Origin of the sequence: Thalassospira sp., assembly GCF_048059015.1 — a bacterium.
In the GTDB taxonomy this organism is placed as follows: Bacteria; Pseudomonadota; Alphaproteobacteria; order Rhodospirillales; family Thalassospiraceae; genus Thalassospira.
On record NZ_JBLLNT010000009.1, the window covers coordinates 1 to 55,707 of the forward strand.

Annotated in this window: 60 protein-coding genes and 2 pseudogenes (1 of these 62 only partly in view); 32 read left to right on the plus strand and 30 right to left on the minus strand. The window is 56.9% G+C overall.

Translation table 11 applies throughout. The annotated features are described in order from the left end of the window. Nucleotides 1-536, minus strand: a 536-nt coding sequence (locus ACMZ66_RS13290; RefSeq protein ID WP_416937695.1) for a TetR/AcrR family transcriptional regulator, incomplete at its 3' end; no start/stop codon positions are given. A 100-nt stretch (nt 537-636) separates the two neighbouring features. Here ACMZ66_RS13290 and ACMZ66_RS13295 point away from each other — a divergent pair. The 6 genes from ACMZ66_RS13295 (at nt 637) to ACMZ66_RS13320 (ending at nt 6,113) form a co-directional block, all read left to right on the plus strand. Beyond that, nucleotides 637-933, plus strand: coding sequence for a DUF1330 domain-containing protein (locus tag ACMZ66_RS13295; protein ID WP_416937696.1), 297 nt, complete (start codon nt 637-639; stop codon nt 931-933). A 68-nt stretch (nt 934-1,001) separates the two neighbouring features. Beyond that, complete coding sequence (locus tag ACMZ66_RS13300) at nt 1,002-1,982, plus strand: haloalkane dehalogenase (protein ID WP_416937697.1); 981 nt, start codon at nt 1,002-1,004, stop codon at nt 1,980-1,982. Nucleotides 1,983-2,046: 64 nt separating this feature from the next. Next, nucleotides 2,047-2,673: a glutathione S-transferase family protein gene (locus ACMZ66_RS13305; protein WP_416937699.1), complete on the plus strand. Its 627-nt coding sequence runs from the start codon at nt 2,047-2,049 to the stop codon at nt 2,671-2,673. 377 nt (nt 2,674-3,050) lie between these two features. Beyond that, complete coding sequence (locus ACMZ66_RS13310; RefSeq protein WP_416937700.1) at nt 3,051-3,860, plus strand: RNA polymerase sigma factor; 810 nt, start codon at nt 3,051-3,053, stop codon at nt 3,858-3,860. Between the two features lie 60 nt (nt 3,861-3,920). Beyond that, the gene (locus ACMZ66_RS13315; RefSeq protein ID WP_416937702.1) at nt 3,921-4,373 is read left to right on the plus strand and encodes a YybH family protein; all 453 of its coding nucleotides are present in this window, start codon (nt 3,921-3,923) and stop codon (nt 4,371-4,373) included. Between the two features lie 531 nt (nt 4,374-4,904). After that, complete coding sequence (locus tag ACMZ66_RS13320; RefSeq protein WP_416937704.1) at nt 4,905-6,113, plus strand: NAD(P)/FAD-dependent oxidoreductase; 1,209 nt, start codon at nt 4,905-4,907, stop codon at nt 6,111-6,113. Nucleotide 6,114: 1 nt separating this feature from the next. On the opposite strand, the gene ACMZ66_RS13325 is transcribed toward ACMZ66_RS13320, so the two are convergent. The 16 genes from ACMZ66_RS13325 to panB form a co-directional block, all read right to left on the minus strand. After that, nucleotides 6,115-6,438 carry a 2Fe-2S iron-sulfur cluster-binding protein gene (locus tag ACMZ66_RS13325; protein WP_416937706.1) on the minus strand — a complete coding sequence of 108 codons (324 nt, stop codon included), beginning with the start codon at nt 6,436-6,438 and terminating at the stop codon, nt 6,115-6,117. 22 nt (nt 6,439-6,460) lie between these two features. Next, entirely contained in the window at nt 6,461-8,689 is a 2,229-nt protein-coding gene (locus ACMZ66_RS13330; RefSeq protein ID WP_416937708.1) for a molybdopterin-dependent oxidoreductase, read from the minus strand. 8 nt (nt 8,690-8,697) lie between these two features. Then, nucleotides 8,698-10,011 carry a TRAP transporter large permease gene (locus ACMZ66_RS13335; protein ID WP_416937709.1) on the minus strand — a complete coding sequence of 438 codons (1,314 nt, stop codon included), beginning with the start codon at nt 10,009-10,011 and terminating at the stop codon, nt 8,698-8,700. Nucleotides 10,012-10,014: 3 nt separating this feature from the next. Next, nucleotides 10,015-10,524, minus strand: coding sequence for a TRAP transporter small permease subunit (locus ACMZ66_RS13340; RefSeq protein ID WP_416937711.1), 510 nt, complete (start codon nt 10,522-10,524; stop codon nt 10,015-10,017). A gap of 68 nt (nt 10,525-10,592) precedes the next feature. Then, entirely contained in the window at nt 10,593-11,609 is a 1,017-nt protein-coding gene (locus tag ACMZ66_RS13345; protein ID WP_416937712.1) for a TRAP transporter substrate-binding protein, read from the minus strand. A gap of 132 nt (nt 11,610-11,741) precedes the next feature. Beyond that, on the minus strand, nt 11,742-12,905 hold the full coding sequence (locus tag ACMZ66_RS13350; protein WP_416937713.1) for an alpha-hydroxy acid oxidase: 1,164 nt from the start codon (nt 12,903-12,905) through the stop codon (nt 11,742-11,744). Between the two features lie 38 nt (nt 12,906-12,943). Continuing rightward, nucleotides 12,944-13,861: an MBL fold metallo-hydrolase gene (locus ACMZ66_RS13355; RefSeq protein WP_416937715.1), complete on the minus strand. Its 918-nt coding sequence runs from the start codon at nt 13,859-13,861 to the stop codon at nt 12,944-12,946. Continuing rightward, nucleotides 13,839-14,234 carry a rhodanese-like domain-containing protein gene (locus ACMZ66_RS13360; protein WP_416937717.1) on the minus strand — a complete coding sequence of 132 codons (396 nt, stop codon included), beginning with the start codon at nt 14,232-14,234 and terminating at the stop codon, nt 13,839-13,841. Before ACMZ66_RS13360 ends, ACMZ66_RS13355 begins: the two co-directional genes overlap by 23 nt. Nucleotides 14,235-14,344: 110 nt before the next feature. Continuing rightward, nucleotides 14,345-14,809 (minus strand): CoA-binding protein, encoded by a 465-nt coding sequence (locus tag ACMZ66_RS13365; protein WP_416937719.1) that lies wholly within the window; start codon nt 14,807-14,809, stop codon nt 14,345-14,347. Further along, complete coding sequence (locus ACMZ66_RS13370; protein WP_416937721.1) at nt 14,802-15,197, minus strand: 2Fe-2S iron-sulfur cluster-binding protein; 396 nt, start codon at nt 15,195-15,197, stop codon at nt 14,802-14,804. The genes ACMZ66_RS13365 and ACMZ66_RS13370 overlap by 8 nt, the downstream gene beginning before the upstream one ends. Then, nucleotides 15,194-16,546 (minus strand): selenium-binding family protein, encoded by a 1,353-nt coding sequence (locus ACMZ66_RS13375; RefSeq protein WP_416937722.1) that lies wholly within the window; start codon nt 16,544-16,546, stop codon nt 15,194-15,196. The genes ACMZ66_RS13370 and ACMZ66_RS13375 overlap by 4 nt, the downstream gene beginning before the upstream one ends. A 1-nt stretch (nt 16,547) precedes the next feature. After that, nucleotides 16,548-17,405: an HpcH/HpaI aldolase/citrate lyase family protein gene (locus ACMZ66_RS13380; RefSeq protein WP_416937724.1), complete on the minus strand. Its 858-nt coding sequence runs from the start codon at nt 17,403-17,405 to the stop codon at nt 16,548-16,550. Next, nucleotides 17,406-18,533: a dimethylsulfoniopropionate demethylase gene (locus ACMZ66_RS13385; RefSeq protein ID WP_416937726.1), complete on the minus strand. Its 1,128-nt coding sequence runs from the start codon at nt 18,531-18,533 to the stop codon at nt 17,406-17,408. It abuts the gene before it with no gap. A gap of 2 nt (nt 18,534-18,535) precedes the next feature. Next, nucleotides 18,536-19,417 (minus strand): phytanoyl-CoA dioxygenase family protein, encoded by an 882-nt coding sequence (locus ACMZ66_RS13390; RefSeq protein WP_416937728.1) that lies wholly within the window; start codon nt 19,415-19,417, stop codon nt 18,536-18,538. 35 nt (nt 19,418-19,452) lie between these two features. Next, entirely contained in the window at nt 19,453-20,538 is a 1,086-nt protein-coding gene (locus ACMZ66_RS13395) for a Rieske 2Fe-2S domain-containing protein (RefSeq protein ID WP_416937730.1), read from the minus strand. After that, the gene (gene panB, locus ACMZ66_RS13400) at nt 20,528-21,397 is read right to left on the minus strand and encodes a 3-methyl-2-oxobutanoate hydroxymethyltransferase (RefSeq protein WP_416937732.1); all 870 of its coding nucleotides are present in this window, start codon (nt 21,395-21,397) and stop codon (nt 20,528-20,530) included. Before panB ends, ACMZ66_RS13395 begins: the two co-directional genes overlap by 11 nt. A 116-nt stretch (nt 21,398-21,513) precedes the next feature. Here panB and ACMZ66_RS13405 point away from each other — a divergent pair, with 116 nt between their 5' ends. After that, nucleotides 21,514-21,717 (plus strand): hypothetical protein, encoded by a 204-nt coding sequence (locus ACMZ66_RS13405; protein ID WP_416937734.1) that lies wholly within the window; start codon nt 21,514-21,516, stop codon nt 21,715-21,717. Nucleotides 21,718-21,722: 5 nt separating this feature from the next. Then, nucleotides 21,723-21,989 (plus strand): MarR family winged helix-turn-helix transcriptional regulator, encoded by a 267-nt coding sequence (locus ACMZ66_RS13410; RefSeq protein ID WP_416937735.1) that lies wholly within the window; start codon nt 21,723-21,725, stop codon nt 21,987-21,989. A 227-nt stretch (nt 21,990-22,216) separates the two neighbouring features. Here the strand turns inward: ACMZ66_RS13410 and ACMZ66_RS13415 are convergent. Further along, nucleotides 22,217-22,486: pseudogene (locus ACMZ66_RS13415) on the minus strand (integrase core domain-containing protein); the annotation flags it as partial. Between the two features lie 30 nt (nt 22,487-22,516). Here ACMZ66_RS13415 and ACMZ66_RS13420 point away from each other — a divergent pair. Genes ACMZ66_RS13420 through ACMZ66_RS13430 form a run of 3 tightly spaced genes read left to right on the plus strand, consistent with a single transcriptional unit; the run spans nt 22,517 to nt 24,547 of the window. Further along, nucleotides 22,517-22,699 (plus strand): aldehyde dehydrogenase family protein, encoded by a 183-nt coding sequence (locus tag ACMZ66_RS13420; RefSeq protein ID WP_416937737.1) that lies wholly within the window; start codon nt 22,517-22,519, stop codon nt 22,697-22,699. Further along, nucleotides 22,686-24,014 carry an MmgE/PrpD family protein gene (locus tag ACMZ66_RS13425; RefSeq protein WP_416937739.1) on the plus strand — a complete coding sequence of 443 codons (1,329 nt, stop codon included), beginning with the start codon at nt 22,686-22,688 and terminating at the stop codon, nt 24,012-24,014. The genes ACMZ66_RS13420 and ACMZ66_RS13425 overlap by 14 nt, the downstream gene beginning before the upstream one ends. Nucleotides 24,015-24,016: 2 nt before the next feature. After that, nucleotides 24,017-24,547: a hypothetical protein gene (locus ACMZ66_RS13430; RefSeq protein ID WP_416937740.1), complete on the plus strand. Its 531-nt coding sequence runs from the start codon at nt 24,017-24,019 to the stop codon at nt 24,545-24,547. 291 nt (nt 24,548-24,838) lie between these two features. Here ACMZ66_RS13430 and ACMZ66_RS13435 read toward each other — a convergent pair whose 3' ends face one another. Continuing rightward, nucleotides 24,839-25,066: a hypothetical protein gene (locus ACMZ66_RS13435; protein WP_416937742.1), complete on the minus strand. Its 228-nt coding sequence runs from the start codon at nt 25,064-25,066 to the stop codon at nt 24,839-24,841. A gap of 169 nt (nt 25,067-25,235) precedes the next feature. Next, nucleotides 25,236-25,493: a helix-turn-helix domain-containing protein gene (locus ACMZ66_RS13440; RefSeq protein ID WP_028284972.1), complete on the minus strand. Its 258-nt coding sequence runs from the start codon at nt 25,491-25,493 to the stop codon at nt 25,236-25,238. Nucleotides 25,494-26,068: 575 nt separating this feature from the next. On the opposite strand from ACMZ66_RS13440, the gene ACMZ66_RS13445 reads away from it, so the two are divergent. Genes ACMZ66_RS13445 through ACMZ66_RS13465 form a run of 5 tightly spaced genes read left to right on the plus strand, consistent with a single transcriptional unit; the run spans nt 26,069 to nt 30,183 of the window. Next, on the plus strand, nt 26,069-26,434 hold the full coding sequence (locus ACMZ66_RS13445; protein ID WP_416937743.1) for a hypothetical protein: 366 nt from the start codon (nt 26,069-26,071) through the stop codon (nt 26,432-26,434). Between the two features lie 55 nt (nt 26,435-26,489). Next, nucleotides 26,490-27,092 (plus strand): lytic transglycosylase domain-containing protein, encoded by a 603-nt coding sequence (locus tag ACMZ66_RS13450; protein ID WP_416937745.1) that lies wholly within the window; start codon nt 26,490-26,492, stop codon nt 27,090-27,092. Beyond that, on the plus strand, nt 27,089-27,382 hold the full coding sequence (locus ACMZ66_RS13455) for a TrbC/VirB2 family protein (RefSeq protein ID WP_009503803.1): 294 nt from the start codon (nt 27,089-27,091) through the stop codon (nt 27,380-27,382). The genes ACMZ66_RS13450 and ACMZ66_RS13455 overlap by 4 nt, the downstream gene beginning before the upstream one ends. Then, entirely contained in the window at nt 27,375-27,653 is a 279-nt protein-coding gene (locus ACMZ66_RS13460; protein ID WP_040104433.1) for a type IV secretion system protein VirB3, read from the plus strand. Before ACMZ66_RS13455 ends, ACMZ66_RS13460 begins: the two co-directional genes overlap by 8 nt. Then, nucleotides 27,643-30,183, plus strand: coding sequence for a hypothetical protein (locus ACMZ66_RS13465; RefSeq protein ID WP_416937748.1), 2,541 nt, complete (start codon nt 27,643-27,645; stop codon nt 30,181-30,183). Before ACMZ66_RS13460 ends, ACMZ66_RS13465 begins: the two co-directional genes overlap by 11 nt. Nucleotides 30,184-30,226: 43 nt before the next feature. Here ACMZ66_RS13465 and ACMZ66_RS13470 read toward each other — a convergent pair whose 3' ends face one another. Beyond that, nucleotides 30,227-30,418, minus strand: coding sequence for a hypothetical protein (locus tag ACMZ66_RS13470; protein WP_416937881.1), 192 nt, complete (start codon nt 30,416-30,418; stop codon nt 30,227-30,229). 111 nt (nt 30,419-30,529) lie between these two features. Between ACMZ66_RS13470 and ACMZ66_RS13475 the strand changes: the two are divergent. The 11 genes and pseudogenes from ACMZ66_RS13475 to ACMZ66_RS13525 all read left to right on the plus strand — a co-directional run. Then, a pseudogene (locus ACMZ66_RS13475) lies at nt 30,530-30,910 on the plus strand (lytic transglycosylase domain-containing protein); the annotation flags it as partial. 236 nt (nt 30,911-31,146) lie between these two features. Continuing rightward, a complete protein-coding gene (locus tag ACMZ66_RS13480; protein WP_416937883.1) occupies nt 31,147-31,326 on the plus strand; it encodes a hypothetical protein in 180 nt (59 codons plus the stop codon). 26 nt (nt 31,327-31,352) lie between these two features. After that, nucleotides 31,353-32,135 (plus strand): type IV secretion system protein, encoded by a 783-nt coding sequence (locus ACMZ66_RS13485; RefSeq protein WP_416937750.1) that lies wholly within the window; start codon nt 31,353-31,355, stop codon nt 32,133-32,135. Nucleotides 32,136-32,152: 17 nt separating this feature from the next. Next, nucleotides 32,153-32,806, plus strand: coding sequence for a virB8 family protein (locus tag ACMZ66_RS13490; protein WP_416937752.1), 654 nt, complete (start codon nt 32,153-32,155; stop codon nt 32,804-32,806). Further along, nucleotides 32,733-33,503, plus strand: a complete 771-nt coding sequence (locus ACMZ66_RS13495) for a TrbG/VirB9 family P-type conjugative transfer protein (protein WP_416937753.1) — start codon at nt 32,733-32,735, stop codon at nt 33,501-33,503. The genes ACMZ66_RS13490 and ACMZ66_RS13495 overlap by 74 nt, the downstream gene beginning before the upstream one ends. After that, a complete protein-coding gene (locus ACMZ66_RS13500; protein ID WP_416937755.1) occupies nt 33,500-34,879 on the plus strand; it encodes a TrbI/VirB10 family protein in 1,380 nt (459 codons plus the stop codon). Before ACMZ66_RS13495 ends, ACMZ66_RS13500 begins: the two co-directional genes overlap by 4 nt. A gap of 4 nt (nt 34,880-34,883) precedes the next feature. Then, nucleotides 34,884-35,870, plus strand: a complete 987-nt coding sequence (locus ACMZ66_RS13505) for an ATPase, T2SS/T4P/T4SS family (protein WP_416937757.1) — start codon at nt 34,884-34,886, stop codon at nt 35,868-35,870. Next, the gene (locus tag ACMZ66_RS13510) at nt 35,867-36,070 is read left to right on the plus strand and encodes a hypothetical protein (protein WP_114276217.1); all 204 of its coding nucleotides are present in this window, start codon (nt 35,867-35,869) and stop codon (nt 36,068-36,070) included. Before ACMZ66_RS13505 ends, ACMZ66_RS13510 begins: the two co-directional genes overlap by 4 nt. Then, nucleotides 36,067-36,480 carry a hypothetical protein gene (locus ACMZ66_RS13515; protein ID WP_299373967.1) on the plus strand — a complete coding sequence of 138 codons (414 nt, stop codon included), beginning with the start codon at nt 36,067-36,069 and terminating at the stop codon, nt 36,478-36,480. The genes ACMZ66_RS13510 and ACMZ66_RS13515 overlap by 4 nt, the downstream gene beginning before the upstream one ends. A gap of 12 nt (nt 36,481-36,492) precedes the next feature. Beyond that, a complete protein-coding gene (locus tag ACMZ66_RS13520; RefSeq protein WP_074647040.1) occupies nt 36,493-37,569 on the plus strand; it encodes a type IV secretion system protein in 1,077 nt (358 codons plus the stop codon). 78 nt (nt 37,570-37,647) lie between these two features. After that, nucleotides 37,648-38,997, plus strand: a complete 1,350-nt coding sequence (locus ACMZ66_RS13525; protein WP_416937759.1) for a hypothetical protein — start codon at nt 37,648-37,650, stop codon at nt 38,995-38,997. Nucleotides 38,998-39,076: 79 nt separating this feature from the next. On the opposite strand, the gene ACMZ66_RS13530 is transcribed toward ACMZ66_RS13525, so the two are convergent. Continuing rightward, nucleotides 39,077-39,232 carry a hypothetical protein gene (locus ACMZ66_RS13530; RefSeq protein WP_416937761.1) on the minus strand — a complete coding sequence of 52 codons (156 nt, stop codon included), beginning with the start codon at nt 39,230-39,232 and terminating at the stop codon, nt 39,077-39,079. A gap of 171 nt (nt 39,233-39,403) precedes the next feature. Here ACMZ66_RS13530 and ACMZ66_RS13535 point away from each other — a divergent pair, with 171 nt between their 5' ends. The 4 genes from ACMZ66_RS13535 to ACMZ66_RS13550 all read left to right on the plus strand — a co-directional run bounded on the left by ACMZ66_RS13535 (nt 39,404) and on the right by ACMZ66_RS13550 (nt 44,484). Further along, complete coding sequence (locus ACMZ66_RS13535) at nt 39,404-39,595, plus strand: hypothetical protein (RefSeq protein WP_074647044.1); 192 nt, start codon at nt 39,404-39,406, stop codon at nt 39,593-39,595. A gap of 195 nt (nt 39,596-39,790) precedes the next feature. After that, the gene (locus tag ACMZ66_RS13540; RefSeq protein ID WP_416937763.1) at nt 39,791-40,708 is read left to right on the plus strand and encodes a DMT family transporter; all 918 of its coding nucleotides are present in this window, start codon (nt 39,791-39,793) and stop codon (nt 40,706-40,708) included. Between the two features lie 230 nt (nt 40,709-40,938). Beyond that, nucleotides 40,939-41,916, plus strand: coding sequence for an AAA family ATPase (locus ACMZ66_RS13545; RefSeq protein WP_416937765.1), 978 nt, complete (start codon nt 40,939-40,941; stop codon nt 41,914-41,916). 12 nt (nt 41,917-41,928) lie between these two features. After that, nucleotides 41,929-44,484: a S8 family peptidase gene (locus ACMZ66_RS13550; protein WP_416937767.1), complete on the plus strand. Its 2,556-nt coding sequence runs from the start codon at nt 41,929-41,931 to the stop codon at nt 44,482-44,484. Nucleotides 44,485-44,640: 156 nt separating this feature from the next. Here ACMZ66_RS13550 and ACMZ66_RS13555 read toward each other — a convergent pair whose 3' ends face one another. From ACMZ66_RS13555 to ACMZ66_RS13575, 5 genes are all read right to left on the minus strand, one after another. Beyond that, nucleotides 44,641-46,653 carry a type IV secretory system conjugative DNA transfer family protein gene (locus ACMZ66_RS13555; RefSeq protein WP_416937769.1) on the minus strand — a complete coding sequence of 671 codons (2,013 nt, stop codon included), beginning with the start codon at nt 46,651-46,653 and terminating at the stop codon, nt 44,641-44,643. Next, complete coding sequence (locus tag ACMZ66_RS13560) at nt 46,650-48,983, minus strand: relaxase/mobilization nuclease domain-containing protein (RefSeq protein WP_416937771.1); 2,334 nt, start codon at nt 48,981-48,983, stop codon at nt 46,650-46,652. Before ACMZ66_RS13560 ends, ACMZ66_RS13555 begins: the two co-directional genes overlap by 4 nt. A 12-nt stretch (nt 48,984-48,995) precedes the next feature. Then, nucleotides 48,996-49,562 (minus strand): helix-turn-helix domain-containing protein, encoded by a 567-nt coding sequence (locus tag ACMZ66_RS13565; protein WP_416937773.1) that lies wholly within the window; start codon nt 49,560-49,562, stop codon nt 48,996-48,998. Between the two features lie 574 nt (nt 49,563-50,136). Then, complete coding sequence (locus ACMZ66_RS13570; RefSeq protein ID WP_416937775.1) at nt 50,137-50,343, minus strand: hypothetical protein; 207 nt, start codon at nt 50,341-50,343, stop codon at nt 50,137-50,139. Between the two features lie 508 nt (nt 50,344-50,851). Then, on the minus strand, nt 50,852-51,781 hold the full coding sequence (locus tag ACMZ66_RS13575; protein WP_416937777.1) for a DUF2493 domain-containing protein: 930 nt from the start codon (nt 51,779-51,781) through the stop codon (nt 50,852-50,854). Nucleotides 51,782-52,322: 541 nt separating this feature from the next. On the opposite strand from ACMZ66_RS13575, the gene ACMZ66_RS13580 reads away from it, so the two are divergent. Next, a complete protein-coding gene (locus tag ACMZ66_RS13580; protein WP_416937779.1) occupies nt 52,323-53,333 on the plus strand; it encodes an Abi family protein in 1,011 nt (336 codons plus the stop codon). A 292-nt stretch (nt 53,334-53,625) separates the two neighbouring features. Here ACMZ66_RS13580 and ACMZ66_RS13585 read toward each other — a convergent pair whose 3' ends face one another. The 3 genes from ACMZ66_RS13585 to ACMZ66_RS13595 all read right to left on the minus strand — a co-directional run. Next, the gene (locus ACMZ66_RS13585; RefSeq protein ID WP_416937781.1) at nt 53,626-54,354 is read right to left on the minus strand and encodes a DUF736 family protein; all 729 of its coding nucleotides are present in this window, start codon (nt 54,352-54,354) and stop codon (nt 53,626-53,628) included. 213 nt (nt 54,355-54,567) lie between these two features. Continuing rightward, entirely contained in the window at nt 54,568-54,780 is a 213-nt protein-coding gene (locus ACMZ66_RS13590) for a hypothetical protein (RefSeq protein WP_416937783.1), read from the minus strand. Nucleotides 54,781-54,889: 109 nt separating this feature from the next. Next, on the minus strand, nt 54,890-55,707 hold the 3' end of the coding sequence (locus ACMZ66_RS13595; protein ID WP_416937784.1) for a strawberry notch-like NTP hydrolase domain-containing protein. The gene runs 3,448 nt beyond the window's last position; 818 of the gene's 4,266 nt are visible here — the last part of the coding sequence; its start codon lies off the right edge, out of view; it ends in the stop codon at nt 54,890-54,892.

The following is a 55,707-nucleotide window of genomic DNA, read 5'->3' on the forward strand; positions in this document are numbered from 1 at the left end:
TCCTCATCTGTCAGTGCCTTAGCAAAGACACTTAGTCCAACCAATAGGTTCTGCAGTGCCAGCGCTGTTGCCCGTGTGTTGGTCCGGTCCGGCAATTCACCTCGGGCAGCTGCGATCTCTAAAAGCTCTTCAAACTTTTCGGCGCTGGTCATGACCGCGCCCACAAGTTCCTGCCCAAGCTCGTTCCCGTCGCCTGTCAATTCGGCCAGGCAATTGATCGCCAAACATCCGCGATGCTCTGGGTCGGCGGCGCGCACCCTACAAATCTCGCGGAAGGTGCCTGTGATCAAATCCGGGATCGGTATGTCGGGCAGATCGCCATAAAGAATGCGATCTGGCGCCTGTGCGAAATACGCGGCCAAAACTTCCTTGAACAGCCCCTCGCGCGATCCGAACGCATTGTAATAGCTTGATCGGTTGATTCCCAAGGTCTCGGATACGGTTTTGACAGTACTGGCCTCATAGCCGATCCGCCACATCTCCTGCATGGCGGTTTCGATTGCGGCTTCTCGGTCAAAGCTTGATGGGCGTCCCATTTGAGCCTCCTTACAAAAGTTTTGTACACTACTGGACAAAACTATTTCGATATGTTTTATACATGCCTGTACAAAACGAAAACGTCAAGGAGACACCCCAATGAATGCATTTTTTGTTTCGCGTATCCGCGTGAAAGACCCCGCAAAGATGAAAGAGTATGCGCAGGCAACTGGCCCAACAATTGCGGCCCATGGCGGGCAACTCGCCGTTCGCGGTGCAATGGTCAAAGCTTTGCTGGGCGAAGCCGACGACCATCAAGTCACCAGCGTCGTCACCTTCCCGGACTTGGCTGCCGTTGAAGCGTGGTTCACCTCGCCAGAATATGTCCAACACACGGCACTCCGCGATGCAGCAGGTGACATGCAGTTCGTCGCCTACGAAGTACCGTCCGCCTAACACCCTGCCACTCACGTCAATTTAAACAAAACAACCGGGCAGCCGAGCTGTCCCGGACAGGAGAAACTATGCTCAATCTACTGAAATCAACTACGGTTGCTTTGGCATTTGCAGGCGCGTTTGCGCCAGCCAACGCACAGGAAACCGGGCCAAAACTACCCACCATTACCATCTCGGAAGAACTCACGATCGCGCGCAATGAAGTGGCGGTCTTGGGGTCTACTATGTCCTATCTTGAACAAGGCGAAGGCGAAGCCGTTGTGTTTTTACACGGCAATCCGTCAGCAGCCTATCTGTGGCGCAACATCATGCCCTACGTCGCCGAGACCCACCGCGCAATTGCACCCGATCTCATTGGCATGGGCCACTCCGGCAAACCCGAGATCGACTATACTTTTGCCGACCATGCCGCCTATCTGGATGCCTTCATCGCGGCGATGGATCTGGATCAGGTCACCCTTGTTAGCCACGATTGGGGGGCCGCCCTCGCGTGGGATTTTGCGCGGCGTCATCCTGACAAAGTCGTGCGACTGACGTTTATGGAAGGCGTCTTGCCACCGGCCTTCCCGCAGCCCAGCTATGAGGCAATGGGCGAAGAGATGGGCGGTATGTTCCGTGCTCTGCAAGACCCGGAACAAGGCTATCAGATGATCATGGAAGGCAACATGTTTGTCGAAGGCATCCTGCCCATGATGATCAACCGCCCGCTTGGCGAAGTGGCAACGGCCGAATACGGGGGCCCATATGCGGAGATTGAAAGCCGCCTTCCGACGTGGATGTGGCCCCGCGAGGTTCCAATTGGCGGGCAGCCAGAATCCAGCGTCGCGTTGATGGAAGACATCGCAGCATTCATGGGTGAAACGGAGATGCCCGTTCTTTTGACCTATGCGGAACCCGGCGTGCTGGTTCCACCTCAAGCGGTCCCTTTCTACACCAATCTGATTGGCGACTTGGAAACCGCGTTCATCGGCCAAGGCCTTCACTTCATTCAAGAAGATCAACCCGATGCCATCGGTCGTGCGATCGCCGACTGGCTGCGCCGGAACTAACTAACTTGGCGGGCGCGTCGTTGTGGCGCGCCCAACCTAGCCCAACTTAATCACGGAAACTCTCATGAAATTTTTTCACCTTCCCGCAAGCTGCTCTTCGGCAGTCCATGCCGCTCTCAAAATAACAGGCACCCCGTTCGAGATCGAGACCGTCGATCTGGCCAACAAATCAGAGGCTTTTCAAGCAGCCAATCCGCTGGGAAAAGTGCCGGCTCTCTTGGATGATGGAGGTCCAATGTTCGAAGGCGGCGCCATTAACCTTTGGTTGGCTGCGAAATTCCCCGAGGCGGGCCTGATGCCCGATTTGGCGTCAGATGAAGGCCGCGAGGCGCTTAAGTGGTTGTTCTTTTGCTACGGTACAATTCATCCGATTTGGATCCGATTGTTTTTTCCACAACGCATGGCGGGCGAAGGCGACCATAACGCTGTCAAACAACTGGCGCATGAAGACCTAAAGAAGAACTTTGGAATTCTATCAGCGGCTCTCACGCAGCAACCTTACCTAGCGGGAGAAAAACTAAGTCTCGCCGATCTCTACGTTGCCGCGACCTTCCATTGGGAAGCAGCGATCGACGGAGATCTCACTCGGCTTTTCCCTGAAATTGCTGATTTGAAGTCGCGCGTCATGACTAATCCAGGCGTGAGTTCGGCATTTGCAGGCGAAATTGTTGATATAGGGCGCAACAACTGAGTCCTGAATTGACAACGATGCGGGTCGTCCTTGAGCCGCATCGTTTGTTGGCCTGATCGAGACCAAATTCTTTGACTGGATGTTGGAACGATCAACGATAGCCACCCTTCGCCGCGGCACAGAAAATTGGCAAAGAGGGCTCTGCCGACACCTTCGCCGCACGATCTACGAACGGTAGGTCCGTGAACGGGTGCCATTCGCTGCGTGGCGCTTGAGTTGGCAGGACGCGGTAGAAAACCGATCTTGCCTAAGATATCTTGAACGTTCGCCAGCACAATGACCGAAAAAATTTGGTGCCGACCAATTTTCTTTGTCACACTTTGCCCTGAGCGATTGTCTAATAGAATATGACACTTTCAAAAGGCACGGGCAGAACCATGGATCACATAAGCAAAACCGACATCGCGTTGGCAAAAGACGGTGACGCAAAAGCTTTGGAAGCGTTAGTTCGGGGGATTCAAACCCGCGTTCACAAGTTAGCTCTTCGGATGCTGGCCGATCCTGTTGCAGCGCAAGACGCTACGCAGGAAATTCTCATACGCATTATCACCAAACTTTCAACGTATCGCGGAGACAGCAGCTTTGAGACATGGACATATCGCGTCGCGACAAATTACCTCCTGACAGCACGCAAGATCATCGCCAACGATCCGGGGCTTTCGTTTCAGATGTTCGCCGATGACCTGCTAAACGGGCTCGCTGACGAAGAGAACTCAGCGTCCGAAGACCACGTGATGCTCAATGAATTGCGCCTTAAATGCACGATGGCAATGTTGCTTTGTTTGGACCGGGAGCATCGTGCAGCATATGTGCTCGGCGAGGTTCTAGAGTTCGATCACGCCGAAGCGTCGGAAGTCTTGGAGATATCCCCCGGTAATTTTCGCAAACGGTTATCCCGCGCAAGGACACGCGTGCAAGGATTCACAGCAAGCATGTGCGGCTTGGCGAGCCCTGCTGCTCCCTGTTCTTGCCGTAAGCGCCTGCCGGTGGCCATGGCTTCGGGGCGCATTGGGACCTCCCCGTCATCCGGTTTGTTGCAGGCCCCTGCTTTTGAGGAGGTTGAAAAGCTTGCATTACGGTCACAAGCAGGCATCGCGGCTGCAAAACTTCAACGTGCAACGGGCCCACTTACACCGCTCAAAGATTACGCCGCTGAGGTTTTGAAAATCATAGAGCCGCCCGGTTAGAAACCAACCACCCCAATCCAAAAGAAGGAAACAACGATGAAACATGCATTTGCGTGGGGGATGGCGCTTGCCATGCTCGCACCCCAAATTTCAACAGCAGAAGGAAAAGACATGACACAAGATCAACAAGACGTATTGGCGGCAGTTCAGAACATGACAGGCAGCTTTCAAGACGGAGACATCGCAGAGGTTATGGCCAGTTATGAAAGCCAAGCAACCGTGGTATTTGAACCAGATGCGCCGGTTTCTGACGCGACCCAACTTGAACAGATTTTTACGGGCATGGCGGCGGTTAACCCGGTTTTCGATTACGAAGCAGGCCATGAAGTCATTGTAAACGGCGATATCGCTGTACACATCGCTCCGTGGACGATGACGGGGCTGACACCTGATGGTCAGGAATTGGCGCAATCGGGTCTCTCAGTAGCTGTCTTGCGTAAGCAAGCTGATGGCAGTTGGAAATTGGTCATTGATAACCCGCACGGCGGGCGACTGCTGGCTCAGGGTCAGTAACGAAAGTGGGCCGGATCATATTATCCGGCCCATCACGCCTCATTGATCGGTTTTTGTTCATTTTCAGACCTAGACCGTTTGGAAGTAAGATTGCCGTGCTTACAAGCGGCCGTTCGTAAAAATTGCAGCATTGGTCAAAGAGGGCTCTTCGAGACTATTCGCCGCGCGCAGTCTGAATGGCTGCTCAAGGAATTCCGGCCTTTCGCTGCGCACCGGATGAACTACTAAGATGCGGGACTTTCCCGCCATTGATGTTTGGCGATGCAGCTGACGCAGCATTTGTCCGCACTTGCAACACCCAAATTGCTGATGCGCGGCTAAACTCGCGGAATCGTTCATTCGCGAGTGTTGATTTGGATACGAACTAAAATCCTGCTTAAGCAGGGCCATGCCCATATGATATTGGCACGTATCAAGTTGGTGGCTTTTTTTTGAGAAGTGCCGGTTCCATTTGATAAACCGACGATTTGGATTGCAGCGCCCTAGAATATCCTTATTGTTCTAAATGGAACAAATATGAGGTAATATTACATGGCTCAATTTGTGGTCATAGGTGCGGGACAAGCAGGGTGTTCTGTGGTCGCCAGGCTGCGGAAGGAAGGCTTTTCAGGAAACATAACTTTGATCGGCAACGAAAGCGTGCCGCCGTACCAACGGCCTCCGCTTTCCAAAGGGTATCTTCTTGGAGAGATGAGCAAAGAACAACTCTTTCTGAAGCCGGAAAGTTTTTATCGTGAAAACGACATCGCCCTGAGACTTGATCAAGCCGCCATTCACATTGATCCAGTTTCCAAAATAGTCAGTTTGGGGAATGGAGAAGAGCTCGCGTATGATGCCTTGGCTCTGACGACTGGCTCTTATCCCCGCAAATTGCCGTCTAGTGTTGGTGGCGATCTGAAGGGCGTCTTTACTGTGCGTGATCTGAGTGATGTGGACTTAATGTCCCCATATTTTGAAGCGGGCCGGAAAGTTCTGGTCATAGGTGGAGGATACATCGGCCTTGAGGCTGCTGCAGTCGCAGCGAAGCGAGGTTTGAGTGTCACACTGATCGAAATGGCAGATCGCATACTTCAACGCGTGGCCTGCTCGGAAACAGCAGATTACTTCCGCAATCTTCATCAAGACAACGGCGTCGATATCAAAGAGGGTGTCGGCCTCGCCTATCTCGAAGGTGAAGATCACGTTCAACGTGCTCTTCTGACAAACGGCTCGGAACTTGAGATCGACTTCGCGATTGTCGGCGTAGGTATTCAACCTGCAACGGAGTTAGCAGAAACCGCTGGGCTGAAAGTCGAAGACGGTATCGTCACGGATAAACAAGCTAGAACCACTAATCCGCATATCTGGGCTGCTGGCGACTGTGCAACGTGCCAGCATAACGGTGAGTTGATTCGTATAGAAAGTGTGGGAAACGCAATAGATCAATCCGAGGTCGCGGCATGCTCTATGATTGGGCGCGATGTCGTGTATAAGCCCCAGCCCTGGTTCTGGTCTGACCAATACGATTGCAAACTTCAGATTGCTGGTCTCAACCGTGGATATACCGACGTAGTTATCCGAGATGGGAAGGGTTTTCGATCTCACTGGTACTATGTTGGCAACGACTTGATCGCCGTCGATTCCATGAATGACGTGCGAGGCTACATGGTTGGAAAGCGTTTGATTGAAGCAGGTAAAACTGCACCGAAATGCCTCGTCTCAGATCCGAACGCAGACCTGAAGCCTCTGCTGCGCGCCTGACCTAGATTTGCTTTTCCGGCATTTGAACTATGAGACCTTCAAGCGCCTCCGTTACCCGTATCTGACAGGTAAGTCTTGATCTTTCCGGGTTTGGTTGGAATGCGAAGTCAAGCAAGTCGACCTCCATGTCATCGGCTTGGGGAAGCTTCCCAATCCACTCTGGGGCGACATATACATGATAGGTCGAACAGGTGCATGCGCGCCCGCAGTCAGCTTCAATCCCGGGTATGGCGTTGTCACGCGCGCCTTCCATGACCGTTGATCCAACCGGAACGTCCACTTGGTGCTTCGCGCCATTGTACTCGATATATGTGATTTTTGGCATTCGGCTTTCTCTTCTGCGCAGTTCAGGTGTTTCTCACATTTCCGGTAACTTCAACGCCAACATTGTGAGCTGCAGCACCTTGCCCAAGCCGCGAAGTTCCGCAGTCCTCCGTCAGTACATTTGGATTCCCAGAAAGATCATCTTCGCCCTGAGCAGGCGAGAACCAGGCCCCCGTCGGCAAAGCCACGACACCCGGCTTGATCGTGCTTCGGGTCGCAAGCTTCGCAACACAGGCTCCGAAAGCATTCGTGACTCTCACCTCGTCGCCATCCACGAGATTCCGCGCGTCGGCATCGACCGGGTGCATCAAGAGTGTCGAATGGATTTCCTTATCCTCGATGGCCGCTTGCAACTGACTGTGCAGTTTGTCGCCTGGTTGGGGCGACAGGAGGCGCAGCGGATACGCTGGATCGGAATTTGGCTTGTGAAATACCGGATGGCCAGGCACGTCGGTGTACCCGAAGCTCGCTATTCTTTCAGAGAATATCTCGATTTTTCCCGAAGGTGTTCCTAGCGGGTTGGCTTCAGGGTTTATTCTGAATTCTCCATACGGGATCGTCTCGGTTTCTTCAGAATCAATGGGTAACCTGACAAAGTTCTGTTGTTTGAGGTTTTCCCAACTTGGAACCGCCACACCGTCGGCTTTTGCGTTTCTTGCAAACTGATCATAAATCACCTTGATCCACAGGTCTGCTGTTCTGTTTTCCGTGAATTCTTCAGCACATCCCAATCGATTGCACAAATCAGAGAAGATCGCATAGTCGTCTCTTGCCTGCCCCACAGGTGGGATCATTTGCGGCATATGAAACAAGTACGGGTCACCTTTTGCCCAGCCTATGTCTTCACGTTCGAACTGGGTGGTTGCCGGAAAAACGATGTCTGCCCGTTTGGCGGTCGCTGTCCACCAAGGTTCATGCACAATAATGGTCTCAGGTTCTTGCCAAGCGCGATTTAGGCGGTTCAGATCTTGGTGATGATGGAACGGGTTCCCACCGCACCAATAAACCAGTCGAATGTCAGAAAAGGTGCGTCGCTCACCGTTAAAGTCGTAGGTACCGTTCGGGTTCAGCAGCATATCTGCGATACGCGAAACAGGGATAAAATCGGAAATGGGATTTCGGCCTTGTTCAAACAGCGGGCCACGCAATCGAAGCGCAGTCTTTCCAACGTTGCTAATCGCGCCGTATCCAAAGCCAATACCACCGCCCGGTAGACCGATCTGTCCCAACATCGCGGCCAGAACACAAGCCATCCAGTACGGTTGTTCTCCATGTCGCGCACGCTGCAATGACCACGATACGCAAATCAGAGTTCTTCCCTGGGCCATTGAGCGTGCCAGAGTTACAATCTGTTCCGCAGGAAGGTCGCAAATAGTTGCTGCCCATTCAGGTGTCTTTGGCGTTCCATCGGTTTTCCCTAGCAGGTAAGGAAGAAATTCCTCGTAGCTCGTACAATGGCTAGCGAGGAACGATCTGTCCGCGAGTGCTTCGGTTTCCAGAACATAGGCCAGCGCCAACATAAGGGCGGTATCGGTCCCCGGTTCTATCGGCCACCAATCAGTCTGAGTTGGGCTATCATCCTGTTGCGGGCTGATCGAGATCATCCGCTTTCCGCTTGTCGCATAGCGTTCGAACCAAGCGGTCGTTGCATGCTCCGTCACCCCGCCCATGCTGACCTGGGCATTCTTCGGATTAATTCCTCCAAACATCACTAGCGTGTCAGTGTGTTTGTCGATCTGGGACCAACTATTGGTCTCTCCCCAGGTTATCTTGTGAAAGTTCATGCCAAGCACATGCGGTATGATCGCCTGAGCTGCGCCTGTGCTGTAGCTGGCATAGGAACTGACGTAGCCGCCAAGACAATTCAGGAATCGATGCACTTGGCTCTGCGCATGATGGAAACGCCCTGCGCTGGCCCAACCGTAAGAGCCGCCGAAAATCGAGTGATTTCCATGCGTGGAAATTATGCGCTCGATTTCCTTCGCCGCCAGGTCCAGCGCATCGTCCCAGGCCATTGGAATATACTCATCCTCGCCGCGCGAAGTCTCACTGGATTTTTCCAACCATCCTCTACGAACATAAGGTTGATCGATCCGCGCTCGGTGATGCACAGCGGAAGGCACATTGCGTGCAATGTCTGATGGTTCTGGGTCCGCTGGAAACGGCTTTATCGCAACGATACGGTCTGCTCGCGTCGTGACACCAAAGGCACCCCAATGGCTTGTCGTGAACCGCGTCTGTTCTTGCTCCATATGGGTTCCTAGTCAAACACAGTTGGCAACCAAAGAGCGATCTCTGGGAATAGGATCAAGAGCGTAATTGCCAGCGCCTGTATGCCGATGAAGGGCCAGAAAGAGCGGTAGATATCGCTCATTGAGATTTCTGGCGGTGCCACACTTTTGAGGTAGAAGGCTGCGGGTCCAAACGGCGGGGTCAGATATGACATCTGCATATTCATCGCAAAAACGACACCAAACCAAATCGGATCGTACCCAAGCGAAACGACGATTGGCACGAAGATTGGCATAGTCAGTAGCAAGATACCGATCCAATCCATGAACATGCCCAAAACAAAAAGGATCGCCATCATCAGGAACAGCAGCGCCAAAGGCGGAATGCTCAACCCTTCAATTGCGCCTGAAATGTAAGCAGTGCCACCGAATAAATTATACACTCCGATCAGGGCCGTGGCACCAAAAACGATCCACATGAGTGTGCCGCAGATTTTCAGGCACTGGCGACCACCTTCGATGATCAGTTCCCAATTAAGGGTTTTCTTGATCACTGCCGAGGCAAGCGCACCGATCACTCCCATCGCAGCCGCCTCGTTGATCGAGGCGATGCCGGAATAAATGCAGATCATTACCCATGCGACGACAAGAACGGGCAAGATGGAATTGAGCAATACGCGCCGCTTTTCCTCTTTGGGGATGTCCAGATCCGCCGCACTCGCGGCTGGTGCCTTGTCCGGGTAAATCGTGGCGATCACGAACACGTAGATCATATACATTGAGGCAAGCATCAATCCTGGGACCACAGTGGCGAGAAACAGGTCACCGACGCTCGTTTCGGTCGTCAGACCATAGATGATCAATACGATACTCGGAGGGATCATCGTGCCAAGCGAGCCGCCGGCGCAGACTACTCCGATAGCAAGATGCTTGTCATATCCACGCTTGAGCATCTCAGGCAGCGCCAAAAGCCCAAGCAGAATTATTTCACCACCAATTATCCCGGACATGGCGGCCATGATAACCGCCACAATCAGCGTCTGAATTGCCAGGCCACCTCGAAGCTTGCCCCCAATAATGTACATCGCACGAAAAAGGTCGCTGGTGACCCCAGACTTTTCGAGGAATGTTCCCATCAGAACAAACATCGGCACAGCAACAAAAGCAAAGTCGCTCATCAGGCCGAAGATGCGTGCTGAAACCAGAGCAAGGCCGTTTGTTCCGAAATTTGTCAGGATCAACAAGAGCGACATCGCACCCGTTGAGAATGCCAGCGGCACACCCAAGAGCAACAAGACAAGAATGCCGATCACAAGAACGGCGGTTATGGTTCCAATCGCCATGGCTTATGTCCTTCCGAGAACCAAACGGCGCACAACTTGGAACAGTTGAACGGCGGCGATTACAGCCATGATGGCGAGGCTGGCGAAAAGGGCGGCTTTCAAGATCATCGGCAACGGCGGATTCCAGGCGGTGCCGGATTTTTCGCCCAGTCTCCATGCCTGCGCGGCAACCCCCCATGTGGCATAGGCCAGTACGCCCAAGTAGGCGGTAGAGATGATGCCGATGAGAACGTCGAAGATGCGCTGAACCGAAGTTGGTACCGATTGATAGACCACCACGATGTTTATGTGAGCGCGATCGTACAAGACGAACACGCCGCCCACAGCGAAGTTCACGCCAACAAGAATGACCGTGGCTTCATGAACCCAGATTGTAGGCGCACCGAAAACGTACCGGGCAACGATCTCGTAGCCGAGCAAGAAGACGCACAGAATGAACAGCAGCCCGAAACCTTTTTCGAGCACACGTAACGTGCGGGCAGTCCGCGTTTGAGGAATGTCTGAATTTATCATGCTTTTGTGTGGCTAAGAAGACGTAGGCAGAGCGGTTGGTCAATAACCGCTCTACCCCGGAAATTTTCTTACTCGATGTTGCCGAGTGCTTTTAACCAAGCCATGTGGCTGTCATAGATACGGGTCGCCATTTCGCTTCCTGCCCCTGTCTTGGCCCAGATGTCGACCGCCGCCGCGCGAAGCTTAGCCCGTTCTTCATCGGACCAATTCACGAGCGTGATGCCTTTTTCTTCGGCCTGCGCGGCAACTTCAGCATCAAGTGCTTCGAAGGTTTGGACCATATCCATGCCGAGCTTGCGTACGCCAAGTTCGATCGCTACTTTCAGGTGATCAGGCAATGCATTCCATTGATCGAGATTTACCGAAACATCGCCCACCGGCACTGAATGGATGCCTGGGTAGATCGCATAAGGTGCCACATCGTGCAGGCCAGTGGCATCGTTGATGGACAATGTGCCCCAATCCGTCGCTGTGATCACGCCTTTCTCCAGCGATGTGTAAACTTCCGACCCTGGCACGGTCACGGGTGCAGCGCCGATCGCGCGGAAGAGATCTGACGAAGGCCCCTCGGGCATGCGGATCTTCACACCTTCGAACTCAGCAACGCTGGTGATTGGGTTCCGAGAAGGAATGGATTCTGTTCCCCATGGAACAGGTCCAACAAAATAGAGATTGTGTTGAGCATAAAGCTCGCGGGCAAGTTCCAGTCCACCCGCTTTGTAATACCAAGTCAAAAACTGGTAAGAGTTCGCGTATGCTGCATTGACCTCACAAAGCATACCAAAGGCGGCGTCAATTCCAGCCGAGTAGCACGGCGTGTTCTTGTGCATCTCCAGAATGCCGCTGCCGACTGCTTGAAGGCTTTGATTGTGCGGGACAATCGCCTTATTGGGCAGAACAGTGATGTTCAATTCGCCGTTCGTAGCTGCGCGTAGATCGCTTGCAAATTCCTCGATGACAGTCTGTGGAATGGAACCGCCACCCCAGAATGTCTGAAGTTTCCAGTCATAGTTTTCCGCTGATACCGCAGATGCAGTGAACAGAATTGCGCTGGCAACAGTCGCAACTTTCTTGAGCGTCTTCATTGATTTCCTCCCTTGCACGCTTTTCGCTTGCTTATTGTTCCACATGGAACACGAACGAAACTTGTTCTAAATAGAACAATAAGTCAAGTCAGGATGTCGCACCCGTTGCCCATCCGGATTGAAAAAGAAGCTCTATGCCCAATCGCCGAGGAATGGGCGCGGGACCATCAAGATGTCGCGATCCAGGTGTTTGACGTTGGTCTTGCCGCAAAATGCCATCGAAAGATCGAGTTCCTTGTGGATAATCTCGAGCGCCTTGGTCACACCTTGTTCGCCTGCGGCTCCCAAACCATAGACGAACGAGCGTCCAATCATTGTGCCTTTCGCCCCAAGAGCCAAGGCTTTCAAAACGTCTTGACCCGATCTAATACCGCCGTCGAGATGCACTTCGATCTTGTCGCCGACGGCATCCATGATGTGTGGGAGGGCCCTTATCGAAGACAGGGCACCGTCCAATTGTCGCCCCCCATGATTAGATACGACAATTGCGTCCGCACCCACATTCAACGCTTCTTTCGCATCTCTGGGATCGATGATGCCTTTGATGATGAACGGCCCGTCCCAAATCTTGCGAAACTCTCTGATCCTGTTCCAATCAAGTGCTTCGTCGAAGGCCTCCGCGGTCCATGCACTAAGCGACGAAGGGTCCGTGACGCCGCTAGCGTGCCCGACGATATTCCCGAAGAAGCGCCGCTTGGTTCCCAGCATTTCCATGCCCCAACGCATCTTGGTCATCATGTTTGCCACCGATTTCGGTGTCAGCTTTGGTGGTGCAGATAGTCCGTTCTTTATGTCCTTGTGTCGCTGGCCCATGACCTGAAGATCTATGGTAATCATCATAGCCGAGCATCGAGCCGCCTTTGCGCGCTCGAACAAGCGGCGCATGAAGTCGTCATCTTTGAGCGTGTAAACCTGAAACCAGAATGGCTTGCTTGTGTGCTCTGCCACGTCCTCAATCGAGCAAATTGACATTGTCGACAGAGTAAAAGGCACCCCGAACGCTTCGGCGGCGCGTGCCGCTTTGATCTCACCATCCGCAGATTGCATGCCAGTTAAGCCAACAGGTGCCAACGCCACAGGCATGGTCACATCCTGTCCGATCATTTGGCTCTGTGTGGTGCGACCAGACATGTCCACTGCAACGCGTTGCTTCAGCAATATGTCGTGAAAGTCTGAGCAATTTTTCTCGAATGTCGCTTCGGTCCAGCTCCCAGACTCCGTGTAATCATAGAACATCCGTGGGACCCGGCGTTCATATAGGCGCTTGAGATCCTCGATACAGGTGATTGCTGGCATGACTAGGTCGTGTCTTTCTAGAAGGTGTTTTCTGGTCGTCAAAGACCATTGATGGGCACTTTCAGAACCGGCTTGCCATCCTCATCTTGTGGGATTTCACCAGCCCGCATATTGACCTGCAAAGAAGGGATAATGAGCTTTGGCATAGCCAACTGAGCATCCCGTTCGGTCCGGAAGGCGATAAACTCGTCACGCGACTTTCCCCCTCCAACATGTATGTTTTTGTCTTTCTGTTCTCCCACAGTCGTCTCCCAGGCAACTTCTCGCCCCCCTGGCCCGTAGTCATGGCAGATAAACAGACGCATCTCGTCTGGGAGCGAAAGGACACGTTGAATGGAGTCGTATAGTTCACCTGCATCGCCCCCTGGGAAATCGGCCCGTGCCGACCCACCATCTGGCATGAAAAGGGTATCGCCAGCGAAGGCAGCGTTGCCAATGACATGCACCATGCAGGCGGGTGTGTGGCCAGGCGTTGCCAAGGCGAGGCAAGTCATCTCACCGACTTTGTAGGTGTCTCCGTCCTCGAAGAGGGCATCAAACTGTGATCCGTCCCGCTGGAAATCCGTACCTTCGTTGAAAACTTTCCCGAATGTGTCCTGTACCTCGGTGATCCTCGAACCGACACCAATCTTGCCACCAATTTTGTCCTGAATGTATGGCGCCGCAGAAAGATGATCTGCATGCACATGCGTTTCGATGATCCACTCAAGTGACAGATTGCGGGACTTCACAACCTCGATCAATTGATCTGCACTTTCATAAGATATCCGACCTGCGGCGTAGTCGATGTCGAGGACGCTGTCGATGATTGCACAGGATGCAGTTGAGGGATCCTGAACTAGATAAGAAATCGTGTTGCTGGCCGGATCAAAGAAGCCCTCTACTTGGGGCACGATGCTGAGGTCGATGTGAGAGAATGCCATTGCTTTTCCCTCACGATCCAACCAGTTTGCCACCGGCTTTCTTCCAAGCAGCGACGCCCCCCGCCAAGTTTACGACTGGGGAAAGCCCCATTTCCATGGCGACCTGCGCGGCTAGAGCCGATCGCCCACCGGATGCACAATAAAAAATGTACGTTTTGTCCTGATTGAATTCGGGTTTGTGGGCAGGGCTTTCCGGGTCGATGTGAAACTCCATCATCCCTCTGGAGGAGGCTACGGCACCTCTGATGAAACCACTCTTTGCCTGCTCATTACCGTCACGAAGGTCCACAAATACGTGCTCCTGAGAATCCTGTAGGACCAAAGCCTCCTCAACACTTATGGTCGACACGACTTCGAGTGCGGACTTAACAATGTCTTTGGAGCTTTTTGTGATGTTTTGGGCCATTTTGCTACCTCCTTTCCACCAGTCTGCAATTGCGCTCAAGGGCCAATCTACGGGCCCGCCACATCCGCACCCGCAAGCAGCCGGAACACGGACGGGATCGGCATTCTTGTTCAAATTTCGAGATCCAGCCGAGGTTTCCAGAACGGGCGGAACAGCTCAATTTTCGGACATCTGTTCATAACGACTTCTAGGCCAGCAGCTTCCGCCATTTTGGCAGCTTCGTCGTCGTAGACACCAATTTGAGCCCACAACACCTTTGCACCGATATCAATCGCTTGAGCCGCAATCCCCAGGAGTTCCTCTTTGGGACGGAATACATCAACCATGTCGACCGGTTTCTCGATCTCCTCCAATGATCGGTAGACCTTGAGCCCGCGGATTTCGGTAACACTAGGGTTCGGGTTGACTGGTAAAATGTCATAGCCGATTTCGCTGAGCTGCCGCAGTACCCCGTAGCTGAACTTGGTTTTGTCAGCGCTGGCACCAACCATGGCGATTGTCTTGACCGACTTCAGAATGTCAGCCAGGTACTTTGGATCGTAGTCGTATAGTCGTTCGATATCTGCTTCAGGCATCTGCATCTCCTGCTTCTTGCGGGGTCGCCGCTTTTGGCGTGGCGATATCTTCTTTGAGTTCGTGGGGCTTCAGAGGATCCAGGAAAGGATTGCGATAGAGCTTGTCATGGCTCTCAACCCCGATCTCGAGCGTGACATCAGACGTCGCTCGGGCAACGCATAAGATCACATATCCATTCTCGATCTGTCTGTTGTTGAGCGCGACTTGCCGGCGCTGGTCAACCTCGCCTGCCGTTAGCTTGGCCGCACAGGTGATGCAGCCGCCGTATTCACAGCCATAGGGTAGATCGACGCCTTGTTCCCTGAGTTGCTCCAACAAGGGACGACGGGCGTTGATCTGGTAAGTTGCGCCGTCGCGATTTGCGATGGTGACGGTATGGGTAGTCATAGCCAGATATCGCTTGTGCAATCGCCACCCGGATAACGTGCCTCGTGGCATCGGGAAGGGCCGTTGGGTTCTTGGCCAAAGTCAACGATGAAATCAGGATTGATTTTCATTCCGCCATTCACCGGGTCACAGTCGATCTGCACCATCACGCCGCCTTTTGTGCGAATTTCCGGATAGAACTGATTGTCCCAGGTGCTGAACAAGGAGGTGGTGACATAAAGACGCTTGCCATCAAGTGAGAGCTGGAACATCTGCGGACCGCCCGCGACCTCTACGCCGTTGACCGACGGAGCCTTGCCCAGAAGCCCGCCCATAAAGACCTGTCCGGTCAGTTTCGGATTGTGCGGGTCAGAGATGTCATACTGGCGCATGTCGCCGTGCAACCAGTTGTTGAGATAGAGGTATTTGTCATCCATAGAGATCAGGATCGCTGACATGACCCCCGGCAGCGGGATCGGCCAGTCGGGATGCATCTCGTTTTCAACGTCGATGATCTTTTCCCATTGCCACTTACCTGTACTGTCCTTCCACCAGTGGATGACATTGGTCGACAGTGCTGCACCACAGAACCCATGCGTGCTGTCGGGGTTGTGGTGGAACTTCACCTCCAACGGGATGAGCCCGTCCTCACCAAGGTAAAAGCTCTCCACAGGCTCGCGCTTCTCGAAATCCCAGAAATGCAGCTCGCGCCCGTATTTTAGGTGGCCAACCTCTTCTAGATCGAACCCGGGCATGAACGTGTTGGGAGCGGCCCATTCCGAACTGACCATCACGTTGTGACGCGGTTGGTACCAGAAGTCGTAACCAAATTTGATGTCGCCCATGGAGTTTTCCCATCGGCCGACAATGTTGAAATCTTTGTCGAGATGAAGGTATCCGCCTGGCGCTTCGCCTTTGGCGTTGCCGAGGAATGAGATAATAATTTCCGAGCCAAGGCAATGCACGGTGTGGGGGCCGCTCAAGTCGGCCTTGGCTTTGATCTCAGCCCCGTCGATCACCTTGTGAAGGCGCGGCGCGCGCGGGTCGGATGCAGTATCGACGATATGCAGGTTGTTGGAACGCACTCCCGGCAGAATCAGGTATTTACGCGCCATAGAACTGTCGTCATGGCACGATGAGCAGGCATTCCAGCCCATGTGGTGCAACTCGTCCCCGATGCCAGGCATTTCAAGACGGTGGATGACCTGTGAATAAGTCGGGCTGTCAGGATCGACGTCCACGGTCGCAAGATAGTCCGGCTTTTGAATGCCCGTCCCTGTGTAGATGGCGATCGTATAAAGAAGTTTCTCGCGTGGAGCCTCGATCGCTTCCTGAGGGCTTGCGTAGCCTGGTCCGCAACAGTCTTTCATTTTATCCTCCCATTCGATCCGCGATAGCGACGATGCGATACATGTCGCGAAGGACCGGTTTTTCGATCAGTTTGCCGTCGATGACGACGAGGCCAGTATCCGCCTTCTCAAACTCAGAAATGATCCGACGCGCGCGCGCGATCTGCCCTTCGGTCGGGGTGAACACCTCATTGAGCGCTGCAATTTGCTTGGGATGGACGGACCCTTTTCCTGCAAACCCGAGATCGCGGACTTTCTCAGCCTCCACCCGCATGCCCTCCGGATCGTCGAGATCTAGAAACGGAACATCAATCACATCGAGCCCAGCAGCCGCAGACGCGTGCACGACGCGGGACCTGGCGTAAATCATCGACTCAAAGGTGTTCTGGCATCGCAATTCGGCTGCCATATCCACGCCGCCAAAGAACATTGCATCAATGCGAGGCGAGCACTTTGCGATCTCAAACGCCGCTTCCAGCCCCTCGTTGGTTTCAATGATGATGTGCAAGCGGGTGGCGTGTCCGGCTTCGGTTAGAAGTTGGTCGAGCATCACAACCTCATCCGGAGTGCGAACTTTTGGCATCATGAGTGCTGGAGGCGGCGTTTTGGAGGCCAAAACGGCGTTCACATCCTCAATGCCAAATCGTTCGCGCAACGAATTGATCCGGACAATTCGCTCTACTCCATCATCTGCTTGCGGTTCTTCAAAGAGAGCCAGTGCATTGCGGCGCGCTTCAGCCTTATCCTTGGGTGCGATGCCGTCTTCGAGCTCCACACAGACAATATCGGCCCCCGATGCCAAGGCCTTCGGGTACATGTCTGGACGAAGGCCCGGTGTGAAAATGAAACTGCGCCTTGGACGCACGATACGGTCAGACATCTAGAACCTCCCCCAGAATTTTTCCTTGATTGTGGCCGCGCGTGGGCCATCGGATGTGTGAACTTGAACTTTCGTCCCGGGCGTCCAATGCGAAGCATCGATCAACCCGATGCCGGCATTGCAATCGAAGTCGTAGGCGCGGCAAGAAGAGGAAATCCGCCCTACGCTCCGATCACCATCCGACACCAGCCAGAAGTCCTTTTGTGGCGGCAAAGGGCCACCAGAGATCTCGACGGCTCTTATTTGCCTGCTTGGGCTTTGCTTCTTTCGCAATGCTGACCAACCTAGGCACCCCGGGTTCTGATCCGTCGCGCACATGGATCCGAGACCGGCCTCAAAGGGGGTCATGTCCGGAGTGATATCGCTAAGGTATGACAGCATCCCTGCTTCGACACGCTCAGCCTGACAAGGTGTGCCCGCGCGAACATCCAGATCACGCCCAGCCTCCATAAGCTCGTCCCAGAGCTTTTCGGCACCGTCCCGACCTTCAAAGTAAAGCTCGAAGCCGCCCTGTACCGAGTAGCCGGACCTGGCGAGGATCATGGGCTTGCCGTTCACATGCACTGACATCTGACGGAAAAACCGCAACTCCCTGACCTGATCGCCCCATAGTTTTGCGGCCAAGTCATCAGCCTTGGGGCCTTGGATCGCCAGGGGGTAAACGTCAGGCTCGAAAACCTCCACATTAAGGTTCAGAGTGGCGGCAACACCTTTGTAGAACAAGATGAGATCGCTGTCAGAGATTGAGACCCAATAGCGATCTTCCTCGAGCCGAACCAAAACCGGATCATTTGTCATGAACCCATCTCGGTCGACCGTCGGGATGTAATAGCACTGGTCGTCCTTCATGCGTGCGAGGTCGCGCGGTGTCGACATTTGAACGAGTTTTGCGGCATCTGGTCCAGAAATCTCGATCTGGCGTTCGACACCAACGTCCCAGACTTGCACTGCTGACTTTAGATGCCGGTAGTCTTCCTCGGGGCCGGCAAAGCCAGTTGCGATTAGCATGTGATTATAGACGATATAGCCTTGCGCTCCGGCCGCATTGCTGCGCTCCCAGAACGGGGAACGGCGCATACGAACAGTGAGCGGCAGCTTCGCAGTGCCGTTAAACGAGCTTTGCAGCATGTTTAGTTTTCCCCCGCTTGCGCCGCATAAATCGAGGTGTATCCGCCGGACCAGTCCGGTGGGATTTGGCAAGGTCTCGGATCATGTTCTGCCCAGATCACCTGCTCCCCGCGCACGACTTTGTATGTATTGCGTGTCGGCTGCGGATGCGCGGTATAGGGCTTTGCATCGGACGAGGTGTAACAGTTGAGCAGCAAAGGTCGTGGCACCGGGTTTTTTGAGGCGGGTGAGTAGTGCAGTGTGCGCGCATTGTGGATTGTGATGCTGCCAGCCTTGCCTGTCATGTATTCAACACGGGACATATCAATCCCGGCCGCGTCTTCGTCCGAGAGCATGCCAGTCCAATTCCCCTCAGCGTCATACTGGTCATAGAGGTCCTCTTTGTGGGAGCCTTTAAGTGCTGCAAGTGGGCCATTCGACATGTCGGTGTCCGCCAGGTAGCAGCCTATCGTCAGTACGTTGTAATTGGTGTGGGGAAAGAACTGGATATCCTGATGCCACTTAACCGTGTCGGATGCTTCGAACCATTTGAAGTTGAGCTTTGAGTGATGAAAAACCACGTTTGGCCCCAACAAATCAGCGGCTATGTCAGCCATTAATCCGGTCGAGAAGCTCCAATATGCGTCGTCCTGAATATCGGGGCTTTTCAGCCTCCGTAGAATTGGGGTCTCTGCACAATGACCGGATCCTACATCAAAAGTGTCGCCGGACGTGGTCTCCGCGCGGCTTTTGTCTTGGAATTCCGCTGTTACACGCTGCAACTCGATAAGCGTATCATTCGGAACAATGTCCTCGACGCATACGAAGCCGTCGGCAAAGTACTTCTCGCGCTGGCCTTGAGTCAAAACTCGGGCCGGTTGTGACAGAATCTGTTGAACTTGCATGCCTCACCTCCCAATTCGGCACAGAATGGCGATGGCTAGCTCAGAGCACGCCCTTCGGCCTTCAGCTTTTTGTTGAGGATTTGACGTACTTTCACACCAGCACCGTCAGCCCCAAGCGTTACCTCAAGAAAATCGAGTCCGCGCGGGTCGGCGGCTACGTTCGCCTGGAGTTTCTGAAGCAGGTCCTTGTCTTCGTCGAATGCTGCGACAACGCTCGTTTTGGTTTTCTCGGCGACATCGTCGCTAATTTCGGGCACGTCAAATGCCGCCCCCCACCAATAATGCGTATGACCACGGGTGGACGGGGTTACGATATGGCATCCCCGCATAATGAAATCGGACCGAGCGCCCTCCTCAGGATTAGGGTCATGTACGTTCCAATCTGAGAAAGAAATCGCCAGAGATGGCATCCGCCCCTTTTGTACGCGCTTGATTGGCTTGTCTTCAGGTAAACCCATGCCCGCGCAGAAAAGGGGCGAAAGAGGCGCGAGATCAAATTCCTGTTCGTAGCAGACTGTCTCGCCTTCCATGTAAGTATCGGGCGCAGTGATCCAGTCGTCTTGTTTGAACGTGTTCTTGTGCAGGAAGGCAATATGGGTCAAATCCATGACGTTTTCGCGGATCAGCACCCAATTAGCCGCAACCTCCATATAGCCAGTGAGGAAACTCCAACCTGGATCGGTTTGGTAGGTGACATCGGGTGGCCCATCTTCGATCGCCTCTGGATCACCCATCCATATCCAAATGAACGCCCCGGCCTCGCGCACGGGATATGAAGGAATTTGTGCCGTCTTTGGCATCATCGTTTGAGTAGGAGCTTTGGTGCAGTGCCCGCCTGAATTGAATTCCATCCCGTGATACGGGCAGACTATCTTGTCACCGGCGACATGCCCCTCGGACAAAGGTGCCCATCTATGCGGGCAACGATCATAAAGCGCTGCGGGCGTGCCGTCCTCCGAACGATAGAGGACCAACGGGGTTTCCAAAAGCCACCGCGTGATCGGTTTCGTGGTTACCTCTTCCGAATAAGCGGCAACCCACCACATATTTCGGGGGTAGTTATCCTCCAGCATCCCGTTGGGAATGCGTTGACCATTGGGATGTTTGACTTCATCCTTCATGAATTGTCCTCCCTTTCAGCAGCGCTTCAAAGCGCTCAATCTCTTCCTGTTTCATCTGGTAACTGTGTTCGTCGTCAGGGAATGTGCCGCTTCGCACCTCATCGGTGAAATCCGCAAAGGCGTTCGTTGCGATCTCGGCCATGTTTGCGTAGCGTTTGGCAAATTTGGGCTTGAAGCTGTCGAATGCGCCGAGCAGATCGTAGCCATTCAGAAGCTGGCAGGTGCCCGCTGCACCGGCGCCAATCGAAAAAGTGAAAATTGACACTGCTTCGTCGACAGCTTTGCCCACGACATATGGCATGGCTTCAATTTCAAGGCCGATCGCTCCCGCGGCTTCGATTGCCTTGGCGTTCTCAACGATCTCCAGCGCTGCTTCAGCGGTTCTTCCCTGCATTTTGAAACCGCCCATCAAATGGACTTTGTGCGGCAACAATCCGACGTGGCTCATGATCGGCACGCCTGCATCTGCAACTGCACGAATGACCGGTACGCCTTCTTTGCCCATCTGCAATTTCAAAGCGTCAGCGCCACTTTCTTTCATCATTTTGAGTGCGTTTGAAACCGCCACATCGGGCGTTGCATAGGACCCATAGGGCATAGACATGATGGTAAAAGTGTTGGGCGCACTGCGCCTTACAGCCTGGCAATGCATAATCATCTGATCAACGGTGATAGCGAGAGTGTTCTCATGGCCATGCAAGGTCATGCCCAGGCTGTCCCCGACGCCAATGATGTCCACGCCTGCGCGCTCGGCCCAGGCCGCTGACATGGCTTCGCCCACAGCAACCATGGAGAGTTGCGCGCCTTCAGCCTTCTTGGCCCTTAAATCCGGCAAAGTGAGCTTTTTCCTGTCGGACATGAATCACCAAAGTTGTTCTATTTGGAACAGGATGTAGATGTTTCGTATCCATCTGACAAGTGCTATCAACTTAGAAGAAAGCTGCGCCAAGTTCGTGGAATTATGAGGTTGTAAGTATGAACAAGAAGACACGTGGGGAGGAGCTCACGGATATTTTCGAGACAGTGGAGTTCCCAGATGCGTACAAAGTCTCCTATCTCGCTAATGCAATTGTAATTCCGACCTACGAAGACGTGCGCCGCGATTTTGGATTGGTGCGTGCTGAATACCATCTGATTTGTGCTTGGCTCACTATCAGGAGCTTACTGCGCAAGACGTAGCACGCATGACCCGCCGACCCAGAAACTCGATTTCACGCGCTGTGCACCGCATGCAGAAAGAGGGCTTTTTAGAGCGTATTCCCGATCCAGACGATGGTCGTCAGGCAAAGCTGACTATCACCCCTGCCGGCCGCCAAATGCACGAGAAAATTTCGAAATACCTTGTGATGAGGGAGGCTGAGATGTTTGACATCCTCACGCATGGCGAGCGGGAGCATTTACGCGAGATATTGCGAAAATTGGCGCTGCATGCAGCAGGTTTGGCGCGGTAAATGGGAAATCGTACTCAGGCGGCATTTTCTTTCTGAAAATATCAACTTGTTGTAAGTCCCCAAGCATACACCAGTAGAATCTCCCAACTGAATTCGTCATTCGCCCCAAGAGCGGCTTCTAGTGATCTGTAAATTGACCGTCTGAGATTTGCTGCGCGCTCAACGAATGGCCGATCTTTGTGCTGCGTGGTGGTGCCTAGCCTGCTCTGATTGGTCCGGTTTGATTGTTAGTGCATAATCGGCCGCTGGTCTATTGGCACGATGGTTTCCGGGGCTGGAGGCCGGTATCCCAAGGCGCTGTGAGGGCGTTTTGTATTGTAGTGTTTGCGCCAGTTTTCGATGACGATCTGTGCTTCTCTCAGCGAGTAGAAGACCTCCCTGTTCAGCAGTTCATCTCTGAACCGGGCGTTGAAGCTCTCGACATAACCGTTCTCCCAAGGGCTGCCCGGCTCGATAAACGCTGTTCGCGCGCCTACTGCCTCGATCCAGCCCCGGACACCCGCGACATCCAGCGCGCGCATCGCGTGGTGGCGGGTTTGCAGGCGGGCACGATCTGGATCAACAACTACAACCTCACACCGGTTGAAATGCCCTTCGGCGGGGTGAAATCCTCCGGCATCGGGCGCGAAAATGGACTGGCGGCGATAGACCACTATACTCAGACAAAATCGGTCTTCGTCGAAATGGGAGATGTGGATGCGCCCTACTGAAGCCCCCGCATTCGATCCGGTCACCGGGTTCATCCATGGCCTGACGCCCGACGACATCCCGCCCGAGGCGATGCACATGGCCCGCCGCTGCCTGATGGACTCGCTGGCGGTCTGGGCGGGCGGCAGCCGCAGCGCACCGGCCCGCATCGCCTGCGATCATGCGGCGAAACGCTATCCGGGCGATTTGCCAATGCCGTTTGACGGGCGGCGCGTGAACCCCGTCGGGTTTGCGTTCGCGGGGGCCTGTAGCACCGATGCGCTGGACGGACACGACGGGCACCAACTTTGCAAGGGTCATGCCAGCGCCGCCTTGGTGCCGGTGCTGCTTGCCGAACTTGGCCCTGAGACTGACTGCACATTGGACCAAATGCTGGCGCACCTGATCGTCGGCGAGGAAATCGCGATCCGTGCCGGGTTGTCGCTGCATGACACCGCTGCCGATTATCATTCGTCGGGCGCGTGGAACGCCGTAGGTGCCGCCGCCATGGGTGCCCGGATGCGTGGGTTGAACGCTGAAATGACGCGCCATGCGCTCGGCATCGCCGAATACTACGCCCCCCGCGCACCGATGATGCGCTGCATCGACCACCCGTCGATGGTCAAGGACAGCACCTCCTGGGGTGCGCTGACCGCGGCATCGGCGCTCGATCTGGCCGAGGACGGGTTCACCGGCGCGCCCGCCTCGATCTGCAACGACGCACCGGAATACTGGCAGGACCTTGGGCAGCACTGGCGCATCCTTGAGACCAATTTCAAAGCCTATCCCGTCTGCCGCTGGGCCCACCCGCCGATTGAGGCAGCACTTGGCCTGATGCGGACGCATGAAATTGCGGTGGCCGAGATCGCCTCTGTCACCGTCTCGACCTTCGCTGCGGCCACCAGACTGGCGACCATGCGCCCCGCCGACGGCGATCAGGCGCAATACAGCCTGCCGCTTTGCCTAGCCGTGGCCATGCGCAAAGGCACGATCCTGCCCGCACACATTCTGCCGGAGACCTATGATACGCCAGAAGTCTGGGGCCTTGTCGACCGGATCACCCTGACTGAGGACCCGAAACTGACAGCAATATTTCCCGCGCAACGTCTCGCCACCGTGACTATCGACACAAGGGACGGACGCAGCCTTACCTCTGGCCCGACAGATGCGCGGGGCAACTTCGACGCGCCGCTTAGCGACGACGAATTACTCGCAAAATGCAAAGCCTACGTAGCGGACGTCCTGCCCGCAGACGCTGCCGTGACCTTAGCCGCACTTTTAAGTGGCCCGCATCCAACCCCAGCCCAATTGAAGGCCGCCCTCAACCGAAGGACCTGATCATGGCAAATGCTTTCAACCTCGACGATCTTGTGACCAATCTGCGCACCGCCGCCACTGGTGAAAATCCCCGCGTTACCGTCAAAGCGTTGCTGGAACAGGCCGTGGCCGACCCCGAAGCCATGCAGGCTGCAATGCCAGCTTTCGAAGAGAATGATGTGATCCTGCACGAGGATGAGACCGTCTCAATCTGGCATTGCCGGTTCATGCCCGGACATACCGTCCCGGCGCATGATCATCAGATGCTGGCAACAATTGGCGTCTACCGCGGGGCCGAGCGGAATGATTTCTACGAGGCTGATCCAGAGACGGGTGGCATCCGCAAAAGCAGCGAAGTTGTGCTGAGTGCCGGTAATGTCCTGCAAATCGGCCCCAGCGCGATCCACGCCGTCGGTTGCGCAAGTAAGACGCCCTGCATGGGCATCCATGTCTATCTGGGCGCGTTGACGCAAATCGACCGCTCGCTATTCGACACCGACAAGGGTGAAAAGCTGCCCTTTTCGGATGAGAACTATCAGCGGATGACTCGCTGATTGAACTGGCTCCCGGTGAGTTAGCAGCATGATGCAATCATTTGGCGAGGTTTTGAACGCTTGCAATCATTGGTCCTGATCCTATCAAATCCCTGAACGGCAGGTTCTTTCGCTGCAGGGCGGCAATGATTTTTTCGCTCGTGCCGCATTTTTTTACGCTGCGAGCGCGCGCAGCACATAACGACAATGACCGGGTCGGGCTCATTTGACACCTTCGCTGCCATCTGCTCCAATGACCGGTACGCTCGCAGACCCTTTCCATCAATATGAACTGGCGGCTGCCTGAGAAGCCTATCCACTGTCACTTTTTCTAATCCGCATGAGTGCATCGAAGTCGATTTCTTGCTTCTGTTTGTCACTTATATCCGGCCGGGTTTCCGATACCGGCTGGGGCCCTTGGACGTCCCACATCACCGCATGTGAGCCTGTACTCCAGCGATAAACCCAACCAACAATGCTGTTCCCATCGGTCCCGATCAGATTGGCGATCGCGACGCCTTCACCGTTATCATCGTTCACTGTTTACTGACTTCCTGCACTGTGGCGCTGCGAATTGCGGCGTGGGGTTGCAGAGCGTTCACTACGACCGCGCGCCGGGCTTCGTTGATGTTGGTTAACTGGTTCTAGATGAGGGAGTGTTCATCAGACCGGGAAAATGGGCTCCGGTTCTCTCAACAATTCATTGGCTTCAAATCCTGTGGTCGGGCTCCGTGGCGGCTTCGACAATCGACAGGACTTCATCTTTATCAAAGCCAATGACCCTCGCCAGAACTGTAAACTCCACGACGTCGATACGACGCTCGCCGCTTTCGAGACGTGCGACAAACGACTGGTGGCGTTTGAGCTTCGCCGCCAACTGCTGCTGGCTGAGACCCGCATTCTGACGTGCATCAACCAACGCACGGACGAGCGCCAACTGGCCATTTGTTCTGATTGTTTTTGCCACGCGTCACATACCTTTTGTGACGTCGCTAGCGGATGAAATCTGTTATCTAAAAAGTAGATATTTGAGGGTGTTATCGGCGTCTGGTTTCCATGGGCTGCAAGTCTGATGCTCCCGAAGCTGCCCATCAATCCCCTACCAATTGCAGAAATCGGCCGTAGTCCTCACTGACCTCCCTCGCTTCCTCGAACGCGCGGGCGCGTTCGCCGTCGAGGCACCGGAAGTAGCTCTGGATATCCTGAATGTAATCTTCGAAGTCCCCGCGGATGATATCCGCATAGTCCCGCGCGGCCTGCGAATCGCTTGGCAGGAAAGGACGGGATGGCGCAAAGCAGGATTCCGCCAAAACCGGCCCGGGAGCGCAGATCAGAAGGGCCACAGCTTGCAATGGGAGCAGGCATGTCAACCTTGGGTTTCTCAAACCTGTTATCTCCTTGATCGCAGACACTGGCCGTGACTAGTGTTTGCGTGACCAAACTACAGCTAAAGCACGATATTACATCTTGCGGTTGATAGTATACTATCGTAACTCTAGGCTTCAAGTAGGAATGCCCGGGTGTTGCGTTTTTGGAGAAAGCGTGAGCCGGGCCATGAACTGGGACATCGAAGCACCAAATGTGGTTACGGAAGCACGTTTCCGCGAACTCGTGGAAAGCGGCTATAGCGCTGAAATCCTGTGCCAGGAGTCGGCACATAAGAAAGGCCCCAGTTACTATGGGGTCTGGATCATGCGTGCCGTCTCTGACGAGGGCGTCGAGAAGCTCCTGGTCACGGCCCGCACGCGGACGACCTACAACGATATCAAGATCCGTGAGTTCAAGACGATCTCTGGCGTGGTGTCATTCTTTATTGGCCTTGGCTTTGCGCATGTCGACCTGCCCCTTGAGGCGGGTACAAGCCGTACGCACAAACTTGCGCCATCGGACAAGGGCACTCGTAACTAACCTCGTCTGTCTCTGGCTGGTCGCAGCACCTGCCTCCGCACAGATGGTCCTGGTCATGGATAGCGACGGCTCTCTAACCCCGTCCCGCTCCCAAAGCAGCTTTGCTCGAAACTACAATGACGGCATCGGTCAGGGTTCGGCCTCCGATGGGATCGCGATCTTCGGCGAGGTAGAGGCCGAGCAAGAGGCCGTCCAAGTCGCGGCCCTTGCCCGCCCGCCTCCCCTGCCCCGCGCCGATGTCCTCTCCGGGATTCAGACCACGGCCTTGCGCTATACCGGCCATCCCGGCCTGCGTCGCGCGGGGCTTTCCGTGACGGATTGGCTGGCTCTCTATCGAGCCAATATCGAGGTTGAGAGCGGCTACCGGCAGGATGCGATTTCAAGTGCAGGTGCCATTGGCCTTGGTCAATTGATGCCAGCGACGGCGCGTGATCTGGGCGTCGACCCGCGTGATCCGCTGCAGAACCTCGACGGCTCCGCCCGCTACCTCGCGATGATGCTGGAGACGTTCGGCGATCCGCGCCTGGCGCTGGCGGCCTACAACGCGGGGCCGGACGCCGTGCGCCAACACGGTGGCATTCCCCCTTACCGAGAAACCCAGAACCACGTGGCCCGCGTCATGGCTGTCGTGGCCCGATTGGAAGGATCAAATTCATGAAACAGATTTCAAACCTCTTTGTCGCCTCGCTGGCGCTATTCCTGCTCATTGCCGAGCCCGCCCTTGCACAGAGCATCGATCTCTCCCCGATCCAGAGCTTGTTGCAGGGCATTGTCGATGCGCTGACCGGACCTCTTGGTGTGGTCATCGCCACACTCGCGGTCCTCGGCGTTTTCTTGAGCTGGTTCTTCAACATCATCGACCTGCGCCAGGCGCTTTGGGTCCTCGTGGGCATCGCCGGTGTCGCGGCCGCCCCCACCATCGTTGCCGCGGTCTTTGCCGGTGGCTGAGCGCGCGCCTCTCTTTCTCGGCCTCGTGCGCCCGCCGAAGCTCCTGGGCCTGCCCATCATGTATGCGATGGTCTGGCTCTTCGGCTCGGTGCTTCTCTTCGTCTGGGTCCAGCATATCGCGGTGCTGGGTTTCGCCGCCCTGCTCTATCCGGTGCTGTGGAAGGCCGCGGATTGGGACCCGCGTTTCATAGATGTGATGATGACGGCCCTGCAGGAGACACCGCCCACGCGCAACAGGTCCATCCATGGCGGGGACAGCTATGCCCCGTGATGACGCCCGTGACGCTGCGCTCGATGCCCGCACAATGACGCCGGACTGGTATGCGCGCGAGACCCGCCTCGCGCATATGCTTCCCTATGTGAGCCTCGTTGACGACCAGACCGTGCGGACCCGGGTGAACGAGCTCTTCCGCTGCATCCGGCTCGAGGGGATCAACAGCTACACGACGGACGATGCCTATCTCGACAAGGTGACAGCGCTTTTTGCCCGCATCATCGCGCAGCTTGGGCCGGAATTCAGCTATTACGTCCACAAGGTCTCCAAGGCCATCAAACCGGAGCTGGACCCGATCCGTGAGGACAGCTTCGCGGGCGAGGTGGACCGGCGCTGGCGCGCGAAACTCGAGACCAGCGGGCTCCGCGACAAGACGCTGACGCTCACCGTCATTCACCGCCCGCCCCCGAAGAGCCTCCTGCCGCATCTCGGCCGCAGCGCGCCGGACCGGCTGAAGGAGGAGACGCGCAAACGCCTACAGCGCCTGGGCGAGGCCGTGAACGTCTTCCTGTCCGGCCTCACCGACCTCAAACCGCGGCTCCTATCAGCCGCATCGGGGGAATTGGTGGGGTTTTTGGGGGCGCTCAACACGGGCACCGAGCTGCCGCTTTATCCGGCAAACACCTATGGCTTTCTGTCCTTCAACGTCGCCAATACCCGCGTGACGTTTCAGGGCGACCATTTCGAGCTTTCCGAAGGCGTCGTAGGCCATCGCTACGGCAAGAGCTTCACCATCGGGGAATATTCTGAAGGCACCTCCTGCACCATGTTCGACATGCTGAACCTGCCAGTCGACATGATCGTCACGCAGTCCTTCACGCCGATCAATTCGAACCTCATGGCGGGCCGCATCAAGCGGCAAAAGCGGCAGATGCAGGCCAGCCAGGATGCGGCCCTTTCGCTGATGGAAGCCCTCGACATCGCCGCCGATGATCTTGAGGCCAAGCGCCAGAGCTTTGGCGAGCACCACATGGTCGTGACGCTCTTTTGCGACACGCTGGATGAGCTGCAGACGCTCAGCGCCGAGATCGTGAACGCCGCCGCGACCGAAGGCGTGAAGATGATCGGCGAGCGGGTCGCGGCCAAGGCGCATTACCTCAGCCAGCACCCCGGCAACCAGCCCAAGCGCGTCCGCGCCAGCGCCGTCACCAACCGCAACTTCGCGGATTTTGCGGCCTTCCACCGGACACAGCTCGGCAAACCTGCAGCACTTACCCCCTGGGGCCGGGTCGTGACATGTTTGCCCACGCCGGAGCAGAGCGCCTACCGGTTTTCCTATCACGAGCAAGGCTCGCCCGACAAAGAACCGACCAGCGGGCATACCCTGATCATGGGGCGGCCCGGGTCGGGCAAATCGGTGCTGTCGGCCTTCCTGATGACCCAGGCCCGTCGAGCAGGGGCGCGGATCTTCGTCTTCGATTACCGTCTCGGTATGGAGATGGCGGTCCGCGCCAATGGCGGGCGCTACGCGTCTTTGAAAGCCGGACAACCCACGGGCCTCAACCCGCTCTGGACCGAGACCGATGCCCGCGGCACCGCCTGGCTCTCGGACTGGCTTGCCACCCTGCTCTACCGAGCTGACAAGCCGCTGACACCGGCTCAGACCAACCGCATCCAGGAAGTCGTGCGCCAGAACGCGCAGGCCACAAACCCGGCCCTGCGGAACTGGCGGGATTTCGCATCGCTTTTTGTGTCCACCGATGATGGCGGCGATCTGCACCAGCGCCTGCTCGAGTGGACCGAAGACGGCCGCTATGGCTGGATCTTCGGGCAGAGCCTCGAGGACACGTTCTCGCTCAAGGGCGATGTGGTGGGCTTCGATCTGACCGGCATTCTCGACAGCGAGGCCGACAAGGAACGGATGGCGGTCCTGTCCTATCTTTTCCGCCGGGTCGAACGCGAGATCGAGGATCGCCGCCCCACCATCATCGTGATCGACGAGGCCTGGAAGGCCCTCGACAACGCGTATTTCGCCGAGCGGCTGTCGAACTGGCTGGTGACCGCGCGCAAGCAGAACACCGTCGCGGTGATGATGACGCAATACGCAAGCCAGCTCGAGCGCACCCGGACCGGCAAGACCATCATCGAGGCGGTGCCGACGCAGATCCTGCTGCCCAATATCCGCGCGCAGCCTGCGGATTACGCCATGCTGAACCTCACGGAGAAGGAGCTCGACGTCCTTCTCAACACGGGCAGCAACAGCCGTTTGGCGCTGATCCGCGACGATCAGGGCTCGATCGTGGTCGATGCCGATCTCAGTGCTCTTGGGCCCAATCTCACCATCCTCGGCGGCATGGAGAAAGGGCGAAGCGCTTGTCGGTGCCGATTACCGCGACCGCCCGGACTTCTGGAGGCTTTCATGATCCGTACCCTGTTTCTTATCACCGCGCTCGGCGCGCTGGCCTCCTGCACCCAGTACCGGGAGCCGCAGGCGAACTGCTTCACATTCCTCGCGTCAACGGCACCTGTCGCGCCTGATTGCACCTTCACGCCCCTTGGCGCACCGGAGGGCGACATTGAAGTCTAGCCTGCCTCATATCCTGGCCCTTTGCCTGCTGCCCGGCGCCGCCTTATCCCAAGGCGTGCCGACCAATGACAGTGGGCTGACCGCGCGTGACATCGTCGAGACCGGCGATCGCGAGGCCGACTTGGCCGTTCAGGCGGACAAGCTTGCAGTGCGCGAACTCATTGCCGAGATCGAACGGGAGCAGCTGGAAACCCTGCAACGCATCCTCGATGCCCAGACCAGCTTCGGCGGTCAAGGACTGCCGGCCATGGTCTCGGGGCTGGAGGGCGGCAGTGGCGATCCAGCCCGGTCAGTCGAAGCGGTCTATGGCAATGCCGACATCGACCCCAATCCCGGCGGTGCGCAGATGTTCGGGGACGCCGCCGAGAACATCGAGCAGCTCATCATCCGCGTGGCCCAGGAGACCAGCGGCTTTGCCGGTGTTGGCCGCGCAGGGCTCTCCCCCGTCCAATGGCGCGCATTGCTGCAAGCGCTGATCTGGCAGGAAAGCCGGTTCACGATTGGCGCCCGCTCACCCGTCGGCGCCTATGGTCTCACCCAGATCATGCCCGGCACCGCCAGCGATCTCGGCATCAACCCGGAATACTATGACAGCCCCTACCTGCAGGTGCATGGCGGCGCGCGCTATCTCGCGACCCAGCTCAACACCTTCGATGGCAATATCATCAACGCCCTTGCGGCCTATAACGCCGGACCCGGCCGGGTTTTCGAGTATGGCGGCGTGCCCCCCTTCCGAGAGACCCAGCACTACGTCCAGGTCATCCCGGAGCGCTACAATCTCTATCTGAGCCGTATCGGCGGGATCGATGCGCTTGGCACGATCGACCCGGCGCTTCTGGCCAATGCCAACCTCTCGCTCACGGGCATGGCGCAGCCTTTTATGGCAGCAACTCACCCGCCGCGATCAGGCAAGCCGCCCTGCGTATTGCGGATATCGTCGAACGGATTTCCGAGACCGAGGACGTGCAGGAGAGCGTCGCGCTCAACACCTATGCCCGCGCCGAACTCGTGCGTCTCGTGGCCGCCCGCATCCGGCTTCAGGCCGCCCGCACCCGCGTGCTCTCCGCCGAAGAGCTGGCCCAGGCCAGCGCCCGCATGGCCGAAGGCGCGTTCATGGATTTTACGATCAGGGAGATTGAATGATGAGACGGAAGTTTCTGAGAGCGGCCTTGGCCACAACGCTTGGAATTGGCCTGCATCTGGCAGCCCTCTCCCCTGCCGCAGCGCAAGGCGTGCCCGTCGTCGATACCCAGAACATCGCGCAAAACATCCAGCAGCTCCGGCAGATGATCGAGGACGAGATTCTGCAAAACGAGCAGCTGACGCAGCTCCGCGAACAGCTTGCCACACTCACGGACCAACTCGCGGAGCTGCAAAGAACCTACGAGGCTCTCACCCGCCTTGCCGAGCTTCCAGAAATCATCCGGACGGAAATGGAAGACGAGTTGAACGGTCTGCTCGACCAAGAGTTCGGGGACATCCTCGCCACGATTGAGGCGATCAAGACTGGGGATTTCTCGGGCCTCTCGGGCTCCGGCGCAGGCGAAATCGAAACCCAGATGGATCGGGTGCTGGCCGATCTCGGCTTTGACGATGACACCCTCTCGGAAATGGCCACGAGCGGCAATCCCGGGGCCAACCGCGTGGCAACGCAGGCCACCACCGGTGCCCTTGTCTCGGCGGCGGCCCAGAACAGCTATGAGGATGCCGGCCAATCGCTCGAGCGGGTCGACCGCCTTGTCGGGCTCATCGACGACATGGAAGAGCTCAAGCAAAGCGTCGATCTCAACACGCGCGTGACAGCTGAATTGGCCATCGCCCTCGTGGCAATGTGGCAGCTGGAAGCGATTCAAACGGTGGGCGATGGCACCGGCGGCGTGATCGATGCCGCCACCATCGCCGAAGAGCAGCGCTTCATGGATTTCACGCTACCGGACCTCCGGGCAGACTGATCGTGGGGGCATGACGGGTGGCGACTGAACAAGAAATCATCGAGGAAGAACTGGTCTACGGTGCCCTGCGCCGCGAACGGCTCTGGCAACGCCTTGGCCTGATGGGCCTTGTCTTCGGCATCATCGGCTGTCTGAGTGCCGCGGCTGTCTCGATCCTCGATGTCGACCCGCCCCCCGTCGTTGTCCCCTATGATCCCGCCACCGGCTTTGCACTCCCCGAAGCCTCGGTGGGTGCCTCCTCGGTGACCGCCAACCAGGCGATCATCGAGGCGGAGGTGTTCCGCTATGTGACCGACCGGGAGGTCTATAACCAGCTCGACAACGATCTGCGCATCCGCAGCGTCCTGCGCCGCTCGGACGGAGCTGCCGAGAGCGGGCTGCGCCAGATCTGGAACAGCGCCAACGAGAACTACCCGCCGACGGTCTATGGCCCCAATGCGCGGCTCGACGTGGAAATCCTCAGCATCAACCGGATCGGCACCAACCGCGCCACGGTGCGCCTGCGCAAGCGCCTGACCTCCATCAACGGCGTCCAGACCGGCCTCTTCACCGCCACGCTTCTCTTCGAGTTCCGCCCGGAGACCCGCCGCTCCATCGATGAGGTCTGGACCAATCCCTTCGGCTTCACCGTCCTCGAATATTCCATCCGCTCCGACAGATTGGAGAACTGACGTTGTTGTTTATAAGATCGCTTATTTTTGTCATTGCCCTGTTGCCCGGCCTCGCCTCTGCCGAAGCCATCCCGCGTGGCGGTCCCAACGACAGCCGGGTGCGCTGGCCACCTACCAGGAGGGTCAGGTCTACCGTCTCAGCGTGTCGCTCACCCATGTGACCACCATCGAGTTCGGCGAGGGCGAAAGCATCCGCTCAATCATCGCGGGCGACACCGAGGGCTTCGAGATCGACGGCGTCCCGGGCGGTCAGGCCTTCGCGATCAAGCCTGTGGCGCGCGGGGTGCATACCAATGTGACAGTCTATACGAACCGCCGGAGCTACTACTTCAACGTCCAGGAGGTCCGCAGCCCAACCTTCTACGTGGTGCAGTTCCGCTATCCGGAGGACGATGCGCGCCCGACCCGGGCCATCGCCGCCCAAGCGCCGAACTACAATTACGGCGCCAGCGCGCGGACCGAGTTCACGCCAACGCGCATCTGGGATGACGGGACGTTCACGTATTTCGCGTTTCCAAGAAACGCGCCTGTGCCCGCGATCTTCCGCTACGCGGGCGGCCGCGAGCGCACGGTCAACACGCAAACTCCTGAAGACGGCGTGATCCGCGTCAGCGGCGTAAACCGCCAATGGGTCCTGCGACTTGGCGAAGAGGTGGTCTGCATCGAGGCGATCCCGCCCGCGGAGGCCGCCTCATGAGCGATACCGAGAACACCGAGCTGGAAAGGCGCCTCGCCGCCCTTGAAAAAGGCAGTGCCCGCGCCCCCACAGCGGCGCAGCGCCGGTCGCCCTTTCTCGCGCTGATCGTGGTCCTCGTCATCGGCGCAGGTGGTGCCCTGCTCTATCTCCTCTCACAGCCCGACGAAGAGGAGGCCTTGCCGACGGCCACCCCGGACATCTTCCAAAACGAGGGGGATGGCTTTGGCGCTATCGAGACCTTGCCCCCGCCCGAGCCCGAAGTTGTGTTCGTCGGACCAGACCCCGTCGAGCCCAATGCCGAGCTTCTGGCGCAGATCACCGCCCTGCAGGCCCAGATCGAGGAGTTGCGCAACGCCTCTGAACCAGTTGTCGAGGAAGACACCGCCGCCGCAGAGGCGATCGACGCGCTGACCGCTCAGATCGCGGCGCTGCAAGCCGCCTCTGAAGCCGCACAGCAACGATTTCAGGACGAACTGACGGCGCGGGATCGCAGCCTTGAGCAACTCCGCATGGATCTGGAACTGGCCCAACTCGAGGCCAGCCGACCGCAACCCGCGCCAGTGGGCCCCACGGAAGATGAGCTGCGCGCGCGCGAAGAAGAGCGACTGCGCCGCGAGGAAGAAGCCCGGCGCATGGCCGAGCTGGAGCGCCGCGCCGCGGAGGAACGCGCCTTCCAGGAGCGGCGCATCGCCTCTCCCACCATCGCTTTTGGCGGTGCCTCCGGAGCGAATGAAACGGCTCTGACCGAACGCACTTTTGGCGAGGTGACGGATTTCGTGCTGAACGGGGCGCTGCCCTCTACCGTGACGCAGGCCGAGGTGATCGCCAATCCCTCCAACACCGTCATCCAGGGCACCATGATCCAGGCCGTCATGGAAACTGCCCTCGACAGCTCCCTGCCCGGCCAAACCCGTGCCGTGGTGTCCGAGGATGTCTACAGCGTCGATGGCGCGCGCCTCTTGATCCCCCGCGGATCCCGTCTCATCGGGCGCTACCGCGCTGGCGTCGATATCGCGCAGCGCCGCGTGACGATCGCCTGGGACCGGATCATCCTGCCCGCGGGCCAGACCGTCCAGATCAGCTCGTTCGGGGGCGATCAACTGGGCCGTTCCGGTGTCACAGGTTTCGTGGACACGCGCTTTGCCGAGCGTTTCGGGTCGGCCGCCCTGATCTCGCTGATCTCCGCAGCACCCAGTGCCGCCGCCTCCGAGGTTCAAGATGAGACTGCCGCCGACGCTCTCGAAGACGTTGGCGATGATCTGGCCGATGCCACGGACAGCGTCATAGGCGATTACCTCTCCATCGGCCCCGTCATCTATGTCGACCAGGGCGCGCGCGTCACTGTCATGGTCGACCGCGATCTGGAGATATTCTGAGCCCATGTCGCTGAGCTATCTTGAAACCTCGCTCGACCGGATCGACGCCGCCGCCCGCGACGATGTCATCGAGATTTGCATCAATCCAGACGGGACCTGCTGGGGCGAATTCCAGGGCGATCACTTCATGCGCCCGCTGGACCAGAGGCTGACGGGCGTTCAGGTCAGGGACCTCGGCAACCAGATCGCCTCCTCGGCCAATACCACGATGAGCAGGGACCGCCCCATCGTCTCGGTCTCGATCACCTATAAGGGGCGCCCGATCCGCGCACAGGTCATCACCCCGCCCGCAGTGCTCTCGGCCATGTCGATCAGCCTGCGGTTCTTCTCAAGCCTGCCACTCGAGGGCATTGCGCTCGATTTTCTCTACGGAAAGGAGCGAAAGCTCGAAGACCTGCGCGTGGAAAAGAAAAGTGCCTTGCGCGCAGTGGTGGCCGCGGGTTTGATCGATGATGCGCTGGCCTTCTGCGTCGAGAACAAACTCAACATGATCGTCTCGGGTGGCACCTCCACCGGCAAGACCGTCGCCGCGCGCAAGATCCTCTCTCACGTACCGGCCGAGGAACGCATCGTCACCATCGAGGAAGCGGCCGAGCTTCTGCCGACCCAGCCCAATGCCGTGACCCTCATCGCCAATCGCGACGCAGAGTTCCAGACCGCCGATGTGCTTCTCACCGCCACGCTGCGCATGCGCCCCGACCGGATCATCCTGGGCGAGGTGCGTGGCAAGGAGGCCATGACCTTTCTGGAAGCTATCAACACCGGCCATGGCGGGTCCATGACCACGCTGCATGCCGAAACCCCGCAACTGGCCGTCCAGCGGCTCGCGATCGCCGCGCTCAAGACCGAGATCCCGATGACCTATGCCGACATGATCCAGTACATCGAGAACTCCATCGACGTGATCATCCAGGCCGGCCGGCATGACGGCAAACGCGGCATCACCGAATTCTACCTCCCCGGCATGAAACAGATTGGAGAAGCTGCATGAAGACCTTTGAATATGAAATCCTCTCCTTCCCGATGGACCGTAAGAACAGTCTGATCGAGATGCAGGCGGCATTGAATGCGAAGGGCCAGATCGGCTGGGAGGTGGTCTCAATCAGTTCGTCGGAGTTTGCCAATATCGGGCACACGGCTTTTCTGAAGCGTGAAACCTCCGACGGTGCCGATTTTGGAGACAACCGATGAAGCGTGGTGCAGCGCATTTCTTGTTGCTGTCAGTCGGTTTGGGCTTGATGGCATCGCCCCTAATGGCGGAGCGCAATCTCATCCCCAGTCTTGAGAGCATTCCAGATGTCTGCCCCGAACGCCCGAGCGAACCTGACTGGATGCAGAACATCGCCCTTCGAGACGCCTACCAGCGTGTCTTGGTCCAGGACATCTACCGGGCACAGAACATGGAGCGGATCGTTGAGACCGGATCCTGCGACTGCGGTCTTCGCTTCCCAGCATGGGATAACGCCGAAGTCACCTTCCAAGAAAACCACGCCAATGCGAACCGTTCAGAAATGCTGCAAGCGTCAGACAGTTACAACCGCCGCGCAAGTGATCTTCGACCAGAAGCTCAAGCGATCTGCGAAGCAGTGGGTAAGTGGTAGGGGAACTCTGAAATGAGCGTTGTCACCTACTTCGTTGAAACCTCCCAAGGCTATCTCAACACCGCCGCCGAGACACAGTTCGGGTCTGTTGCTGCCACGGTGGGAACGCTTCTCGTTCTTGGAACAACGCTGGTGGTGATCCTCGTTTTCCTGAACATGATCTATCAGTACAAAGCGATGGACGGGCGAACGGCATTCTGGCTTGCGGTCAAGATTGGTCTCATCGGGATATTTGCAACCAATTGGGTGCAGTTTAACGCACTCTCGTCCGCAATCCTCGCGGGGATCGACAGTATTGCGGGCGCGCTGGTCGCCTCCGTCGGTGGTGGCGTTCCAGGTCCATCGGGGACATTTGCAGAAGAATTTGACCGGCTCATCGCCGAGCTTGGAGAATACCTTAACGCGGCCGGGTCTGAGCTCAACTGGATGGCCGGCGCGATGCTCGACATTGTTGGCGTGTTGATGTTGTCGATCTTGGGAGGGCTCGCTGCATTTATCTTGGTCGCGTCGCGTTTGATGATCGCGCTGCTCATTGGCATCGCACCCGTGATGATCTTCCTCACCCTTTTCGAAGTGACCAAGGATTACTTCGCGCGCTGGCTGTCAGCACTGGTCTCCTTTGCGCTCTACCCAATCGTCGTGGCAGGCGTATTCGCAACAATCACAGGTGTATCATCCGCCCTCATTGGTGAACTCGGCGACCCGGAAGGGGCCTCAAATATAGGCGCGCTCATCCCCTTCTTCATGATGGTCCTCATGGCCAAGGGCTTCATCATCGCCACGCCGTTCATCGTTCGCGCGATCTCAGGGAACATTATGATGCCAGCGCTGTCTGGGGGCTTGGCAGGAAGCTACAGCTTTGCGCGCGCTGCGATGGGCAATCAGCAGGCTTATAATCGGTATCTTGTTGGTGGTGCCAGTGGAGCCGAATATGCAGCACTCAGAGCACGGCAGTTCTTTGGTGCCCAACAAATGCCGCAACGGCCGGGAATGGCAAATGTGACACCTGCAGGGGGCAGTCCACCCACCGGAACCGGATCGCAAATGATGGCGCAGCTGGCTCGTTTGGGAAGGTTGGGGAGGCGTTGATGAGGTTTTTTTCTGCGACGCCGTTGAACAATGAATGAGCGAGGGTCCCATAAGCATTCGCCAGTAAAAACGGTACCATTGGAGCTGGTCCAAGCAGTCCTGCGCTCAGCAATCAATGGAAGATCTGTCGGGCTTGAAGAGGCAATACGGACCCTGGATTGCGATGCCCATCATGCTGACCTCATCTTGCGCCAGATGGCCGAGGCTGGGTACTTGGAGCCTGCCGACATCTTTGACAATTTGTTTTATTGGCAGCTAACGCCGAATGGGACTCGCCTCGCACTGGAACCCAAGCGAAAGCGTATCGGGCGCGATAAGGTTCAGACCATCATTTCTGAACTTCTCGCCCGGGCTAAGGTCACCAACGGCGATCCCGATCGCCTGCAGCGCATCACCTTGAAGCTATTCGGCAGCGCGCTTGAGGAGCGAGACGACTACGGTGACGTCGATGTTTCTATCGCGTATCTACGACGCCGGCTGAGCGATATCGAACGTGAGCGCATCGAAAACGCACTGAAAGCCCGCCAAAGCAATTCAGATCGGCAAACCTTTCAAGGGCGGCTCATGGGAGCGGAACGTCAGGATACGCGCGAAATCATGGCGTTCCTGAAAAAGGGTCTGCCACATCTTTCGCTTATGAATGATGATCCTAGGGACCTTGGCGCACCGTACCGTTGGCTGGTCGACCACGACGTGAAAACAGACAGACCAGTGGATGTTCCTGACGATATCGTTCGACCCAACGCGCCCTCAATTCTCGACCAACACCCGAGCAAACCGCTACCGCCCATTACTTTGATTGAAGCCCAACACAGAGCCATTTCTGCAAAAACCAAAGTTGTGATTGATGACATGCACATAGGTTTAGAGGACGCGGCCACGCTCGAAGAACAAATGTGGTCTCCAAAGGTCACACGCAAAGGCGCTTTCATTCCTAACGACATCAGAAGTGACAAGCGGGTCAAATTCGCCGGGTTTCAGCACTTATGTCCGATCTGGAAGACAGACCTAGGCGGCGTAGCGATGTTGAAGGAAGCCCTCGACTGGTGCGATGAACATAAGGTTTGGGTCAGGGACCTATTTCCGAGAGTTTCAATCCAACGGTCCGACCGGACACATATCATACGCCTCGGGTGGGGCCATGACCTGATCTATTTCAATGTCGGCGGTAAATCGACAACTGGGAGCCTGCTTCCTATAAATCGAACACGCGTTTCCAAAATTGACTTGGCCGGCGCTTATGCGGTCGGAAGGGCACTTTCGAAGATGTATGATGAAAGCCGGTGCGCGAAAATGCCATGGTTCAGCGCTGACATTTTGCTTCCGTTAGTCGAGGTAGACAGGCTCCCGGATTTCCCTCGGCTGCATAAAGCTGGCGCGTTCAAAGAAGGTGCGTTTCAAGGTCTGCGGGAGGTCACCTTCTTCTGAGCTCGGATCACGCGCCCTACTCCGAACGAACCTGTTTCAATAGAAAAGCACGCCTAAGCGCCCGGCTCCACCTTGACGATCAACTGGCGTTGGCTGTCGTACCTGTACTCATGCAACCTGCGTTCTTGAATGAGCTGAACCGCTTGGCCGCGGCGAACGCAAACGGAAACTCGCCGCCGTCGTCTTGACGAGTAGCGATTTTTTCCAGGGCGTCTGCGATTTCTGTCGGGTTCATTTAGGGTCCGTCGGTAAACTCATGCGAATGCCACAGAAATTTTGGGGCGATGACGATAGCGACATGTGCCTGAAACGGTCCTGAACTGCCGTTTAACGCTGATCATTTGCTGTAATGCGGGTTCCAGACTGCGGACATGGTCGCTAAGTTGCAGAAAATTGCGAGGATAGAATGAAAACAAGAGTATTGGGTAGCCTCGTTGGCGGAGCTATCGGCTTCATTGTAGGTACTGGAACTGGCATTGTCGGCGGAATCTTTGGTGCGATTGCAGGTGTACTTGTCTTTACGGCTATTGGTGCTGCTTGGGGATGGAGCGCAGGTCCTGATCTTGCAAAAACAATTCATCGCTGGCGAGGGAAATGACGGCCCGTTGCCGAATTTTCGTCCGTACTTCAAGAGCTGCAATTCCGCGTCGCCATAACAGTCATTCGTGAAACATGCAGCGATCTTGGTTTGGAATGAATGTGTGCAGCACCCTGTACCGGTGTCGCTAATGAGTGATCAAAGCTCTGGCTAAGACATTAACCTGAGCGAAGTGAATTCCTAGATTAGGTCGACATGACATCCATTGCGCCAGCCCCTTCCAATGCGGATGCCCACAAGTACGGTGTGCTCTTCGTCTTTGCAGCGGGGGTCTTGTGGTCGACCGTCGGCCTTGGCATTCGCCTGATCGAAGATGCTGTTGTGTGGCAAATTCTACTTTACCGGTCGATCAGCATGTCACTGTTCTTGTACCTGCTCATCAGGGTGCGGTCAGGCGAAAGCCCCTTTGTTCAGATCCGCCGCATCGGTTTTCCGGCTGTTGTTGCAGGGCTGTCGCTCGTCGCGGCCTATTCTGGCGGGATCTACGCGATCCAGAACACCTCGGTCGCGAATGCCATGCTTTTGTTCGCGACAGCACCGTTTATGGCTGCAGTACTCGGATGGATCGTGTTGCGAGAACCCGTCCGCGCCGCAACCTGGATAGCGATCGCCGTCGCAATCGGCGGGATCGGGATCATGGTCGCCGACAAGTCCGGAGGCGTCGCCCTGAAAGGCAGCCTTGCCGCGCTTGGATCGGCATTCGGTTTTGCTGTCTTCACCGTGGCGTTGCGGTGGGGACGCACAGGGGAAATGCTGCCCGCGGTGTTCCTGTCGGGCCTCTTTGCGATCGTCATCACCATTGCAATCTGCCTTACCCTCGGGCACTCGCTGGTGCTAAGCCCCACTGACGGCGGCATCGCCATGGGCATGGGCGTGTTTCAGGTCGGCGCTGGTCTGATCCTCTACACGCTGGGCTCGCGCAGCCTTCCCGCAGCAGAGCTTGCCCTGCTGTCACTGGCCGAAGTGCTACTCGGCCCACTCTGGGTCTGGCTGTTTCTCGGAGAAACCGCGTCCGTAAACACCCTGATTGGTGGTACAGTTCTGCTCGCGGCGATTGCGGCCAATGCACTGTCGGGCAAGCGAAGAAAACCACCGCCCATAACCGCACCTTAGAATGGCAACCACGGCCCAGAGTTGCCTTTCGTGAGTCAGCCTCGCGCTGCATCGCAGCTTAGCCAAACCAGACGTTCGCACATCGTGTAGCATGAGCGACAAAAGTTGGCGCATCCCCAGCGTTCAACCTGAACATAACAAGTTTGCTTGCTGAATCATGTTGCTCTAGGATGACGCTCAACACCAAATCCGGCACCTGAAAGCCGGTGTATTCCATTCAAGTTGACAAAATGACCACCTCAAAACAGATCCTCGCGCTTTTGCGTAGCCACATAGACGATGACAACGAACAATTCTTGTCCGTTGCACTTCAGGTTGCCGCAAGCGAAGCGAGAAAGGGGCATAACAAGTTAGCAACGGAACTTAGGGACGTTGTTGAAAAGGCGCGTACACAGAAGAATAAGAAGCCGGCGCGCCCAGTGCCTCTTGCCCAGCCACGAGGCGATCTCGGCGAACTAGTGTCAGTGAGCTATTCTGACACGAGGCTTTCCGCCATGGTCCTAACAGACACACTTGCGGAGCGACTCAAGCGGATAACCGTCGAGCACCGTCAACGGCACCGTCTTGCTGAACATGGGCTCACACCACGCCGCAAAATTCTCTTGATCGGTCCTCCGGGAGCCGGAAAGACAATGACTGCTTCGGCACTTGCTGGCGAGCTGAAGCTACCGTTATTCACAGTGGTTTTTGAGAGCCTTATAACTCGCTTTATGGGTGAAACTGCGTCGAAGCTGCGACTTCTATTCGAAGCAATGCGGCAAACCGATGGTGTTTACTTTTTTGACGAATTTGACGCAATCGGATCGCGACGATCCGATACCAACGATGTGGGTGAAATTCGGCGTGTTCTGAATTCATTTTTGCAATTGCTGGAGAATGATGACAGCGATGGACTAATAATTGCAGCAACAAATCACCCGGAACTCTTAGACCCTGCACTGTTCAGGCGATTTGATGACGTTATCGAATATGCTATGCCGACGCCCGACATTGCAAAAGGTATCCTAAAGCGCCGCCTTGCAACATTCGAAACGAAAGGTATCGACTGGGATAAGGCTGTCGAAGCTACTGGAAGCCTCAGTCAGGCTGACCTCAGCCGGATCGCTGATGAAGCTGCAAAGCGCTCGGTTTTAGATGACCGATTTTCAATCACCTTGGCAGACATTCAAGCTGCAGTTTTAGATCGCCAGCATTCCCCGAGAACATAAAGGGCAGTATTAGTGGCCGACACCCGACCCGACCCAAAGGGTCATTTTTATCTTCCAAATCAGGGCAATACCGAACGTTTCACATCACCTAGCACTGGTGGCGGCGGTGGTAAGACACCCGATCGCAACCGAGCAAATCACGCAATTGATTTGCAGGCATCATTTAATGCCGCGCTCGCGGCTGCCGAGATGCAACGGGCAGCGCGTGAACCAGGCATTTCTGCAGGCACACCTGGGTTTTATCTTGAGATTGACGTGAACGCCTCTAATCCAGCCATCGTCGAAAAACTTGAAGCACGGCAAGGTAAATCACAGATTGAACTCCTCACTGTGCGCCCTTCCGAGGCTGATCCGACAAAGATCACAGCAACCTTGTTTGTTCCAGACGCAAAGAGCGATCACTATTCTAAACGGATTGATGATTTTTCCGATCCTGAAAAGGATAACTACACTTACGAAAAAGACGATCAGGGCGCATTCAAGCTTGATGCAAACGGCGACCGCATCCAAAAATCACGCCGCCCGAAAAACAATGCGCTTATTGCATCAGTTGAGGCTGCGCGGCTAGCACAAGTGCGGTCTATTTTCACAGACGCCCCCGCAACCTACCCAGATCCGGACACAGAAGTGTGGTGGGAAGTTTGGTTGCGCAATGAACGTCAGGCGGTGTTTTCCCACGCCGTAGAAGCCGTTGGTATGACAAGCCGCGAAAGTGTCATCAGGTTTGCAGAACGTGATGTTTTGCTTGCACGAGGAACTGCGCGGCAACTTGCACGCATCTTAGTCAACACAGACGCCATTGCAGAATTGCGCCTTGCCAAAGACACCCCGTCCCCGTTTGTGCTGATGGAAGGGTCTGAACAACATGAATGGGCTGACGATTTTCTCGCACGGATCACGCCTCCCGATGATGATGCGCCTGCCGTCTGTATCCTTGATAGTGGCACTACCCATCGCCACCCCTTGATCCGCCCCGCCCTGAACGTCGCAGACCAACAGCACTGGCAGTTTGACCCGTCTGTCGAAGATGTCAGTGCAAACGGATGGGGTGGACACGGAACTCAGATGAGTGGCCTGGCGCTCTATGGCGATCTGACGGATCATATATACGGCCAAGGCGAAGTCGAGCTGACCCATCGGCTTGAATCAGTCAAAATCTTGCCCGACTTTGGTGCAAACGATCCTGAGCTATATGGGCACATCACGGCGTCAGCAGTCAGTTTGCCTGAGATACAAGCGCCGCTTCGAGATCGTGCGTTTTGTTTGGCAGTCACAAGCTCAGACACATATCTGACTGGGCGACCTTCGTCTTGGTCTGCGCGCTTGGATGAACTGGCCTATGGAGAAGGTGAAACCCAACGCTTCATTGCGGTGTCGGCGGGCAATATCCACAATGCCTACCCTGCCAATGAGTACATGGACCAAAATGATAGTGCGGCCATAGAAAACCCCGCTCAGGCTTGGAATGTCTTAACGGTTGGTGCGTCCACGGAAAAGCTGAACATCACCGAGCCAGCGCTTGCTGGTTGGCAAGCTGTTCCTGCGGCAGGGGATCTATCCCCGGCAAGTCGTACCTCCCTCACGTGGTCTCATGATTGGCCCCTAAAGCCAGACGTCGTTTTCGAGGGCGGCAATCATGCAGTTGAACCAGCAACAGGTCACACAATGAAGGTGGATGACCTCGGACTTTTGACGACTTTCAGACGTCCGGAAGAAGCGGCATTCACAACATCATTCGACACAAGTGCTGCAACCGCCAATGCATCCCGCATGGCGGCCCAGATTATGGCGGCAAAATCTGGCCTTTGGCCTGAAACGGTTCGTGCTCTAATCGTGCAATCCGCCGATTGGACCCCGCGCATGCGCGGGCATGCTCCAGAGAAGCCGTCAAAGGCAGAAATGCGCATCCTCACACGGCGCTACGGCTTTGGGGTGCCTAGCTTGGCACGTGCTATGTCCAGCGTGGACAACGACGTTTCCCTTGTGATCCAGCGTGAAATCACACCTTTCGTGAAAGAAGCTGGCGGCATCAAAACCAACGAAATGGTTTTCCATCAGTTGCCTTGGCCAGTTGCGAAACTCACTGAACTGGAAAACACTTCAGTCGAATTGCGAGTGACACTGAGCTATTTCATCGAACCCAATCCTGGGGAGCGGGGCTGGAATAAGCGCCATAGCTATCCTAGCCACGGATTGAGGTTTGCCTTTAAGCGACCCGAAGAAAGCAATGAACGGTTCAGAAAGCGGATCAATGCTGCGGCCCGTGAGGAAGATGATGCCATCAGTGGCGGAGGCGGTGATGGTTGGCTACTTGGCCAACGTCTACGCGACCGAGGTTCGCTGCACAGTGACATTTGGCAGGGGTATGCCTCTGACTTGGCCAGTCTTAACGGCTTAGCAATCCATCCGGTTGGTGGCTGGTGGCGAGAAAAGCCCGCTTTGGCTCGCTTTGAACGACGCGTCCGATATGCTTTGGTTCTCACCTTGCGGACCGATGTTGAAACCGATCTTTATACTGAGATTTCGAACCAGATCGCAGTTCCCGTTGATGTTGAGATTAAAAACTGAAGGATTTTGATAGAATTTGCCATACCACTTTCTTTTTGCGGCCAATTTTCGAAGGCTTCTCAATGTCCGTTTCTTAGGATACTTGATCATTTTTCTGCATCCGCGGCGAAGGGCCGCTTTTCCGCCCTACCTGACAGACAGGCAATGCCTACCACCCTATCGAGCAACCAGCTTTTCGCCTTTCCCCTCTCGCAGCATCGCTTCCATTTCATCCAATCCATCGACGGCGGAGCGCATCTGCGCCTCATCATCCACGCTCGAAGCTTCCGCATCGACGACCTGGCTTCCAAAATCCATCTCCATCTGTCGCTGTTCCTCGGCGATAACGGCTTGAACGACGGGCGCGGTTTTCTTCGGAACGCCGTCAGTTTGTCGTGACAGTTGACCCGCCGAAGCCTGAGCTGTGTTTTCAACGACGGCGTCAGGTCCACCTGGTCCATTCGAAGGCGGTGTCATCGGCATGGCGCGCGCACTCAGCGGCAGGTTCCCCTGCGGCCCCCCTCCCCCCGGCTTCGGAAACGGCAACTCGCCTGATTGCGACGCGTGGATCGCCTTGAACAGCCGATCGTCAAAGTATTGGATCCGTTTTGCGCGGACCGGCATTTGCGCGTCAACGACCATGACGATCTCGTCGAGGGGCAAACGGCGCGCCTCATCCTCGGGTAGGAGGGAGCTTTCTTCAGTTCGCGTGGATTGGCTGCGCCCTTCAAAGGGGTTCTTGCCGATGGACTGAGACCGCGTGACGACGGTCTTCGTGGTCTTGCCGACCGCCTTGCTCAGCTCCTCAACGGTTTTTTCATCCGAAGGCGTCAGGTAGAGCTTCACGCCGGCGTTGCCCTGCAGCGCGCGACGGGTGTTCTCGCCATAGATTTCATCGAGGGCGGGTATGGTTTGGGTGACCACGGCCAAATGGCCGCGATAGGTCCGCAGGGTCTCGATGCTCTCGACCACGATGGGCATCTTGCCCAAGCGATTGAACTCGTCGAGCATGATCATCACGGGCCACGGCTCATCCGGCCCGGGGTCCTTTTCCTGCATGGCGGAAAGGAGATCGGAGAAGAAGAGCCGGATCAGCGGCGCGAGGGGCTTCACCATCAGAGGCTGAACCACGAGATAGACCGAAAAGGGCTTCTTGCGGATCGTGCGGAAATCAAAGTCCGAGACTGCCGTCGCCTCATCGATGGCCGGGTTCTGCCATTGATCGAGCCCCGAGGTCATCAGGAGCGAGACGTAAGAGGTCAGCGTATCGTTGTTGGTCGAGGCCAGCCGCGTGAAAATCAGCTTGGCCGCCCTGTTATCCACCTCGTGGCCCCGCGCGAAATACTCCTTCTGCTTGTTCCCGCCCGAGGCCGCGATGCGGTAGATCTCGCCCAAGGTCGGACGCTTGCGCTGGAACGCCAGCAGGCCTGCCGCCACGAAGAGATCGATCCCACCTTTTAGCAGCCCCTGCACCCGGTCGTTGTCGCTTTGCAAGAAGAGCGTCGCCAGGAGCTGCAGTTCCATCTGCTGGCGCGCGGGATCTTTCAGTTGATAGATGCGCAAGAGCGGGTTGTAGCGATGCGTGCGCTTGCCCTCCCAATCGGTGGGGGCAAACCGATAGACCTTGTCGCCTTGGGCTGCGCGGTGCCGGGCCGTGGCCTCAAAACACTCGCCCTTCACATCGAGCGTCACGGCGGAGCCTTGCCAGGTCAGCAGGTTCGGAATGACAAAGCCCGTGGTCTTGCCGCGCCCGGTGGGGGCCACGATCAGCGCATGGGGGAAGACCTTGGAGCAGATGTAGTTGGCGCGGGAGCCCGGCGGCCCCAGCTTGCCGAGGATGAACCCGGTCCCTGGCGCCCCAAAGAACCCATTGGCCTTCATCTCGCGCGCGGTCTGCCAATGGGTCTGGCCAAAGCGTGTCAGAGCGGACCCCGACAAGGCGAGGCTCAGCATCAGGCCGGCGGCGGCGAAGCTGCCGATGATCAGGTGAATAAGTTGCGCGTCCTCCGGGCGGCGGTCCAGGATCGCCAGATAGTTCTGCGCGATATATGCAAAGTCGATCTCGGCCCCGAAGCCGAGATCCTGGTAGGTCAGCACCGCCGAGGCGATGGTATAGCCCATGGCCCCGGTCACCAGCGTCACAAGCAGGACGCCCGTGGCGATCCGCGCCTTTCCCATGGAGGCGCTCAATGGACCTGACCCCGCTCGGTCTCGCCATCCACGTCTGTCGCGCGGTGTTTTTCATATTCGGTGTCGGCAAGATCATCGACCGCCTGGCGCAAGGCCTCCGTATTGGCCGTCGCGGCATCCGATTGCAGGTAGACCTTGGCGACATAGAGCCGGTCGAGGCGGTCCTCGAGAACCTGTTCCAGCGCATCGGCATCGCCGGATTTGAGCCGGTCGAGTTGGCGAACGTCCAGCACCCGCGCGATCTCGCCCCGGAAGGCGTCCCGCTCCGCCTCGGTCTCGAAGGGCGCGGACAACTCCCCCGCCCGCTCATGGTCCACGACACGCGCAATCTCGTCTGCGAGGCGATCGGTACGGTCAGACTGCGGCGCAGTTTCATCGCGGGTTGCGAGGATGTCGTCGCGCGTGCCAGACCCGAGCCCGTCGCGCATCTCGGTTTCGCGGCGAACCTGATTGATGACCTCCGTGTCGCGTATCTCGACGACGGCTGCATAGGTCGCGCCGAGCCCGCGGGCGAGGTGGGTCGGCATGTCCGGATAGCGCCCCCTGAATTCATCCGTGACAGCATCTGCAACGGGCGTGCGGACGTCGCGTCCCTCCATGATCCGGTCGACCTCGCGGGTGATCTCGCTGGCGCGGGCCGCATCGGTGATGGTCTCCCTGTAGGGCTCAGACCGGTCGATCACATCGCCAGGGCGTGCAAGCAGCTCCGGGTGTGCCTCGAGATACGCGCGCTGCTCGGTCTCGATCCGGCGCTCTGCCCGCGAGACAACCTCCCAATCCCGGTCCTCGATCTGCTGCACTGTCAGGCCGTCTGCGCGCATCTCCTGACGGATTGTCCCTTCCATCGCCCGGACCGCGTCCTCATTATAATGGAACTGCTCGCTGACCGGTTCCGCTTCCATGACACCATCCCGGCGCAGCACGTTCTCCCGTTCCAGCAGCGTGCCAAGCGCGACATGCACATCGTTGAGAATGTCGCGCGCCTGTTCCAGATCGGCGCGGCGTTCAAGGTTCAGATCGCGCGCCTCAGCTACTTTGGAGAGATCATTGGCGATCCATTGATGCTCGAGCGCTGCATTTGAGGCGCCCGTCTCGATCCGGGCCACCACTTCCGATGTGCTGATGCCCGTGCCCCGTAGTGCTACGTCAATGCGCGATCTCAAGTCGGGCTCGGCCAGTCGCTCGCGCTGGCTGGCGTCAATATTGGCCTCGGAATAGATCCCGCCCTCCGAGGGGGTCTCTGACAGCGTGGATGATCGCAATCCGAGAGGCTGCATGTGCTGGACCTGCGTCTGGATCTCGATGAGACGTTTTTCCAGCACGGGACGTTCCGCGTCAGACTTCTCGGCGATCATGCCCTGCACCCGCGCGAGCTTTTCCGCATAGAGGCTTCTCAGATCCTCGAAGCTTTGTTCCTCGGCCATATACACATCTCCTGTTCGGTCCATCTGTCCGCCATGCGCCAGCACCTCGCCCGCGCGGAAGAGTGCCGCGGCGATGTCTTCCCGGGCCTCCCGGGAGGCCTCTGCGGCAAGCGAATGGTAGACGGTTCTGGTGTTGGCGATCTCCGCCAGCGTCCGGGTCAGGTCCTGCCCCACGCGTTCGCGCTCGCGGGGCGCGCAGCCCTCTTCTTTCGCGGCATAAAACTCGCTTGTGCGGGCCGCGTAATGCACGACGCCGCGATCCACCCGCCGCGTGGCTTCCAGACGCACACCGTACTTCTCGGCCTCCTCGACCATGGCGAGGCGGAAGTCGTCATAGTTGAAGCGGTGGTTGCGCCCCAGAAAGAAGAACTCGCCTTCTTGCGAGCGGCGGTTCAGTACCAGATGGGCATGCGGGTGATCGCGGTCCTCATGCACTGCGATGATGTAGTCGAAATGCCCCGCATCGGTCTGGAAGAACCGCTCGGCCACATCGGTCGCGATGTCGCGCACATCCTCGCCCCGCGTGCCGATGGGGAAGGACATGAGCATATGCGTGGTCTGTCCGAGCTTGGGCTTGAAGCCCGCATCCCACCGTTTGGCAAAGCGCTCGGTCAGATCCTTGATGTCACCCGCCTCGAGCTTGGACTTGCCATCCAGGAACCCGCTACTGTCCACGATATGGGTGGACTTGGTTGTGAGGTAGTCGAGCTGGTTTGCGAGCTGCGATTTGGTATGCGTACCCCCGCCCCGGATCGCCTTGAAGACCGCTGGCCGATGCCCCGCAGCCGCGCGCACAAGCTGGCTCTGCTTGGCCACGTGCAGCCCTTGCATCGAGCCCCGAACGCGGCTCCAGCCATCCCGGAAGACCTCGCCCGTGACGGCATGGACGGCATCATTCAGCCGCATGGGCAAACTCCCTCAAGGCTGCCGTGGCCTGCAGCTGCATCGCGTCCCGACGGCGGCGCAGAAGCAGATCGATCTCGTCAGCAGAATCAGAATGAACCGCGCCAACCCGCGCATCTGCGCGAGGCGCAATTCAGTGAACTCGGCACTCGTGCCCCCCACGGCCCCCTGCCCCCGCCGGTTGGCCTGCGTCATCTGTTTGGCGATCTGCGCGACCCCATTGCCGACCTCATGCAAAGAGGCGCGGTAGCGCGCCATCTCTGCTGCCATCTGCGCGTCCGGGACAAACACGCCACCCGCCGCCTGAATGAGCCGCCGCAGCCCCTCGGCACGGCTCTCGATTCCGGCCTCGGCCAGCACTTCGTCGAGCGCCGCGAGCTCCGCAGCCGTGACCTTCACACTGACTGCTGAGACCGGGATCGCGGCATCCGTCTGGCGCTCGGCATCGGCTTTCAAGACGTAGCGCACGGCGCGCGATGTGACCTCGAAACGCTCAGCCAGCTCAGACGTCGACACACCCTCCGCGGCCTCGCGGACGATCTGTATCTTCTCGATCTCTGTCAGGCGTTTTGTTCGGGACATGCGGAAGAAAGACCCCCTATTTCCTGCCACCTTCATACAAGGCTGCACCCATCATACGAAACTATACTAAGCTGTCAATAATATACTTCCGGTGCATTGGCGCGCAGGCAGCCTTGTATTCCGTTTCACGCCGAGCACCGCAGGTGCGAGGCCGCGCCCGAAAGGGCGCCAACCAACACCAGCCACATGCTCTAACATGGGCCGCTCTCAACAGGGCCCGCGCCTGAGGTCTGTCTGAACATGCAATGTTCGGACGGAAACGAAGGGGCGGAACAATCCTCAACTGACAAGGCCGACAGACAGGGTCAAGGGAGGTCAGAATTGGCGTGCCAATTCTCTGCCGCAAAAACCGTGAAGGCTCTTGCCGATAGGTTTTTACGGATGGCCCCCTTGAGGCTGGCTGGCGGCTCTGTCACCGGGCTGATTTAACCACAACAGGAACCATCAGGACTGCTCTGCAGTCCTGTCATCCGGAACCGTGACCACGGCCTATGGCAGGGGTCTCAACTGATCGCGAAGCGTTCTCTGCAAAAGAGATAGGGCCGCCTTCCGGCGGCCCATCCTCTGAGAGGATTTACTCATGGGGTTCCTTTGAGCTTGGTGGGAACATCACCAGCTCTTGGACGCCGACGGGGAAGTCGAGCTTAAGGCTGAAGAACTCCGAGCCATCCCCGTCACGGGTGTTGCGGAACATTGCGCCTACGCGTTGGAAGCGGGTGCGCTCCTGGCCTTCGCCATCGGTGTATTTGACGGGAACTGTTGCGACGTAGTGGTTGGTCATTTGGGTCTCTCCTTTTTGCGATGAGGATCTCCCAGCACGGAGGCTGAGGACCGGTCGCAAGCGCAAATGCGGAGGGTCCGCGCCATAGGCTTGGAAGCCGTATTTGTGCTTGCCGGAGCGCAGCGCAGGGCACGAGCGGGCCGACCCCGTGCGATCCACATCAATGAGCAAAAAGAAGAGACCCAAATGTGTGCCCCCACATCGCAGTCGCCACGGGTCTCGTTGATCTCGTTAGAGGTGAAGGTCGGGTTCACTCTGAGGCGACGTGTTGGGATTTGGTCTTCTGTCCGAAAACGACGATGGGGCTTCTAAAGCCTCATGCGCCTAGTTCTCTCTGCGGTCTTGGATCTAGTGATGTTGCTGCCGCCGACCCCCCCCGATATCCTGCCGAGATGGGTTGCCGTCAGGCAGCCCGATATTGCGGGACATGTGTCCAACCAATTTCACCCTTTCAGCACACGCTCCTTGAGAACGAAGAAAGGGCCACCCGAAGGTGACCCTCTCTAAGTTATGCCTCGTCTGGTGTCTGCACTGGATCCGCGACCCGCATCACCGTCAGTCCTTTTGCTTCGGCTTTCTGTCCGAGGTTCAGTGCGACCCCGTTGCCTCCGAAGAGGACAACTCCAGTTGCGGCGAACTTATCGTCCAGCATCTCATCGTTGCACTTGAACGGCGCTGCACGTCCATGTGCGGACCAACGCGGATCAAAGCGCGCTTGGCTGATGCCCCGCGCGCGTGCCCACCGGGCTGCGATCATTTCCGCTCCATGCTTGCCGCCTTTGTGGCAGATGAAGATATCCTGATTGCGGTTTTGTTTGATGCGATCCCGCACCTTGTCGAGGGTCCGGAAGATGACGTCGATGTCGGTCCAGTCGGTTGACCCCGACACGATGAGCGGTACGCCTTCGACTTTTGACTTGGCGGCGGTCTCACGATCATGCTGCTCCAGAAGCTGCTTGGCTTCAAAGACGGCACCTGTCTCTTGCGCCCGAACGCTGGCCCGCGATCCCGATGCAGGGATGAAGGCGTTCCCGGTCTCTGTCTCGTAACATTCCGCAGCCGCCTCCCCCATCGTCTCTATGGCGTCCACGATCTCGCGCAACTGCACGAAGCGCGCCTGTGCCTCTTCCAGAGCCGTCTCTGCGATCTCTGATCCATCGTGACATTTTGCGAGTGCACCGATCTTATCCGCTGTGCGATCAACTTCCTTACCGAGGACAACCTTCCGGCGCTGCAGGATTGTTGCCAGCCCGTGCGCGAGAGGCTCGATCTCTCCCTCAAGTCCGGTGTTGCGTAGCTGCCCGAGCAGGGTCTCAAATGCTTCGCGGATGATGCCGTCTTTCAGGATATCATCCTGCGGGATTGGTAGGTGTGCATCTTTCTCCGTCAGGCCGAAGAGTTCGATTGTCTCGTATGTTGTCGCTTGATCGTAGGCCATGTGTTCATCTCCAATGTTTGAGTTTGAGGGCCACCACGTGAGTGTGGGGGCATGGCCGATTTCTGGTTCACCGAATTGTTCGGGTCAGGGACGGCGCAGCCGCCAGCTTGCTGGGCGCAAAAGTTTTCAAAGCGCCGCAGTCACTACAAGCGCACCCTCACGCGCGCGATTGACCTCTCCACTCGCGCTACCCTTGCCGAAAAGTTTTGCGATCCTTGAGGCGGGCTGATTTGGGGGCCATCCGGAGGATATGCTTCCACAATCATGTGTGTGTGTTTTGACGCAAGGTTTGCCCGACGCGAGCAGGCAAGCGGCGGGAGCGGGACACGCAGGCGGATGGAGCGGCGGGAGCGTTTTGCTTTAGCAAAACAGACCAGAGTGGAAACCGCAGGCGTGGCCGGATCACGACGTGCTCGCGAGACGGGCAAACCGGGACCCATGAGCCGACACCGCGGTAAGGCCGCATGGCCGCATGCGCGACGGACCGCAGGGCCGTTCTCACCCGCGACACGCGAAGCCAAGCAGGGGAGGCCGTTGGGCTATGTTCACGACCCTCAAAATGGTTGCGCATTCATGCTCAGGTGAAGAGCGACGCAGAAACTCAGCTCAAGGTTGGCCTGCTGCGGAAAATGTCTGTATGAGGAATTACATGAAAAACTGGAAATCCATTGATGATCAGCTTGTTCTCCTCAAATCGAGGGGAATGGCTATCAGCGAGCCTATTCGAGCAAAAAAGGCGCTTGAGCGATTTGGCTACTACCGACTGAGTGGATATTGGTATCCATTCAAACAAGCTAATGACGACGGAACCATCTCGGACCAATTTATACCTGACACGCATATGTCAGATGCCGTCGACCTATATGTTTTTGATAAAAAGCTGCGCCTTCTTGCGCTGGACGCTTTGGAACGGATCGAACTGGCTTTGCAAGTCGATGTTGCATACAGGTTTGGTCGTCGTGATGCCTGCGCGCACCTTAAGCCTCATCTGCTTCAGCAAAAGTTTGTAATGAACGGTCGCTATAAAAGGTGGGAAGAGCGCTATCGAAGCTTTGAAACACGTTCTGGCAAGGCCGCTTTCGTAAAACACAACAAACAAGCCTACGGTGAACTGCCGATCTGGGTCGCCGTGCAAATTCTTGATTTTGGAGCGTTGTCACATCTTTTTGAGATGCTGCCGATGGATATTCAAACCAAAATCGCTGGCAAGTACGGAATTTTGAACGGTAAGTTCATGATACAGTGGATGAGGTCGTTTTCTCAGGTGCGCAATGCATCCGCACATCATGAGCGACTTTGGAACAGCCACATCAAAGATCACGCCAGCGTTCCACCGCAACTTTTAGAAATTGCACAGACAGACCAGTATCAGGTTTTCCGATACTTTTGCCTGATGCGATTTTTCCTGAAACAGCTTTGCCCACAGTCAAAATGGCACATCCGCCTACGCGACCATTTGCATAGCTTCCCCCAACCGAAGAACGGCGCAGTCACACTCAAAGATATGGGTGTGATCGATGGTTGGGAAGACTGGGATCTTTGGAGGGGATGAGGACTGACGCATATCCAAGGGCGAACCCAAGTGCAGAGGCGCCAGTCATATCTGTGGTTAGATGTAGGACTAGAAAGTTAAAATAACAATAAGAAATGGCATCTTCGAATCAAATTAGATCGGATCGAACGGCACCTCCGCTTAAATTATAACTTAATAACAGTGTTTTACAGATATCTCTGCAAGATTGCAGCTAGAGCGCGTTCTTGCCGCCACTAAATCGGACAGGCAAAAAAAGGGGAACCGCGTTGCCGCGGCTCCCCTTTTTTGTCAGTCGATGGTCTTGTTGCGATCAAGCAACCAGTGACAATCCACTGCTTGCGTCCGGCTGTTCATCCCCGTTCTGCACAAACGGAATGATCGAGAACGTCTGGCCACCCCGTTGCTCTTCGTTCTGCACGGCATTCACGCGCAAATCACCATCAGGCGTGTTGATCAGCAACGACAGGTATTCATTGCCGGTCCGGGTGCTTTTCGCCATCCAGGCGGAACCGACGCGGATCGCTTTGCCTTTTGGCGAGCTGACCTCGATCCGGTAGTCCGGATGGGTTTCCTCGGTCTTGTAGTCATTCTCGATCAACATGAAGTCCAGATCGAACATCATATTGGCGATGTAACCCGCAAAAGCGTTGTCAGCATCCATCGCAGTCAATTCGCCCGAGATTGAGCCAGACTTCATCGTTCCGTTCGAGACCAGCGGGATGATCTCGAAGTCTTCACTCTTGGCTTTACGCGCTTCCTGCGTTTGCACCGCATTAACGCGGAACGGGCCAAGTCCAACATCGATCTGCATCGAGATGTAGGGATTACCACTGGTATTTCCGGTTTCGTTCCAAGCCGTGCCAATGCGCACCTTGCGACCGGATTTATTGACGGCGGTAACGTCGAAGTCCGGGCTGCGCTCGGACATCTTCGGGCGCGTCTCCAGCTGGATTGCGATGTCGAACTTGGTGTTGTGGATTGTGCCAGTGAAGACAGCTGCTGCTGTGTCGACGTTTTTGGTAAGGGTTCCTGCGAACATGGGATAGTTCCTTCTTGGGTTATCGGGACCTGACATCTTGCCAGACCATCCGAGATTGCTTTGTTGACCCCTCATGGGATCACAGAACAGAAAGCCTGCTTTCAACTTTCTCCCACGCTCTCCAAATGCGCTGTTCCACAATGTGAAGCGCCCGCGTCGCCAAGCGCGCTCTCCTGACTTTGAGGCAATCTCATCTGGCGCATCCAGCCTCGATCACTGGTCGTTGGTTGCACCTGCAACGTAAAACTCTGCCTCATCTCCGTTCAAGCGGGTTCCCGACTGGTCAGTTAAACCAATGGTGCTGCCACCATGGCAATAAGTGATCAGGTATTGGCCGAGGGCGTCTTTATGCACAATGTAGCCCGTGTTCGCCCAGTGGACGGTCTGATCCGCATCCACAGCAGCTTTGATAGCTTCAATTTTCATGTCGGTCTCCAGAATGGTTTCATATGGAACAAGGAACCAAAGCACCGCGCGTTGGCGCAGGCTTCGGCGTACGAGGTTTGCAAGGCATGCAGAGCACTTGCCCCGCTGATCAGGCCGCGTTTCGCGTGCTGCCGCCGTTGTCACCAGTGATGCGGGCCAGAATGGCAATCGTATCCATACCCTCACCGTGCGGCACGAACACCCGCAGCTGGAAGGCGATGATTTCGGTAAAACATCCAAGGGCCTTGAGACCCTCAATCGTACCCTTATCCGCCCCGTTAATCTCCAGGCGCACATCACCCGCAACGCGGCGGCGCGTCAGCGTCAGGCCGCGCCCCAGATCGACGGTCGCTGTCGTACCAAGGGCCGCTGTCAGCATCTCACCCGGTGTTTCAGGCGTTCCCGTCATGAAGCGCGCCCGAAGGGCTGCGGCCCCCTCCTCGCTGAGGGTGCGGCCGATCATGCTGGCACGGCCTTCGGGCGTGACGCGATAGATACGCTCGTTGCTTGTCGGGATGGTCTTCCAGATCGGCAGCAACAGACCCGTGAGCAGGTAGAGCTTCGTCGTAGTGGTTTTGGGTAGGCTGTCGGCCTCTTCATACCAAAGCCGGATGAACTCTGATTGGTCGACCGCCTCCCAAGCCGAGGTTTTGAGCTTGCCCTCCTCGAGATAGGATTTGCCAGTTGGGCGCACGACCTTGCGCACGAGGCTGACGACGTCGTCGTCATACATCTGCATCGGGCGTTTTGAGATCAGCCCTGCCCGCCCAGACGCCCGATTGACCATCGGGACTTTATCGAAGTTGTTGCGAAGGGCATCATCGGCCCGCGCAATGTGAACTGGGTCTGTTACCTCCAATCCGATGATCCGCGTCACTACCCCGGATTGCGGGCAGGTCCAGAGATCCTCCGCTGAGACCTGTTTGA

What these genes read in the sequence shown, in the direction of transcription:
- ACMZ66_RS13295 (WP_416937696.1), top strand. Translation starts at nt 637, where the DNA reads ATGAATGCATTTTTTGTTTCGCGTATCCGCGTGAAAGACCCCGCAAAG.
- ACMZ66_RS13300 (WP_416937697.1), top strand. Translation starts at nt 1,002, where the DNA reads ATGCTCAATCTACTGAAATCAACTACGGTTGCTTTGGCATTTGCAGGC.
- ACMZ66_RS13305 (WP_416937699.1), top strand. Translation starts at nt 2,047, where the DNA reads ATGAAATTTTTTCACCTTCCCGCAAGCTGCTCTTCGGCAGTCCATGCC.
- ACMZ66_RS13310 (WP_416937700.1), top strand. Translation starts at nt 3,051, where the DNA reads ATGGATCACATAAGCAAAACCGACATCGCGTTGGCAAAAGACGGTGAC.
- ACMZ66_RS13315 (WP_416937702.1), top strand. Translation starts at nt 3,921, where the DNA reads ATGGCGCTTGCCATGCTCGCACCCCAAATTTCAACAGCAGAAGGAAAA.
- ACMZ66_RS13320 (WP_416937704.1), top strand. Translation starts at nt 4,905, where the DNA reads ATGGCTCAATTTGTGGTCATAGGTGCGGGACAAGCAGGGTGTTCTGTG.
- ACMZ66_RS13325 (WP_416937706.1), bottom strand. Translation starts at nt 6,438, where the DNA reads ATGCCAAAAATCACATATATCGAGTACAATGGCGCGAAGCACCAAGTG.
- ACMZ66_RS13330 (WP_416937708.1), bottom strand. Translation starts at nt 8,689, where the DNA reads ATGGAGCAAGAACAGACGCGGTTCACGACAAGCCATTGGGGTGCCTTT.
- ACMZ66_RS13335 (WP_416937709.1), bottom strand. Translation starts at nt 10,011, where the DNA reads ATGGCGATTGGAACCATAACCGCCGTTCTTGTGATCGGCATTCTTGTC.
- ACMZ66_RS13340 (WP_416937711.1), bottom strand. Translation starts at nt 10,524, where the DNA reads ATGATAAATTCAGACATTCCTCAAACGCGGACTGCCCGCACGTTACGT.
- ACMZ66_RS13345 (WP_416937712.1), bottom strand. Translation starts at nt 11,609, where the DNA reads ATGAAGACGCTCAAGAAAGTTGCGACTGTTGCCAGCGCAATTCTGTTC.
- ACMZ66_RS13350 (WP_416937713.1), bottom strand. Translation starts at nt 12,905, where the DNA reads ATGCCAGCAATCACCTGTATCGAGGATCTCAAGCGCCTATATGAACGC.
- ACMZ66_RS13360 (WP_416937717.1), bottom strand. Translation starts at nt 14,234, where the DNA reads ATGGCCCAAAACATCACAAAAAGCTCCAAAGACATTGTTAAGTCCGCA.
- ACMZ66_RS13365 (WP_416937719.1), bottom strand. Translation starts at nt 14,809, where the DNA reads ATGCCTGAAGCAGATATCGAACGACTATACGACTACGATCCAAAGTAC.
- ACMZ66_RS13370 (WP_416937721.1), bottom strand. Translation starts at nt 15,197, where the DNA reads ATGACTACCCATACCGTCACCATCGCAAATCGCGACGGCGCAACTTAC.
- ACMZ66_RS13375 (WP_416937722.1), bottom strand. Translation starts at nt 16,546, where the DNA reads ATGAAAGACTGTTGCGGACCAGGCTACGCAAGCCCTCAGGAAGCGATC.
- ACMZ66_RS13380 (WP_416937724.1), bottom strand. Translation starts at nt 17,405, where the DNA reads ATGTCTGACCGTATCGTGCGTCCAAGGCGCAGTTTCATTTTCACACCG.
- ACMZ66_RS13385 (WP_416937726.1), bottom strand. Translation starts at nt 18,533, where the DNA reads ATGCTGCAAAGCTCGTTTAACGGCACTGCGAAGCTGCCGCTCACTGTT.
- ACMZ66_RS13390 (WP_416937728.1), bottom strand. Translation starts at nt 19,417, where the DNA reads ATGCAAGTTCAACAGATTCTGTCACAACCGGCCCGAGTTTTGACTCAA.
- ACMZ66_RS13395 (WP_416937730.1), bottom strand. Translation starts at nt 20,538, where the DNA reads ATGAAGGATGAAGTCAAACATCCCAATGGTCAACGCATTCCCAACGGG.
- panB (WP_416937732.1), bottom strand. Translation starts at nt 21,397, where the DNA reads ATGTCCGACAGGAAAAAGCTCACTTTGCCGGATTTAAGGGCCAAGAAG.
- ACMZ66_RS13405 (WP_416937734.1), top strand. Translation starts at nt 21,514, where the DNA reads ATGAACAAGAAGACACGTGGGGAGGAGCTCACGGATATTTTCGAGACA.
- ACMZ66_RS13410 (WP_416937735.1), top strand. Translation starts at nt 21,723, where the DNA reads ATGACCCGCCGACCCAGAAACTCGATTTCACGCGCTGTGCACCGCATG.
- ACMZ66_RS13425 (WP_416937739.1), top strand. Translation starts at nt 22,686, where the DNA reads ATGCGCCCTACTGAAGCCCCCGCATTCGATCCGGTCACCGGGTTCATC.
- ACMZ66_RS13430 (WP_416937740.1), top strand. Translation starts at nt 24,017, where the DNA reads ATGGCAAATGCTTTCAACCTCGACGATCTTGTGACCAATCTGCGCACC.
- ACMZ66_RS13450 (WP_416937745.1), top strand. Translation starts at nt 26,490, where the DNA reads ATGGATAGCGACGGCTCTCTAACCCCGTCCCGCTCCCAAAGCAGCTTT.
- ACMZ66_RS13455 (WP_009503803.1), top strand. Translation starts at nt 27,089, where the DNA reads ATGAAACAGATTTCAAACCTCTTTGTCGCCTCGCTGGCGCTATTCCTG.
- ACMZ66_RS13465 (WP_416937748.1), top strand. Translation starts at nt 27,643, where the DNA reads ATGCCCCGTGATGACGCCCGTGACGCTGCGCTCGATGCCCGCACAATG.
- ACMZ66_RS13495 (WP_416937753.1), top strand. Translation starts at nt 32,733, where the DNA reads ATGAGGTCTGGACCAATCCCTTCGGCTTCACCGTCCTCGAATATTCCA.
- ACMZ66_RS13500 (WP_416937755.1), top strand. Translation starts at nt 33,500, where the DNA reads ATGAGCGATACCGAGAACACCGAGCTGGAAAGGCGCCTCGCCGCCCTT.
- ACMZ66_RS13505 (WP_416937757.1), top strand. Translation starts at nt 34,884, where the DNA reads ATGTCGCTGAGCTATCTTGAAACCTCGCTCGACCGGATCGACGCCGCC.
- ACMZ66_RS13510 (WP_114276217.1), top strand. Translation starts at nt 35,867, where the DNA reads ATGAAGACCTTTGAATATGAAATCCTCTCCTTCCCGATGGACCGTAAG.
- ACMZ66_RS13515 (WP_299373967.1), top strand. Translation starts at nt 36,067, where the DNA reads ATGAAGCGTGGTGCAGCGCATTTCTTGTTGCTGTCAGTCGGTTTGGGC.
- ACMZ66_RS13520 (WP_074647040.1), top strand. Translation starts at nt 36,493, where the DNA reads ATGAGCGTTGTCACCTACTTCGTTGAAACCTCCCAAGGCTATCTCAAC.
- ACMZ66_RS13530 (WP_416937761.1), bottom strand. Translation starts at nt 39,232, where the DNA reads ATGAACCCGACAGAAATCGCAGACGCCCTGGAAAAAATCGCTACTCGT.
- ACMZ66_RS13535 (WP_074647044.1), top strand. Translation starts at nt 39,404, where the DNA reads ATGAAAACAAGAGTATTGGGTAGCCTCGTTGGCGGAGCTATCGGCTTC.
- ACMZ66_RS13540 (WP_416937763.1), top strand. Translation starts at nt 39,791, where the DNA reads ATGACATCCATTGCGCCAGCCCCTTCCAATGCGGATGCCCACAAGTAC.
- ACMZ66_RS13545 (WP_416937765.1), top strand. Translation starts at nt 40,939, where the DNA reads ATGACCACCTCAAAACAGATCCTCGCGCTTTTGCGTAGCCACATAGAC.
- ACMZ66_RS13560 (WP_416937771.1), bottom strand. Translation starts at nt 48,983, where the DNA reads ATGCGGCTGAATGATGCCGTCCATGCCGTCACGGGCGAGGTCTTCCGG.
- ACMZ66_RS13565 (WP_416937773.1), bottom strand. Translation starts at nt 49,562, where the DNA reads ATGTCCCGAACAAAACGCCTGACAGAGATCGAGAAGATACAGATCGTC.
- ACMZ66_RS13570 (WP_416937775.1), bottom strand. Translation starts at nt 50,343, where the DNA reads ATGACCAACCACTACGTCGCAACAGTTCCCGTCAAATACACCGATGGC.
- ACMZ66_RS13575 (WP_416937777.1), bottom strand. Translation starts at nt 51,781, where the DNA reads ATGGCCTACGATCAAGCGACAACATACGAGACAATCGAACTCTTCGGC.
- ACMZ66_RS13580 (WP_416937779.1), top strand. Translation starts at nt 52,323, where the DNA reads ATGTTCACGACCCTCAAAATGGTTGCGCATTCATGCTCAGGTGAAGAG.
- ACMZ66_RS13585 (WP_416937781.1), bottom strand. Translation starts at nt 54,354, where the DNA reads ATGTTCGCAGGAACCCTTACCAAAAACGTCGACACAGCAGCAGCTGTC.
- ACMZ66_RS13590 (WP_416937783.1), bottom strand. Translation starts at nt 54,780, where the DNA reads ATGAAAATTGAAGCTATCAAAGCTGCTGTGGATGCGGATCAGACCGTC.